The organism is Flavobacterium sp. 103 (assembly GCF_003096795.1).
Lineage (GTDB): Bacteria > Bacteroidota > Bacteroidia > Flavobacteriales > Flavobacteriaceae > Flavobacterium.
Window position 1 is genome coordinate 3,032,843 of the sequence record NZ_QENX01000001.1, and the last position, 57,671, is coordinate 3,090,513.

Genomic DNA, 57,671 nt, shown 5'->3' on the forward strand with positions numbered 1-57,671 from the left:
TATTTTTGTCCTCCACTTGATATTCCGTTGCAATTATCCGGAAATTTTGGTGAATTGAGACCGAATCACTTTCACGCGGGTTTTGATTTGAAAACACTTCAAAAAGAAGGCTTAAATGTCTATGCTGTAGCCGATGGATATGTTTCCAGAATCAAGATTTCCACTTTTGGAAACGGAAAGACAATTTATATCGATCATCCCAACGGTTTTACTTCAGTGTATGGACATTTGCAAAAAGCGACTGATTCTATTGAGAGTTTCATAAAGAAAACGCATTATAAAGAAAAGTCGTTTGAAATTGAAATGTATTTTAAACCCAATGAAATGCCTGTCAAAAAAGGACAATTAATTGCGGTTTCCGGAAATACTGGTGCTTCGGAAGGACCACATTTACATTTTGAATTTCGAGATACTAAAACAGAGAAAATCATTAACCCAATGTTTTTTGGATTTGATGCTTTGATGAAAGATACCAAAAAGCCAATAGTCTCGAATTTGTATGCTTATCCTTTAGATTCAAAAACAACAGTAAATCATTCAAAACGGCCTATTCCAATTAATTTATCCTTGCAAAAGGACGGAACTTATATGGCTGATAAGGTTATTGCCAACGGGAAAATTGGTTTTGGTATTATAGCTTATGATTATGATGATGTGTCTTTCAATAAAAATGGAGTTTTTGATGTGAATTTGTCCTGTAACGGAAAATCTATCTTTGGTTATCAATTTAATACCTATTCTTTTGATGAAATGAGATATGTAAATGCTTTGATTGATTATTCGCTTTATAAAAAATCGGGGCAAAGAATCCAAAAACTGTTTATGAATCCGCCTTATAATTTGAGCATTATAAAAACAGACGAAACAAATGGAATTATTACAGTGCTTCCCAATTTGACTTCGGTTTGTAGTTTGAATGTTTCTGATTTTTATGGAAATAAAACCGCAATTTCGATTCCAGTAGAATATGACTTGCTTGCAACCATAATCGAAAAAGAACCTATTGTTGCTAATTATGTTGTAAAAGCATCTAAGGATTGCTTTTTTGAAAAAGATAAATGTTCTGTTTTCTTTCCGGCCGGCACATTTTATAATGACTTTAATTTGAATTTTGATGTAAGAAATAATGTTTTGACGGTACATGATGATACTGTTCCTGCACACACAAATTTTACAATTACTATGCAAAGCGGTAGTTATCCAGCGAATCTAAAAGATAAAGTATTTATTGGTCGAATAGAAGGAGGAAGAGTGAGTTATAATACGACTCGCGAAAAAAACAATGTTTATGAGACCAGAGTGAAAACTTTAGGACAGTATAAATTGGCTTTAGATACTATTGTTCCCGTAATTAAGATTGCAAAATCTATTGAGGGGAAAAAATTGGACAATCAAAAATTACTTCAAGTAAGTATTTCGGATGGTTTGTCGGGGGTCAAATCGTATAATGGGTACCTTAACGGAAAATGGATTTTGATGGAGTATGATAACAAAACTGGACTATTGACTCATGATTTTAGTGATGGAATTGTTGCTGATGGGGACAATGAATTAAAAGTTGTTGTAGTTGATAATGTAGGGAATTCTTCTATCTTTGAAACTCATTTTCTAAGAAATCAAAAACAGTAAAAGTAAAATCAATTGAATATTTTTAAATCCCTGTGTTGTTTTATTTTTTTATGGATGGGAATGAATTCATTTGCTCAAACGTCTTTAGTAAAAGGTGTCGTTTTGGATGAAAAGAATCTGCCTGTTGAGGGCGTGAATGTATCTTGTCCTAATAATAATACCCAGACAAACGAAAAGGGATTTTATCAAATCGCTATTCCTTCCAATCAAAAAAATACAATAGAATTCACCCATATTTCTTTAAAAAAAGCAAGTCTAAAAGTTTCTTTAAAACCAAATGAAGTTTATGTGTTTAATATGCACATGAACGATCAACAGGAACAAATGGGTGAGGTCATCATCAATAGTAATAATAAGAAAACAGTTCAAGGGATTATTACTTTTGAAGCCAAAGACATTCGTTTTATTCCTGGTGCCAATGCAGGTATCGAAAATGTTTTGAAAACATTGCCTGGAGTCAATTCGAATAATGAACTCAGTACCCAATATTCGGTTCGCGGAGGAAATTATGACGAAAATTTGGTTTATGTTAATGAAGTCGAAGTGTACCGTCCCTTTTTGATTCGATCTGGACAGCAGGAAGGATTGAGTTTTGTTAATACTGATTTAGTACAAAATATTGAATTTTCGGCAGGAGGTTTTCAGGCAAAGTACGGTGATAAAATGTCTTCAGTTTTGGATATTACCTATAGGAATCCGACACAATTTGGAGCAATTCTTGAAATGAGTTTTTTAGGTGGAAGCCTTGCTGTTGATGCAGTTTCTAAAGATAAAAAATGGTCAACAATTACGGGAATAAGATATAGAAATAATAGTCTTCTTGTCAATAGCCAGGAAACCCAAACGAATTATACTCCTACTTTTGCGGATATCCAAACCAATATCAATTATCAGGCTTCATCAAAATGGAATTGGAGTTTTCTAGGTAATATTTCTCAGAATAAATATTTGTATCAGCCGTTGACTCGCCAAACCAATTTTGGTACTGCAGATGCACCAATGGCTCTTGCTGTTTATTACGAAGGCAAGGAGAAAGATAAATACGATACTTATTTTGGGGCTTTAAAAAGCACTTATCAAGTAAGTGATAGTTTTGCATTAAAATTTATCGGGTCTGTATTTCATACGATAGAGCAAGAATATTTTGATATTTATGCTCAATATCGTCTAGGGGAGGTGGATACAAATATAGGATCGGATACTTATGGAGATATTCAGTTTTCAAGAGGAATTGGTTCCCAACTCAATCACGCCCGAAATGATTTGGATGCTTTAATTGCCAATTTGGAAGTTAAAGGCTTTAAAAATTGGAAACAAAATCAAATCGAATGGGGAGTTAAATATACCCGAGAGTCCATTCGCGACCGAGTTTCAGAATGGGAAGTTATTGACTCAGCAGGATTTTCAATACGACCTCCAAAGATATTACCAAAAAACGATGAGCCATATCAGCCTTATTCAGGACTGTTGATTCCGTATCAATATGTATATGCAACTAATTTTACGAATATCGATAGATTTTCGGCTTATGGGCAATGGGGGCGTAAAGATAATTTAGGGACAAACGAAATCTGGTATAATTTGGGTGTACGAATGCAAAGTTGGGAAGTATCGGGTGATAATTTAGCCAGTAATCTTCAGACTATTTTTAGCCCGAGAGCACAATTTGCGATAAAGCCAGATTGGAAAAAAGATATACTTTTCAGGTTTACTGCTGGTGTTTATAGTCAACCTCCATTTTATAGGGAACTGCGTGATTATGATGGAGTTGTCCAGTCCAATACGAAAGCCCAGAAATCCATAAATTTTGTTTTGGGTAATGATTATAGTTTCAAAATGTGGGAGCGCCCTTTTAAGTTGGTCACCGAAGCCTATTATAAAAAAATGACGGATGTAAATCCTTATACGGTTGATAATGTAAGGATACGTTATGCTGCGGATAATAATGCAGTTGCTTATGCACAAGGACTTGACCTTAGGCTCAACGGAGAATTTGTTCCCGGAACCGATTCTTGGATTAGTTTTGGATATTTAAAAACAGAAGAGAATATTGATAACAAAGGATATATCGCTAGACCAACGGATCAACGATTGAAATTTGGGCTTTTGTTCCAAGATTATATGCCAAAAATCCCAAGTTTGAAACTGTATCTTAATATGGTTTATAATACTGGATTGCCCGGTGGTTCGCCCGCTTACGCTGATCCCTATTTGTACCAAAACCGATTGAATGATTATCGCCGGGTTGATGTTGGTTTTTCTAAAGTGTTTATTGATCAAAAAGTAGGGATGTCCAGTAAGAAATTTTTCAAGGACTTTAAAGAGCTTTCTTTAGGCTTTGAAATTTTCAACCTTTTTAATAATCAAAATGCGATTACCAATACCTGGGTTCGTGATGTATATACCAAAACAGAATATGCGATTCCAAACTATATGACCACCCGAGTTTTTAATTTGAAGTTAAATATGAGATTGTAGCCTGTTTCTTGGAAGACCAGAATTAATAAATCTGTTGTATATTTCCTTTCCATTTTTAAAAATGATTACATTTGAGTTTATTTTTTAATATTAAAATTATTATGAGAACATCACATTTTGTCTATATTGGGATTTCGCTTTTGCTTTTAGCAAGCTGTAAAGAAGAAATTGAAAAGCCGAAAGTGACTTACGATGCTTCGAAAGTTGGGAGAGAACTCACTAAAACCGATTCTACCCAAATAAAAATTGCCGATTTACCAATTCAAATGCAAGGAACAGATTATTTGATCCATCCAGTAGGTGACTTGAGTGTTTATGAAAAAGGAACCAAAAACAGATATGGTTCGTCGAGTGTGAATGATTTGAGTTTTACTATATCAAATGCATCCGAGTATGAAATTACGGGATTTTTGCAGAATCTTAAATTTCAAAAAATAGGATCAGATTCTATAAAAGCATTAACTGATAAACCTGTTTTGATCCAAACTGCTACTTACTTAAAAACAGTTGCCGATAAAACTAAAAATCAAATTATGGTGTATTCGATGATGGATTTGGATACCAATAAAGACGGAAAACTCGATGTAAGTGATATTACAACATTATATTTAAGTAAAATTAGTGGAGAAAAATTGACCAAAGTTTCAGCAGATTTCCAAGAATTGATTGATTGGAACTTAATCGAATCTCAAAATCGTTTGTATTTTAGAACGGTTGAAGACACAAATAAGAATGGAAAATTTGACAGTAAAGATGTAGTGCATTATAATTACATCAATTTGGCAGATAAAGATTGGAAAGTAGAGAGCTATAATCCAATATAAAAACCTAAATCAAAATATCGCTTTCTAAATCGGATTTTTCTATTTCAAAATCAAATCCTAGCTGTTTTACCAATTGAATTACTAGATTTTTGTACCAATTCTCAGATTTGGGATGAATGTATATTTTTTCGATTAATTGGGTAATGTCTACATTTATTTTTAGGCCATCATTTAGTTTTACAGTGTTCTCAGTCACATCGGTAATGATACGAACCTCACGTTCATATTGAAAGCTTTTTCGTTTGAATAAAAAAGGAAAAAACAAATCATCAAACGGAATGTATTCTTTTTTATAATCGATATAATTGACTTCTCCAATATATTGTTTGTAATTTTTTTCGGGAACCAAAGCATCCTGAAGTCTTTTTACTGTAGATTGTATTGCTAATCCTTCACTATTTTGGGTAAAAATTTGCCACATGGCAAATGATTCGTATTCATTGATGTGCCAACTACTGATAGCCACTTTCTCCCGATGTGTTTTGTAGTAATTTAAGAAATCAGGATTGTTTATGGAAAGTTTTTTGATTTCCTCAAACGTTGGTTCGCTAAAAGTGCCTTCGTATTGATCTTCAAATTTATCAGATCGAGACATGAATAATTTTCGCGAAAGCAATAAATCCAAAAACTTCGACAAGTCCAGATATTTCCATACAATGGTATCTGAATCTTGTGGAAGTTTTATGTTAGGATTGTTTAGATACATAATTAGAATTATATAAGTTAGTCAGTAGAAATCTAAATTGCTAATCTAAATTATGATTCAAAACTTTGCATCGTTACCAATTTGTTATAAGTACCATCTAAAGCGATAAGTTCTTCGTGTTTTCCTTGCTCTACTATTTTTCCTTTTTTCATAACCACAATAACATCTGCCTTTTGTATGGTCGAAAGGCGATGCGCAATTACAATGGATGTTCTGTTTTGCATCATATTTTCTAGAGCCACTTGTACAAATTTTTCACTTTCCGTGTCTAAAGCGGATGTAGCTTCATCCAAAATCATGATTGGAGGGTTTTTCAACACGGCACGGGCAATAGATAAACGTTGTTTTTGACCTCCGGAAAGTTTGTTTCCGCTATCGCCGATGTTTGTGTAAATTCCTTTTGGTAGGTCTTGTACAAATTCGTAAGCATTGGCTATTTTTAGAGCTTCTATGATTTCTTCATCAGTTGCATCAAGTTTTCCTAAGGATATATTTGCTTTTATGGTGTCATTAAATAGAATGCTGTCTTGTGTCACCAATCCCATTAATCCACGAAGTGATTGCAAATTCAAATCTTTTATGGCAACACCGTCGATAGCTATGCTCCCTTCATTTACATCGTAAAAGCGGGTTAGCAAATTGGCAATAGTACTTTTTCCGCTTCCTGATTGCCCGACAAGCGCAACAGTTTGCCCTTTTTTTACGGTAAGTGAAAAATGCTTTAATACATTTTCATCTTCGTATTTAAAGTTGATGTTTTGAATCTCAATTTCAGAATCGAAAGTTGATTTTTCTACAGCATTAATTTTACTGGTGATAGGATTTTCTTGATCTAAGATTTCCAAAACACGCTCTGCGGCTGCATTTCCTCTTTTGATGGCATAGGATGCTTTCGAAATAGATTTTGCAGGAGTCAGGATGTTGTAAGCCAATCCCATATAAGCGATGAAAGAAGCGCCATTTAATGTTTTGTCAATCAAAACCATATGTCCACCATACCAAAGCAAAATGGCAATAACCATAATTCCCATGAATTCACTGGCTGGGGAAGCTAGGTTTTGACGATTACCAATACTATTTGATAAAAGAAAAAAACGTTGAGTTGATTCTTGAAAAACACGGTTGAAGTAATTTTCAGAATTATATCCTTTTACAACTTTCAATCCTCCCATTGTTTCTTCAATAGTCGATAAAAAGATTCCTTGTTCTTCTTGTGCTCTGGTTGATTTCTTTTTTAATTGTTTTCCAATAAGGGAAATTACATAACCTGAAATGGGAATGAAAATAAATACAAAAAGTGTTAATTGGGTACTGATGGTAACCATTGTTATTAATGTAAAAACAATAGTCAGAGGCTCTTTTACAATAAGTTCCAGAATAGACAAAAAGGAAGTTTGAACTTCATTGACATCTCCCGAAATTCTAGAAATAACATCGCCTTTTCTTTTCTCAGAATAGAAAGCCAATGGCAATTCAATTGTTTTTTTGTACATCGCATTTCGCATGTCTCTCAAAATTCCATTTCGTAAAAAAGTGATAAAAAACATCGCTAGGTAATCACATAAATTTTTTAATAAAAAGATGGATATGATTATAACGACCATTATAGTTAAGGTACGTCCTACGCCAAATGTATCTGTGGTGTGAGTAATGTAATAACTTAAATAATCCTCGCCATATTTTTTGAGTTCCCATATTCCTTTATAAACTGGCATTACCGTATTTCTTTTGGTTTGATCGAATAATACTTGCATCATCGGAATCAAGGATACGAAAGAAAGGGTGCTAAAAAGGGCGTATAGAACATTGAAAAAAATGTTCATATAAGCATATTTTTTATACGGAATTACAAAAGGAAATATTCTTTTAAAGTTGTTCATTAGCTCAACTGCATTGCAGTAATTATGTTTTTAATCTTTTCGTTTAACACTTCTTCTACTTTAGTAAAATTAGCAACGTTGTCTAATTCGGTTTTTACGCTGATGTAAAACTTAATTTTTGGCTCAGTTCCACTTGGTCTGGCGCAAATTTTAGAACCGTCTTCCGTATAATAAATCAACACGTCAGATTTTGGCATATCAATAGTTTCTTCTTCGCCTGAAAATAAGTTTTTGGCAATCGATGATTTGTAGTCTTCTACCATTACCACTCTTTGACCATTGATTTCTTTCAATGGATTTTCACGCAATGAAACCATCATCTGATTAATTTCTGCCAATCCTTCCATACCTTTTTTGGTAAGTGAAACCAAATGCTCTTTGTAGAAACCAAAATCTACATAATATTGTAGTAAGGTGTTGTAAACAGAACTACCTTTAGCTTTGGCCTGTGCCGCAACTTCGCAAATCAATAAAGTAGCAGCAACAGCATCTTTATCACGAACAGCATCACCGACCATGTATCCAAAACTTTCTTCTCCACCTCCAATAAATTGAAGTTGTGGAAAATCTTTAATCATTTTGGCAATCCATTTAAAGCCTGTTAATCCCACTTTGCATTCTACACCATAAGCTGTTGCCAGTTCCATAATCATTGGAGTAGAAACGATGGTAGAACCCACAAATTGTTTTCCGTTTATTTTGCCTGCTTTTTTCCATTGTTCCAATAGGAAAGCGGTCATCAAAATCATGGTTTGGTTTCCGTTCAACAAAATCATTTTGCCTTCGTTATTTCGAACGGCAACTCCCAAACGATCACAATCCGGGTCAGTTCCCACAACAATATCTGCGTTTAGTTTGTCTGCCAAGGCAAGGGCCATTGTCAATGCTTCCGGCTCTTCCGGATTTGGAGATTTAACCGTTGGGAAATTTCCATCTGGTTTGGCTTGTTCAGGAACGATGTTAACATTAGTATAACCAGCTTTTTCCAAAGTTGCAGGTACAGCCGTAATAGAAGTTCCGTGCAATGAAGTAAATACAATGTTCAAGTTGTCTTTGGCTTCTTTTGGAGTGTTGAAACTTGCATTTTCAACAGACGATTTCACAAAAGCTTCGTCAATTTCGGTGTCTATATATTTAATCAAACTTTCATCTGCCGAAAATTTGATTTCATTGTAATTTAAATTTTCAATAACATCAATAATGGCTGCATCTTGTGGAGGAACAATTTGTCCACCATCTTCCCAATACACTTTGTAACCATTATATTCCGGTGGATTATGCGATGCAGTAAGTACAATACCACATTGGCAACCTAAATATTTAAGTGCAAAAGATAATTCCGGCGTAGGTCTCAAATCCGAAAACAAATAAACCTGAATTCCGTTTGCAGAGAAAACATCTGCAACCACTTTGGCCAAAGATTGACTGTTATGACGGCAATCATAAGCAATTACAACCTTCAAAGCTTGTCCAGGAAAAACAGTGTGTAAATAATTAGAAAGTCCTTGAGTGTTTTTTCCAAGGGTATATTTGTTGATGCGGTTGTTTCCAACTCCCATTACACCACGCATACCGCCCGTTCCAAACTCCAAGTTTTTATAAAAACTCTCCTCCAGTTCTTTTGGTGAGGTAGTCATTAATTCTTTAATGGCCACTTGTGTTTCATTGTCGAATGTTGGGGTCAACCATTCGTTTACTGCGTCTAAAATGTTTTGAGGTATATGCATTTTATATTTAGTTTAAGTTGTTAATCTATTTTGTTAAAGCAAGAAATAAATTCTGTCACCCTGAGCGTAGTCGAAGGGAGGAGCTTTTTCCTGCTATCCGCTATATCTTTTTTTGTCTCGTTAGAAAAAAACGAGCAAAAAAAAGGATGCCGCTTCTATCAGGGCTATTCCAGTAAAGCGAGAAACTTTGTTCTTATAACTTATTAGTTCAGTAAATTACTTTTATGAACCAATAAAAAATTAAAAATTTACTTCAGTCGAAACCTTGTAACGTTCCTCATTGTTTTTGGTTCTCAAAATAATTTCTCCCAGAAATCCTGCCAAAAACAATTGTGTCCCCAAAACCATTGTTGTCAATGCAATGAAAAACCAAGGATTGCTAGTAACTAAGTTATATTTCATTCCCATATACATATGATATAGTTTTGAAACTCCTATATATCCAGCCAATAAAAATCCAAGAATAAACATAAAGGAACCAATTGCCCCAAATAAGTGCATTGGTCTTTTGCCAAATCGGGAAAGAAACCAAATTGTTATCAAATCCAGGAAACCATTAATGAAACGTTCCATTCCAAATTTGGTTTCACCATATTTTCTAGCTTGGTGCTGCACTATTTTTTCACCAATTTTTCCAAAACCGGCATTTTTGGCCAAAACAGGAATATATCGGTGCATTTCACCAGAAACTTCAATGTTTTTTACCACTACATTTTTGTAGGCTTTCAGTCCACAGTTAAAATCATTCAATTCAACGCCGGATGTTTTTCTGGCAGCCCAATTAAATAGTTTAGAAGGAAGATTTTTGGCCACAACAGAGTCATAGCGTTTCTTTTTCCAACCCGAAACCAAATCGTATTTTTCTTTGGTAATCATTTCGTATAAACCAGGAATTTCGTCCGGACTGTCCTGTAAATCGGCATCCATTGTGATAATCACATCGCCTTTTGCTTTGGCAAAACCTGCGTGCAATGCTTGGGATTTTCCAAAGTTTTTCATAAATCGAATCCCTTTTACATTTGGATTCTCAGTTGCAAATCCTGATATAATATTCCAAGATTCATCTGTACTTCCGTCATCCAAGAAAATGATTTCATAACTATAATTGTTAGATTTCATTATTGAAATAATCCAAGTGTACAATTCTTGTAGGGATTCCTCTTCGTTAAGAAGCGGTATGAGTATTGATAAATTCATTAATTAGAAGCTTTGTGGTTTTTCTTTTTTTAATACTACGCCTACAATTAGCGAGTAAATCAATCCAAAGAAAGAATACATAGCCAATGTTACAGGTAAAACAATAAAAGGATTCATGAATTTTTTTACCATTGAAAGTCCCATTTCAATTTGTTCACCTGTCATATTTGGGTTTTTCGCCAACATCCCTTCTTTGGTAATTGCTATCATTTCATCTATAAATTCAGGGAAAATAAAATTGAAAATAATGTTAAAAACAGCGTATATAAGTGCAGCGATAAAAGTTATGGAAATTCCTGTTTTGAGACTTTCACTAAGTGTTATAAAGCCGTTGTTGATGTTTTTCTTGTAATTTGTACAACCTATATATATAAATAAGATTGGCAATAACATGTAATTAGAAATGTTTACAATTGTTCCGACACTCGTATTAATTAATGATTTCATTCCAACTAGGTACATAATTACGAATTCCAAAACCATTATGACACCGAATAAAACACCATACAAAACACCAGATTTTGCTGGTGATACATTATTTTCCATAGAGACTGTTTTAATTAATCTACAAATATAGCAATTCCCAATATAATGGAGTGTAAAAAATGATTTTTACGCCCATATAAAAAAAGTAACACAAAGGTTTGTATATTGAAAAATAAGTGTAAATTTGCAAACTCAAAATAATATTGTAAAACAAAAAGTTATAGCGTGTTTATACCTTTTCTGTTAGAAGAAAAGCTTCAAGACAAGTTATAATTAACAAATAAAAAAGATTCAAGATGAAAAAAGGTGTACACCCAGAAAATTACAGATTAGTTGCTTTTAAAGACATGTCAAACGAGGATGTTTTTATCACTAAATCTACTGCTGATACTAGAGAAACTATTATTCACGAAGGTGTTGAATATCCAGTTGTAAAAATGGAGATTTCTAGAACTTCTCACCCTTTTTACACAGGTAAATCTAAACTTATCGATACTGCAGGACGTATTGATAAATTCAAAACTAAATACGCTAAACACGTTAAATAATTTTAACTGTTTTTCAAATACATTAAAAGCCTCGCAATTTGCGAGGCTTTTTTATGGAAATTTGTTTCATATTCTTTTCGTATGGCATTCCTTACTTCTGCAAACATTTAAAAATAGTTGTAACTTTGCGGTGATAACCAAATCACATTTTAACAATTTACAATTTAATTTATGAACTACATACTTTTTGACGGTCCCGCTCGAAATGCTTTGTTGCCCTTTACTTTTACCCGTCCTGTTGCCGATATTCTTGTTGGTATTATGACGATTCGTCAAAAATGGGAGGCATATTTGGGGTCTACAACTACAACCGTAACTGAGGAATATTTGTCAGAGAAATTTCCAATGGTAGAGTTGGAGGAAAATGTAATGATTAATGCTTCTTTCTTACCAAATACTGTTTTGGCGGAAATGGTTAGTAATCTTGAACCTAATCAGGCTATTTTCAAAGGAGATGATGTTATCGCTTTTTATACAAATGACGAACAGGAGTCTGTGGATTTTGATACTTATGAGATTTTGGAATACAATGAGAATTGTATTATTATCGAAAATACTTGGGATATTTTTTCCAAAAATGATACTGCCATCCGTGAAGATTTTGAGTTTTTGACAGCCGATAGGAAATCACAACCAATACCAAAAAGTGTAAATGTAATTGCACCAGAAAATGTTTTTATTGAAGAAGGAGCTAAATTAGAGTTTGTTACCCTGAATGCTTCGACTGGTCCTATATATATAGGTAAAGATTCTGAAATAATGGAAGGGTCAATCATTCGCGGGCCTTTTGCTTTATGCGAAAATGCACAAGTAAAAATGGGAGCCAAAGTTTATGGCGCAACAACAGTTGGACCATATTCAAGAATTGGTGGTGAGGTTAAAAATTCTGTGCTTTTTGCTTATTCCAATAAGGGACACGACGGATTTCTTGGGGATTCAGTCTTAGGTGAATGGTGTAATATTGGAGCAGACAGTAATAATTCCAATCTCAAAAATAATTACGAAGAAGTTAAATTGTGGAGTTATGAAACCGAAGGGTTTGCCAAAACAGGTCTTCAGTTTTGTGGACTGATGATGGGAGATCATAGTAAATGTGGTATCAACACCATGTTCAATACAGGAACTGTGGTAGGAGTAAGTGCCAATATTTTTGGAAGTGGTTTTCCACGCAATTTCGTGCCGAGTTTTTCTTGGGGAGGAGCAGCAGGATTCACTACTTATATTACCAAAAAAGCTTTTGAAACGGCAAGGTTGGTGATGAGCCGCAGAAACGTTGAGTTTGATGAAACTGAAGCTGCTATTTTGGAACATATTTTTGAGGAATCAAAAAAATGGAGAAAAGATTAAAGGAATGAGATAATTTTTCAATTTGGCAAAGAGATAATTAAAATGAATTGCTTCGTAAAGGTTTTGTGCTTTTACGAAGCTTTTTTTTAAAAAAATAGATTTTTGGATGTAGCGAAAATTATCTAATTATCTAATTGACACATTCTTTAATTAACCTATCTTTGCGCCTTCAAAAAAATGTTCAGTTTAATATTCACAACTTTAAACTTTTGAACATTAAACTTTAAACAAAAATAATGATTACAATTAACGATATTTCGGTTCAATTTGGTGGTACAACCCTTTTTAGTGATGTTTCTTTTGCAATAAATGAAAATGATAAAATTGCCCTTATGGGTAAAAATGGTGCTGGTAAATCTACGCTATTAAAGATTATTGCAGGACAAGGCAAACCTTCTACTGGGAATGTTTCTGTACCAAAAGAAGCTGTTGTTGCTTATTTGCCACAGCATTTATTGACTACTGATGGAGCTACGGTAATGGAAGAGGCTTCAAAAGCTTTTGGTGAAATTTTCAGTATGAAAGCCGAAATCGATGAGATCAATGAGCAATTGACTATTCGTACCGATTACGAGAGTGATGCGTATATGAAATTGATCGAAAGAGTTTCGGACTTAAGTGAGAAATTCTACGCGATTGAAGAGGTGAATTATGAAGCCGAAGTAGAGAAAATTTTAATAGGTCTAGGTTTTGTTCGTGAAGATTTTACACGTCAAACTTCGGAGTTTTCTGGAGGATGGAGAATGAGAATCGAATTGGCTAAAATCCTTTTACAAAAACCAGATTTGATTTTGCTGGATGAGCCTACCAATCACATGGATATCGAAAGTATTCAATGGTTAGAAGATTTCTTGATTAATTCGGCTAAGGCGGTTGTGGTTATTTCGCACGATAGGGCTTTTGTGGATAACATTACCAATCGTACTATCGAAGTGACGATGGGGCGTATTTATGATTACAAAGCAAAATATACTCATTATTTGGAGTTAAGAAAAGACCGTCGTTTGCATCAGCAAAAAGCGTATGACGAGCAACAAAAAATGATTGCTGATAACAGAGCTTTTATCGATCGCTTCAAAGGGACATTTTCTAAAACAGATGCAGTTCAGTCAAGAGTAAAAATGTTGGAAAAGTTAGTTATTGTGCAAGTTGATGAAGTGGATACCTCGGCTTTGCGATTGAAATTTCCTCCTGCTGCCCGTTCTGGACAATATCCTGTTATTGTAAAAGACATGTCTAAATCGTATGGAGATCATGTCGTTTTCAAAGATGCTAATATTGTTATAGAGAGAGGGCAAAAAGTAGCTTTTGTAGGGAAAAATGGAGAAGGTAAATCAACAATGATTAAAGCGATAATGAAGGAGTTTGGTCCAGATAGCGGTTCTGTTGAAATTGGCCATAATTCTCAAATTGGATATTTTGCTCAAAATCAAGCGGCCTTATTGGATGAAAATGCGACTATTTTTGAAACTATAGATGATATTGCTGTTGGTGATGTAAGAACACAAATCAAGAATATTCTTGGGGCTTTTATGTTTCATGGAGATGATATTACTAAGAAAGTAAAAGTACTTTCTGGAGGAGAGAAAACTCGTTTGGCAATGATCAAATTGTTGCTTGAGCCTGTGAATTTATTAATTCTGGATGAGCCTTCAAATCACTTGGACATGAAAACTAAAGATATTATCAAGGATGCTTTGCGTGATTTTGACGGTACTTTAATTTTAGTTTCTCACGATCGTGATTTCCTTGACGGATTGGCTACAAAAGTTTTCGAATTTGGTAATAAACGTGTTGTAGAACATTTTGAAGATATAACCGGTTTCTTGGCTCACAAGAAAATGGACAGCATGAAAGAGATCGAAAAATAATTTTTTTCATAAGATAACAAAAGGCAAGAGTTTCATTTCTCTTGCCTTTGTTTTTTATAGGTCACTTTTTAGAACTGATTTTTTCTTAAAATACAAAGCGATGTAAGCCCAAACCGCACAAACACTTCCTATGATAATCATGTTTTTAATGGAATCCCAAGTTTGTGAGAGCGTACCATTCTCAATAATTAATATTCTGAAAGCTTTCAAAAAATGTGTCAAAGGAATTACATTGGCAACGCCTTGTACCCAATTGGGCATTTGGCTTAATGGCCAACTGAATCCACTTAATATAAAGCTCGGAGTTGCAATAACCATTAAAATTTCGGTAGCTTTAAGCTGATTTGGAATTAATATACTCACTAATATTCCGATGAAAGATACAGATAGAACGAATATTCCTGCCACAAATGTGAGTTGGAGTAAATTGTCGAAAAAAGGTATTCGGAAATAAAAGGTAAACATCCAATACAGTAACCAAACCCCAAAGCTCATAATAAGGTAAGGAACGATTTTTATGCTCATCATTTTTAAAACCGAAGGGCATTGTTCAACTAAAATTTTAAAAGTTCCATTCTCAAATTCCGAGGCAAAAGATAAGGCTAGAGCCAATAATATGACTTGTTGTAAAACAGCTGCCAAAACACCTGGCCATAAGTAATATAAGTAATTGCTGCTGCGGTTGTTTTTTTTAACAAAAGTGGTTTTGAAAGGCTCATATTGTGATGCTAATAGTTTTTCCGGTACGCCTTGCTTTCTTAAGGTTTCCATTTGAACGCCTACTTTTAAGGTTCCTAAACAAACCTGTATAGCATTTGATGAAAAATTTGCCGTTAGAATATTTGCAGTATTGACAATAGTTATTATTTCTGGATACCGTTTGGTGAGCACCATTTTTTGAAAATCTTTTGGAATAATTACGATACAATTGGCTTCATTGTCAATCGCAATTTTTGAAAGATTATTCTTGTCGAATAAAAGTGCTTTGATAGTTATAACTTCGTCATCATTAAACATTTCAATAGCTTTCGAACTCATTTCGGATTGATCCATATCTACCACGATTATGGGTAAATCAGTTGCTTTTCCTTTGCTGTACACATATCCTAATAAAACGGCATACAATAAAGGTGCCCCTATAAAGAGCATTCGTAAGATTTTATTTTGCCAAAATAATTGAAATTCTCTTTTTAAGAGGGAAAAGAAATTTTGCATAATTATAATGATAAAGTTACAGTTACAGTTGTTTTGGTAATTAAATCTTTTGCTTCGCTAATATTAACAGGGGTAATTTTTACTTCAAACAAGCTTTCTTGCAATTCATAATCGGGATAAGCGGTTGCAATGTTACCGTATGAACCCAATTGTTTAATGATTGTGATTTTTCCGTTTATTTTTCTGTCTGAATTGGGGATATTGATGGTTATTTCTTGTCCTTTTTTGAATCCGGAAAGTTGGCTCTCCTGTACTGTAAATCGGAAGTAGGTGCTATTACTTATGTAACCATTAAATAAAGTATAACCTGGCAAGGCTAGTTCTCCCAAGTTAAGTGTTATGGTTTCAATACTCATATCTTGAGGTGCTATTACAAAGCGCTCTTTGTTGGCAGATTCTACTTCCTGCAAAGCGCCGTATGCTCTGTCTTGTTGACCCAAAGCCATTGTTTGTTGTTCGATTCTAGCCCCTTTTTTGGCTTCGTCAATTTCGGCTAATACAGCATTATATTGAGCTTGTGCTCCTTGATATTTTGCAAATGTTTCATCAAAAGTTTGTTGGGAAACTAAGGAATCTTTGAGCATATTGCTTAATCTGTTTATTGATTTTTGGGCAAACTCATATTGCTCTTTCAGTCCCATTTTTTTGGCTTCAAGTTGTTTGATTTGGTTGTCTGTAGCACCCTTTAGTGCCATCGAATATTGTGCTTTTGCACTTATTACAGCACCTTCGGCTTGACTTTTTTTGGCGTCTACTTCGGGGATATCAAGGATGGCTAAGGTGTCGCCTTTTTTTACAAAGTCACCTTCTTTTACCAATATTTTAATTATTTTACCAGGAATCTTACTTACTACTGCAAGTTGTTCATTCTCTACTTTTCCTTGTAATAGGGTATTGTTTTTAGGTTTATTACAGCTTAATGCAATCAATATCAGGAACAGTATGGTGATAGCTCTTTTCATAAATAATGTTTATTTAGATAATTTTTTAGACAATTCTCCAGTAGTTATAATAGTTTCAATAGCTGCTAATCGCTCTTCTATTAAGGTGTTTAATTTGGTGGTGGATACTTTAAAGGAATCATTTTCGGCTTCTAATAGTTCCGAAACATTGATAAGGCCTTCTTTGTATTGTTTGGAAGCTAAGTTTAAATTGTTTTTAGCTACTTTTTCTTGCTGATTTGAAATTTCAATTTTTTTCAATAATACCTGATAGTTTACAATGTTGTTTTCTAGCAGTAATTGCAGTTTTTGTTTGGTATCATCAATTTGATTTTGAACTTTTTCGATATTTAGCTTGGCTTCGTGTATTTTGTGTTCTCTTTCAAAGCCTGCAAAAATTTCCCATTTCATAGCGGCTCCAACCATTAACAATGGGTTTAGTGAAAATTCATTTACTCCAAGACTTAGTGGTTGATTTATAATAGGAACTGTTGAAGTAGTTCCTTTCAAATCAAATATACTGGAATAAGTAATGCCTCCAAATGCGCCAACGGTAGGTAGGTAAGTTCCTTTTTCTTTTTTTAATAAATACTCACTTGCCAATTTAAATGATTCTAAAGCTTTGATTTCTTGTTTATTGTCAGTGGCTAAATTGGTATCAAAAAGAACATAGGGTACAATTTCGTATTGTACAGTATTAATTTCTGTGTTGGAATAACCGGTTAGGTACTCGAGTTTTTTATAGAGTAATGCTCGTTTTCCATTTAATTCTATTCTTTTAGATTCTAATTCTAACAGTGCTAGTTTTATTTTATCCCTGTCATAAGGAATGGCTAGCCCCAGTTCAATGGCCTTTGAAACTCTTTTGGTTTCGGTATTCAACCTTTTGTCACTATCATTAATTAGTTTTTCGGTTTCGTTAATTAATCGCAATTGATCAAAAGTGTTAATTACATCTTTGATGATGGCGTCTTTCTCGGAGTCTTTTAGGTAAGCTGTTCCTATGGCTTTTTGTTTGACTGCATTGGCTCCATTGGGTATTTGCATTCCGCTAAATAATACGCTTTTTGCCATAACACTGCCTATAAAAAAATTACCCGAGTTATCATAAGTTGCTTTGTCGTTGAACAGCGGGATATTTACAATTGGAATAGTTGATGTGGGAAGGTCTAGCGTTAAGTTGCTGTCAAAATAAGAGTATAGTGCGTAGGCTTCTACAGTTGGGATATATTTATTGCGAATCCCTTTTTCCTGAAGGTTTAATTTCTCAATTTCTATTGTTGAATTTTTAAGCGAAATGTTTTTATCTATAGCTTTGTTAATAGCTTCTTCAAGACTTGTAGAAACTATTATCTGAGAATATAAATTTGTTAGGAATAAACAAAAAATGGATAGGTAAATAATTTTCTTATTCATTAAAATTGATTTTTATAATTTTATAAACTTTAGAAAATGTACAATGCTTAATAGTATAAATTTAAGTAAAAAAGAGAATTGTTGTACTATTATTCTGTTTTTTATTTAATATTCTTTTTTGTTAATTCACGTGTACTTCTTGACCAAAACCAAATCGTTTGTCTTTAATCATTTTGGAGAAATGTATATAGGCAAACGCAGCATTGACACCAAAACTAATAAAACCTACAATTAATAACATAGTTTCATTATATTCTGGCATTATATAGGTTTTTGAATTGCCTCAACATAGTAATTGAATGTGAAAAGATGCATCATCCAAGCGCTTAAGGTAATGGCGCGAGCCTGAAGCCAAGTACCTTTTTTGATAAATAAAGCAGGAACGGTACAAGAAAATAATACGGCAACATTGTAAAAAGTATGTTGTGGTACGCAGAAATAAATGTAAGCAAAATTCCAAATGTCATAAGCAATTATCCAAAATACAAGCATGTCAGGCCAAATCATGTCTTTTATATTGTCTTTTGTAACATTCATACCCAACCATCCAGATATGGTTATAATAGAAAGTATACCAGCCGCACCATTGAGATAATGCCATATTCCGCCATTTTGTCCGCCAAGTTCAAAATCTCTTGCAGAAGCTTCTAGTATGTTTATGGCAAGGATTAATGCGGGAAAAATAAGTAAGTTATTATTTTCGCCCCATTTTGTATATCGAATAACTATAAAAATAAGAGCTCCAGCAATTGCTGAATACAATTTGGCTGTGTGGAACCAAGTGTTTATGGTAGCATCTGGATGATCTGCTGCTGTCGGCCATATTGTAAATGTTAATACACCAGCAAGACCTACAAAAACAATAATTGAAAGCCATTTGGATCGTCTAAAAACTTCGTTCAAAATTAATAAGCTAAGAAAAATTGATACCACATGAATAATTTTTTCCATAATATTATTTTTTTAATTTACTAGTAATCATAAAGTTAGATTAATGTTTTGCTATTAATATTGAACAAATGTTAAATTTTAATGTTTTTGTTTAATTGTAATAGTTTGTGTGCAAATTTTAATTTTAGAATAAGAATTGCGTTTTAAAATCATTTAAAAAAAATATAATATTTTAAAATATTGTCTGTTTTTTTTAATTAAATAATGTTTTAAAATGCTATAAAATTTAAATGAATCAAGAAAATTATGTTTTGAATTTTTTTATTCATTTACATAAAAAACACTTGTTAAAAAACGAAATGCTCATTTGCATTCAATTAATGTTGTTTATATTTGATTAGCGTCTTGATTAAACAATTAGTCAAATAATTATTGTTATCAAAATTTTATAGCTAAGGTTGTTGTTTTTTACTATTGTGGTTGATTATTAAAATAATGAAGCTGGTATGGAAAAAGATCTTACTGATAATCTACCCTTTTGGAGTGTTATAGCACCAATTTTAACTTGTATTATTTATGCAGGATTGCAATTAAACTTTGGAGGTTGGTACTTAATGCTTTTAACTGTAAGTCTAATAGTGTGTATTTTAGCTGCAGTTCATCATTCGGAAGTTATTGCGCTAAGTGTTGGTGAACCGCTGGGAACTTTAGTTTTGGCTATAGCTATAACAACAATCGAGGTTGCATTAATAGTTTCTTTAATGTTGGCTGGTGGAAAAGACACAGCAGTTTTGGCTAGAGATACCATATTTGCCTCCGAAATGATTATCATAAATGGGATTGTCGGTGGATGTTTATTGATAGGAGGAATTAAATTTAAGGAACAAAAATACCGATTGGATGGAGTAAGTGCTACATTGACAGTATTCACAGCAATATCTGTTCTAACACTTATACTGCCTAATTATACCACTAGTATTTCTGGTCCTTTGTATAATTCAAATCAGTTGTTTTTTGTAGCAATCATATCACTAGTACTTTATTGCTCATTCTTACTGATGCAAACTGTAAAACATCGTGATTATTTTTTACCTGAAAATACAGAGGTTAAACAAGAACTACATAAAGCTCCCCCTTCTAAAAAAGTAAGTATAATAAGCTCGATATTGCTCTTAATTGGTTTGGTGGCAGTTGTACTATCTGCTAAAGCTCTTTCGCCAAGTGTAGAAGTAGGAATAGATGCGGTAGGTGCTCCAAAATCTGTGGTTGGGATTATCATAGCAATGGTAGTTTTATTGCCCGAAGGGTTATCTGCTTTACATGCTGCCCGAAAAAACCGATTGCAGTCCAGTTTGAATTTAGCATTAGGTTCTGCTCTTGCCAGTATAGGATTGACAATTCCTGCTGTTGCTTTTGTTTCCTTATATTATGGTTTGCCTCTTACTTTAGGGATTGATTCGAAATCTACAGTTTTATTTATTCTTTCACTTTTTATATTGTCACTTTCATTGCGAACAGGTAAAACAACTTCTATTCAAGGAGTTGTTTTGTTGGTTATATTTTCGATCTATTTATTTACAACAATAGTACCTTAGATTGGTTTTGTATTTAATTGCAATTCGTTTTTATCACTATAAAATTAAAGACTTTTAATGAGTAAATGAAGGGAAATAAGTTTGTAGAATAACGATTAAATAATAAAATCATGAAAAACAATAAGACATTTTTTTTATCAATACTTTTATTATTGCTCATCGAAAATGCAATAGTTGCGCAATCAAATATATCAAACCCAGAATTAAATAAACTAGTTGATACTGATACTAAAAGATTAGTAGAGATGTTTAAAGACATACATGCAAATCCGGAATTAGGTTTCATGGAGGTACGAACTGCCGCTATTGTTGCCAAAGAATTAAAAGCTTTAGGATTTGAGGTTAAAACTGGAATTGGTAAAACAGGTGTAGTAGGTGTTTTGAAAAACGGCAATGGTCCTGTTGTGATGTATCGCGCCGATATGGATTGTAATTCAGTTCAAGAAACGACTGGAGTTGCATACGCAAACAATAAATTAGTAAAAAACAGAGCAGGTGAGGATGTGCCTGCGATGCATGCCTGCGGACATGACGCCCATACAATTTGGATGTTAGGTATTGCTAAAGCCATGGTAGCTTTAAAAAAATCCTGGAGTGGAACTTTGGTAATGGTGGGGCAGCCAGCTGAAGAGTTGGGTGAAGGAGCAGAAGCTATGATTAATGATAAAATGTATGAAAAAGGAGTCCCTGTACCCGATTATTTATTTGGCATGCACACGGCTCCATTCCCAGTTGGTTATATTTCAAATGGTAGCGGAAAAAGAATGGCAGGTATGGATGTGCTGGATGTCACATTTTATGGAATTGGAGGTCATGGATCTTCTCCTCACGTTGCAAAAGACCCAATTTTGATGGGAGCAGCTGCCGTAATTGAATATCAAACCATAATAAGTCGGGCCATTGACCCACAAAACGCTGCTGTGATCACTGTAGGTTCTTTTCAATCGGGAATTGATAATAATGTAATCCCTGGTTCGGCACTACTCAAACTTAATTTGCGCTGGTTTAATGAACAAGATCGTATCCTAATGCTAAACGGAATTAAACGTATAAATGAAAGTATTGCCTTTGCCTATGATTTACCCAAAGAATTGTATCCAACATTAACCATGAAAGGAATGGCATATCCACTGGTCAATAATGAAGTTATGGTAGACAAAGTAAATAAAGCGTTAGAAGCGGTCATTGTGCCAGAAAAAAATATCAAAAATATTCCTGCCGTTATGGGGTCTGAAGATTTTCATCATTTAGTAATTCATAATCCGAAACCAGTTTATGACTATATGCTGGTTGGTGTTGCTAATAAAGATGCTACAGAAAAGGCGGCTAAAGAGGGTAAGATGTTTCCGTTTTTTAATCACAATAGTAACTTTGAAGTAGATTTAAGCTCAATTCCACTAGGTGTTACTCTCGGAACAACCGCTTTATTAGAAATTTTTAAAAAGTAAAAACGAATTTTATGGGGGTTAAGTTATAAAGTATTGAAGATGATTAAACCTTTGTTGCTTTAATTGGTCAAATAACAAAAGTTAACGATTTTAATTTTTTACGTAAAGACTTTATTATGAAAAAAGGAAAGTATTATTTATCTATAATCTTGATTATTTTTATTGGTTATGCGGGATATTCGCAATCCAATGAAGAGCCGGAAGCTTTGGGTTTGCCTGGTGACGATCTAAATTTATATGCCGTTTTGGATGTTTTTCAGAATTCAACCACTATTGAGAAATTTGAGGAATCATTAAATGATGAAAACTCTAAAATCAACAATTTGGATTTGGATAATGATGGAAAAGTTGATTTTATTAAAGTGAAAACCGAAAAAGAGGGCAACAATTTTATGTTTATTCTTCAAGTTGAACCCAATAAAAATGACATACAAGATGTAGCTGTAGTTTTTGTAAACAAAGACAAAAATAAGAATATTTCAGTTCAAATAGTTGGAGATGAAAATTTATATGGTAAAAATTATGTGGTAGAACCTCTTGATTCAAAAAACACTACCACTACGATAAATCCGGGTTATACAGGAACAGAAAAGGTTGTGACAACAACAGTTAATGTGGTTACAAGTCCTGTAGTGGTTTATTTGTATTCACCAGTTTACGTGCCATATTATCCGCCTTATTATTATGGATATTACCCCCATTATTTTAGACCATGGGCGCCATTGTATTTTAGTGTCTATTATCATAATCATTACCATTACCACAATCATTATTATAGACCACCTTATTATCATTATCCATCTCATTATAATAATTATTATTCCAGAAGAAGTACATCTGTTATAGTGGTGAACAATACGAGAAACGGCAATTATAAAAGGACGTATAATGGGAATAATTATAGAAAACCAAATATTCCAACAACAAGACCGTCAACTACAACTAATAATCGTCCGTCAACTCGTCCAACAACGCCTGCAACTCGCCCTACTTCACCATCGACGACACGTCCGACGACTCGACCAACAACGCCATCAACTAAGCCTACGTCACCATCAACAACACGTCCTGCGACTCGTCCGATATCACCATCAACTCGACCTACGTCACCTTCGACAACACGTCCTGTGTCTCCGTCTGCAAGACCGGAAAATACTCGAACTTCTACACATAATTCAACTACAAGGCAATCTTCTCAAAGGAATAAATAGAATTGCAAAGTTTAGGATTTACAAAAAGAGCCAGTTTATTAATAAACTGGCTCTTTTTTATTATATCCGTATCCCTGGTGGAAGCAATTCTTTGTAGATTGGGTTTTTTTTAAAGAAAGCAACAATTTTAGGAAGAATAGGCACTACTTTTAATTTTTTTTCAATAGCAGTTTCCATGATGTTCTTTAGGAAATTAGAAATTAGTTCTTCGTCATTGTAATTTTCAGGAACGTTAATCTTGGTTAAAAATATTTTTTTCTCCTGAAAAGAATACTCAACAGAAACAATTCCAGTTTCTACTTTTGTTTCAAATTGTCGGGCAAAAGCATTGTCTTTAATCTCTAATTTTGTTGTAGTTTCCATTTTTGGGTTTTATTGATGCAAATAATGAGTTGTTGTTTGTTTTTTAAGTAGTACATAAAACATTAAAACTACATTTTAAGTAAGCTTTATCTTCTATATTATAAATTTAAATTAGTGTTGAAGTAATTTTTGTGCACTGAATTTGTTATATAAAGTGCAAAGGTAATGATTTGATAATCAGTCGCAAAAGTTTTTGTGATTAACTTACGAAACTGAATTTTTAAAAAGCGTGCATTAGTTGATGCGGATTATTTTTTGGTTCTTGTTTTAAATGTGAAATATATCTTCAAGTAACCTGTAAATGGGAATAAAATATTTAATTTTAAAAAATGGTATGGTAAAAACTAATATTGATTAATGGTTAATTAGTTATGAATAAAGTTCCGGTTTATTTTATGCCTGGTTTGGCGGCGAGTGTTTCTATTTTTGAAAGGATAAAACTCCCTGAATCAGAATTTGAAATGTTTTTTTTAGAATGGGAAATTCCATTAGAGAAAGAATCTTTGCAAGATTATGCCAAACGAATGACGGAAAAGATTAAACATCAAAATCCAGTTTTGATAGGTGTTTCTTTTGGCGGTATTTTGGTTCAGGAAATGGCACGATTTATTTCGGTACGTAAAGTTATAATTATTTCCAGTGTAAAAAGTAATTTGGAGTTTCCCAAAAGAATGCTAATTGCAAAAAGCACGAAAGCTTATAAATTAATTCCAGTTGGTTTAGTTCAAAATATTGAAAGTCTAGCCAAATTTTCTTTTGGCAAAAAAGTAAGTGAAAGGCTTAAATTATATGAAAAATTTCTTTCGGTACGAGATAAGCGATATCTGGATTGGGCTATTGAGCAAGTTATTTTGTGGGATAGGTCTGTTGTTGATCAAAATGTGATACATATTCATGGAGATGCAGACGATGTTTTTCCAATTAAAAATATTACTAATTGTATAGTCGTTAAAGGCGGTACTCACGTCATGATTTTAATGAAATGTAAATGGTTGAATGCAAATTTGCCTAAAATTATTCTGGACCAATATAGTGGTGAAGAATTATAGTTAAACAATATAATAATAAAACGAAGTGAAAAGAAATAATTAATTAGTGGTGAAGCTTTTTTTACTGGTTAAAGCTTTCATGAGATTTTCATTAATGTCTTTGCTGAAGTAATTATAGCTGGTGATAATGGCTTCTTTAATAGGAGTTTTTATTTTTGTTTTACTTTCAAAATGTTTAATGTTGACAACATATTTATTTTCATCAACAAAAATTGAGGTTGGAAAACCTAAAGTGTGCTTAATGGTTGCCACAATATGAGTGTCTTTTGAATAGTATTCATTGGCATAACAGACTTTAATATTGTCACTAAATTTATAGGCGATATTTTTTAGATCACTTTTTTTATCCCAAAACACTACAATAAATTGCATGTCATCACGATGTTCTTTAGCTAATATATTTAAAGCGGGAATCTCTCCTTTTGGAATTACGCACCAAGAAGCGTAAGTGATGATGAAAATAGGCTTGGAGATTCGGTTAATTTTTACGTTTTTTTCTTTGTAAACTTTTAAACTAAAATCATCAAATTTTGTTCCGATGAGTTTGTTTTTTACTAAGGAGTCAAAAAGGTTTTTGCCTTCCTCAATGTTTCTTTTTTCGTAAGCGTTATTGCTTGCTCTTTTATAAGGATTTATGTTTTCTTTTATAGCATCAGTTAGGTATGTAATTGTGTCTTGGCAATATGATGCCGTAAAGAATAAAGATACAATTAGTGTAAGTAAAAATCTGCGCATAAATCAGTAGGTATGAAACGGTTGGCTAAAATATCTTGTTTGTATTTAATAACACAAAAATAACGTTGAACAACATATTAATCCGATGTAATACTTACGATGTAAAAAAAGTCATCCTAAAACAAGGATGACTTTTATAATATAATGAGAATAAGTGTTTTAAACTTGAAGTTTATATTTTTTTCATTTGCTCTTTCATCATAGCAATCTGCTCTTTAAGCATGTTTTGCTTGTCTAATTTTTTTGCTTCATTCAATAAAGAGGTAGCTTCTAATTTTCTTCTGCGAGTCATTGCGACACCAGCTAAGTTTAATTTGGCAACTGCCAAATCCATGTCCATTGATAATCCTAGTTCGATTGCCTTTTTGAAATATTTTTCAGCTTGGTTGATATTTGTTTGCGAAAGCATAATACCATGTAGGTAATTGAAATATCCTTGTTGCTTTCTAACCAAAGCTGTTTCAGGATTTTTGATGTAAGCTAACCATTTTTTGGCTCCTTCAAAGTCTTGTTTTCTTAGTTTTAAGAAGGCAAGTAGAATAAGTTCGTTTTTGAAATATAAAAAAACTGGGATTCCGGACAATATAATAAGGAAAATTCCGTTTCCTATATTGCTTTCTGTAAATTGCCAAATGCTAGTGATTATAATAAGTCCAGCGAGAATAAGTTTGATATTTTTATGAAACATAATATGTAAAGATTTGTGGTTACAAAGATAGTAAAAGGATTTAAAAATATTTTTTAAAAACTACTTGCCAGAAAAAAAAGTCTTTGTATATTTGCACTCGGTTTTAGAATAATGGTTATTCAAAAATAAATAGATACTTAATTAAGATTTTTAAACATACAAAGCAATGAGCAAAAGAACGTTTCAACCATCGAAAAGAAAAAGAAGAAATAAACACGGATTTATGGATAGAATGGCTTCTGCTAATGGAAGAAAAGTTCTAGCGCGTAGAAGAGCTAAAGGAAGACATAAGTTGACTGTTTCTAGCGAACCAAGACACAAAAAATAATGTTTGTATAAACATCTATAAGGCGTTACTTTTTTTAGTATCGCCTTTTTTTATACCCAAGCGGTACTGCTGTATTAAGTTTGAAATTTGAGTTTTTCTAACAAATTTTAAATTTTAAGTGATAAAAAAACAACAACTACAACACATAATAAAATGCCAAAAGATACATCTATAAAATCAGTTTTAATAATAGGTTCAGGTCCGATAGTTATTGGTCAAGCATGTGAATTTGATTATGCAGGTTCACAGTCAGCCCGTTCCATTCGTGAAGAAGGGATTGAAGTAATCTTAATCAATTCCAATCCAGCAACAATTATGACCGACCCATCTATGGCGGATCATGTTTATTTGAAGCCATTGACGACTAAGTCTATTATTGAGATTCTTAAAGCACACCCGCAGATTGATGCGGTACTTCCAACTATGGGAGGACAAACAGCTTTGAACTTATGTTTGGAAGCAGACGAAAAAGGAATTTGGCAAGATTTCGGAGTTCGAATGATTGGTGTAGATGTAAATGCCATCAATATTACTGAAGATAGAGAGCAGTTCAAACAATTGCTTCAAAAAATAAATGTTCCTACTGCACCAGCAAAAACAGCTACTTCTTTTCTGGAAGGAAAAGAAATTGCACAGGAATTTGGTTTTCCATTAGTAATTCGTCCTTCTTTTACTCTTGGAGGAACTGGAGCAGCATTTGTACATACTAAAGAAGAATTTGACGAAAAACTGACTTACGGATTGGAGATGTCACCTATTCACGAAGTTTTGATTGACAAAGCTTTGATAGGATGGAAAGAATACGAATTAGAGTTATTGAGAGATAAAAACGACAATGTTGTGATTATCTGTTCTATCGAAAATATGGATCCAATGGGAATTCATACTGGAGATTCAATTACTGTGGCGCCAGCTATGACGTTGTCGGATACGACATTCCAAAAATTACGTGATTATGCTATCTTGATGATGCGCAGTATTGGAAACTTTGCAGGAGGTTGTAACGTGCAGTTTGCCGTTTCGCCAGATGAAAAAGAAGATATCGTTGCGATTGAAATCAATCCTCGTGTATCTCGTTCATCTGCTTTGGCTTCAAAAGCGACAGGTTACCCAATTGCAAAAATTGCTTCTAAACTGGCTTTAGGATACAACTTAGATGAATTGCAAAATCAAATTACCAAATCTACTTCGGCTCTTTTTGAACCAACTTTAGATTATGTAATTGTAAAAATACCACGTTGGAACTTTGATAAATTTGAAGGGGCTGACAGAACTTTGGGACTTCAAATGAAATCGGTAGGAGAGGTGATGGGAATTGGACGTTCGTTCCAAGAAGCTCTTCACAAAGCCACTCAATCATTAGAAATAAAAAGAAACGGTCTTGGTGCCGACGGAAAAGGATATACAAACTACGAGCAAATTATCGAGAAATTGACTTTTGCAAGTTGGGATCGTGTTTTCGTAATTTATGATGCTATTGCAATGGGAATTCCATTGAGCCGTATTCATGAAATCACAAAAATCGATATGTGGTTCTTGAAACAATACGAAGAACTATATACTTTAGAAAAAGAAATTTCAAACTATAAGGTTTCTAATTTACCAAAAGAACTTTTACTTGAAGCAAAGCAAAAAGGATTTGCCGACAGACAAATCGCTCACATGATGAATTGTCTGGAAAGCGAAGTTCATGCTTTGCGTATGACAATGGACATCAACCGTGTATTCAAATTGGTTGATACTTGCGCAGCCGAGTTTCAAGCTAAAACACCTTATTATTACTCTACTTTTGAGGCTGAAATTGAAAAAGCCAATGGTGAACGTTATGTTGACAACGAAAGTGTTGTAACCGACAAAAAGAAAATTGTTGTTTTGGGTTCAGGACCAAACCGAATTGGGCAAGGAATCGAGTTTGATTACTCTTGTGTACACGGAGTTCTTGCCGCCAAAGAATGCGGATATGAAACTATCATGATTAACTGTAATCCAGAAACGGTTTCGACTGATTTTGACACAGCCGATAAATTGTATTTTGAGCCTGTATTCTGGGAACATATTTATGATATTATCCAACACGAAAAACCGGAAGGAGTAATTGTGCAATTAGGAGGACAAACTGCCTTGAAATTGGCTGAAAAATTATCTAAATACGGAGTAAAAATCATCGGAACTAGTTTTGATGCTCTTGATTTAGCCGAAGATAGAGGGCGTTTCTCTGAATTGTTGACCGAATTAAAAATTCCTTTCCCGCAATTTGGAATTGCAGAAACTGCAGACGAGGCTTCGGCATTAGCAGATACTTTAGACTTTCCTTTATTGATTCGTCCTTCTTATGTATTAGGAGGTCAAGGAATGAAAATTGTAATCAACAAGCAAGAATTAGAGGAGCATGTAATCAATTTATTGAAAACAATTCCAGGAAACAAATTGCTTTTAGACCATTATTTGGCTGGAGCAATCGAAGCCGAAGCGGATGCGATTTGTGATGCTGATGGTAATGTTTATATTATAGGTATAATGGAGCATATCGAGCCTTGTGGAGTACACTCTGGTGACAGTAATGCTACTTTGCCACCTTTCAACTTGGGTGAATTTGTAATGCAACAGATAAAAGATCACACTCATAAAATTGCCAAAGCTTTAAAAACAGTAGGTTTAATCAATATACAGTTTGCGATAAAAGACGATACCGTTTATATTATTGAAGCGAATCCTAGAGCGTCTCGTACAGTTCCATTTATTGCAAAAGCTTATGGTGAACCTTATGTTAACTACGCTACAAAAGTAATGTTGGGACACAATAAAGTAACTGATTTTGATTTTAATCCAAAATTAAAAGGGTATGCTATCAAACAACCGGTTTTCTCTTTCAGTAAATTCCAAAATGTGAACAAAGCATTAGGGCCAGAGATGAAATCAACAGGAGAAAGTATCTTGTTTATTGATGATTTGAAAGATGATCAATTCTACGAATTGTACTCTAGAAGAAAAATGTATTTGAGTAAATAAGCTCGAGTTTATATATTGAAAAAGCCCCAATTTTTTGGGGCTTTTTTGTTGATTTTTTTTAAGTTTTACTCGTTTGAGAAAGCCATATTGTCTCTAGTGTTTTTCTGAACAGAAATAGCACCAAACAAGGCTAATAAAAAAGCAAAAGCATAAAAGCCTTTTTCGCTTGGTAAAATTGTCGCATTCCAAAGTCCAACTGTTAATAATACGATTGATAGAATAGTTCCGAACCAACAAATACTGTAATAAATATCGGTTACCGGAAGTTTTTCAAGTCTGTCTCTAACACTTTTTTGCAATGAAACCACAGCAAAAAGGCCAAACATTAAGACTGTAAAATAATACCCTTTTTCATTTAAAAGCATTTCAGCTCTGGCAAGCCCAGCTATATATCCAACTGTTCCAGCTCCAAGAGCTACCCAAGATGCCGCTATAAAGGCATTAGATGTTTTTTGTACCATGTTTAATTTGTTTTTATTTATATTTTGAAAAAATCCCTGAATCTAAAGCTGTCCAAAAACAACATTTTTGACCACTGGCCTTTAGGCCACTATTTGCCCAGGTATTGCAAGTATGAAATAAGCTATAGCTTCCATTAGCTTCATAGAAGGCATCTGTTTTTCCGTAATTTGCATCTGTTTTTATGTTTAAAAAATTACCTGAGGCATCCTTTTGAAAACTTTCGGCGATGTATTTTATTAAACGATCGTATTGCTCCTTACTTATCATCATTCTTTTGCAATCATCACCTTCAGTCATTTTTTTGTAATAGGTTGCATGAATTGCAGTAGTACTTAAACCGGTGGCGGCTTTAAATGCAACCGAAGTTTTTAAGTCTGACCATTCGGGAGTTTCTAAATAAAAACCTTTGTCGCCCCAGCCCATTGCCAAATATTTGTATGTAGAATCTGCTATTTTTGTATTTTCAAATTTTATTTGTTTGCTCCAGTCAATTTGTTCGTTTCTTAAAGGTACTACAATGTCAGTATGGACGCCATTTGTCAAAATGTAAATTTCTACTTCAGGTTTTGTATCCGGCTCTTGATTTACCGTAATTTTAGAAAGGGAAAATACAGCTATTATGTATAGAAATATAAATCCAAAGAATGCCAAAAATATTTTGAGAGTAATTTTTAATGCTTTTTTCAATGATGTCAGTTTATAATTTTTAAATATGATCTTATAGTTAAGATACAAAAATAAATAAATTAACATCTTATCAAAATAAAAGACAATAAATTATTAAGTATAATCTTTCGTGTAGTGTTGTGGAAAAAGTCTCAAAATAGGATTTAACTTTTTAAGACTCTTCAAATGGAACTTTTTAATGGAATCAGGATTTCAAATAAATTGTTTTCTTTAATTTTCACGCATAAAATCAAATGCTCCCTTGCGAAGTTGTATTCCATATTCGAGATAGGCTTTCATGCAGGCAAGAAAATTTGCCCAGCCTTCTGTGTTTCCTAGAGCCCATTTCAGGTTGGCTTCGTTGTATGTTTTTCCGTCTTCTGTTACTTTTATAACGGTGCTTTTGTCGGGTTGTTCTTCCAATATGATTTTCACGACGGTTTTCGGATCCCAAACATATGAAACTGAACGATTGATTTCAATTTGGATGTCTTTTATGGTAACTTCAACTGGGAATTCGGGAAATTTCCAAATCAATTCTTTTCCAGTTTCCATTCGTCCGCTACTTTCAGATATGAAATAATTCGTCATCTTTTCGGGATTTACAATTCCTTCAAAAACTTCTTCAATCGGTTTTTGTATTTGTATTGTTGCTTTAGCTATCAGGTTCATGATATTGAAATTTTGTAATTATTTTTTTTTGAGTTTCTCCTTAAAAAAATCAATGGTTCGGGTCCATGATAAAGTAGCAGCGGCTTCATCATATCGAGGAGTGGTATTGTTGTGAAAACCGTGGTTTACTCCTGGATAGAAATAAGCATTATTTTCGACTTTATTCTTTTTGAGAATGGCTTCATAAGCAGGCCATCCCTCATTGACGCGGGTGTCTAAACCGGCATAGTGAAGCATAATTGGAGTCGTTATTTTTTCGGCTTCTTCCGCTGTGGGTTGTCCACCGTAATACGGAATTGCTGCGGATAAAGTCGGGATTTTTACCGCCATCATGTTGGCAATCCAGCCTCCAAAACAAAATCCAACAACACCTACATAACCATTACAGTCTTTATGGGATTTTAGATATCCGTAGGCTGCAATAAAGTCTTCGAGCATTTCTTCTCGGGTGCGTTTCTTTTGCAGTTCTCTTCCTGCATCATCATTTCCGGGATAACCGCCCAGTGGTGATAGTGCATCGGGAGCCAAAGTGATGAAACCTTCCACAGCCGCTCTTCTTCCTACATCTTCAATATAGGGATTCAATCCTCGATTCTCGTGTACGACAATGATTCCGGGTAATTTTTTTTTGGTTTCCGTTGGCTGTGATAAAAGCCCTTTGATTGCTCCTCCGCCTTTTGGAGATTGATAGGTTATGTATTCCGATTTTATTCTTGGATCATCGGGTTTGATTATGATAGAATCCACATAATTGGGAGTCATAAAACTAAGGAGAGACGGTACAGTTAAGCTTCCTATTGCAAACAGGGACAGTTTTTCTATGAATTGCCTTCTCTCAATTTTGTTGTGGGCATAGTCGTCATATAGATCAAAAATTTCCTGACTGATATCTTCCTTGGTTAGTTTTTTCATGGTTCTTTATTTGACCCAACTAATTTAGAAAAAAAAGCGATTGTTTTTTCAATATTGATTATTGCGTATAAGTGAATTTTTAATTCTAGGCAATATTTTCAAGTCCGCCTGGAAAAGGTCTATAAGCGTAATAATGCAAGACTTCTTCAATAGCCATTTTTAAGGCTTCATTTATAGGAAGTAAAGTAATTCCAAGTCTCTGATCAATTTGGGTTAACCGCATGTAATAGTCCGAAAAAATAGGAACATACAATCCTTTGCTAATAGCTACTTCGGTATTGTTGTAATTTTTCTTTTGGTTCTCTTTTATGATTTTGCAGGTGTTTAATCGTAGCTCGCCATATTTATCTCTACTGGCGGCATAGCCAAAAAGTCTACAAATTAATCCACGGTATTTATAGTCCGTGCATCTGCCGTTTTTGTTGTCTGTAGTTGAAAGCGATTGGTATAAATGACAAAAAGTACTGGTTTTGGTATTTAGTTCTTCTAAAACAGTTTCGGCTTTTCCATTTAAAAATAAGTAAAAGGCCCATGGTAAAAATTCTAAAGGCGAAGCGTCTATATTTGGTTTTGAACAGCACTGACCACAACCTGTCAGGCAATGTAAATTTGTTTCTGATTTGAAATTAGTTATTTCATTCTCTAGGCGGCCAAATAATTCTTCAACCAATTGAACTTTATGTTCTATAGACATTATTTTTTGTCTAATGTACGCTATTAAATACCGTTAAGAAGGTAATATGGTTTTACTTACTGTTTTATACGATTATTTTGTTTTTGAAAGAAAAACAGTTGAAATGTATTACGGGTTTTGAGTTCTCTATCTATGTCAATTTGTAAAACTAAAAAGAACCAAAATAGATTATTTCTTTAAGATGTTAGGAACTATTTGGGCGTGACCCTTCGTGAAAAACTACGGGTCGGGCTTTCCGTTCCCGCTTTTTTTCTTTTCAATTGCCAGAGGTTTGAACCCCTGGCAATTGAAAAGAAAAAAGAGCTCCACTATAATCCCTCACGCGAGCAACTGCGATCAACAAGATTAGATATAAATCAAAAGTTATAAATTATAGAATTAAGCTTTAATTCTTAATCACTTTGAATGTTTTCTGTGCATCTCCATAAATAGCAGTAACGGTGTAAATACCACTGGCTAAATGGTTACCAATTGTTATTTTTTGATTGGTATGAAAATCATTGCTGGAAAAACAAACTGTGCCTTTCATGTCAATTATTTTAAGAAAAAGTGGTTCAGTAGTTTTACTTTTAATTTGGAATGTGGCTTCGTTTGTGAAAGGATTTGGATAAAAAACATCCGATTTGTTTTCTAAGATTTCATCATGAATTCCAAGATTGTTTTCGTCAACTACATCAATATAATTAAAATTAAATTTCGATTTATAGAGAATCTTGATGTAGTTTTCTCCTTGTGGCAAGTTAATTCCAGAAACTATTTTGTCAGTGTAGGTTTGTAATCCGCCGGTAGATTCAAAAGTTTCGTCCGTTTTTACAATGACGCCATTCACACTAATGTCAAATTTCCCCTGAATCAAGGAAGCTACCCGAAAAGTCATTTTATAAGAACTGCTTTGGCTAACATTTATCATGTATTCTCCCCAGTCTCCAGCATCCGTAAAACATACATTTTGGGTTGTGCCTCCATCGGTGGTGTTTTGCAGACCAGTCCCTCTACGGCGGTAATGTTTGTTGGCTGTAATTCTGCCAGGCACATTCATTTTTTTGGAAGTATATGGGACATTCAGATAGGCCGTTCCTATTGGTCTAATTTCGCCGCTATTGGCAGCAAGCAATTGGCCTTCCAGCATATCAGTCCAATCCGCGGGAACCCTGCAGGTAAACCAAGAATAGCGATAAATGTCAGGGTCATTTTCAAAAGAGGTCACAATCTCTTTCATGAAATTGGTTTTCTCTGTAGCCGATTGTATAACTCTGTTGGCAAATTCGGTTACCCAAATTGGGATGTTGTATTTCTTCAATCCATCAGTAACTCCAATTACCGAACTAGATGTAGCATCGTAAGTATGAAAAGCAATATAGTCTACTTTGCAAGTTGGGCAAAGGCGGAAGAATTCATCGTGCCAAGCAATAGGACTTTGGTAGCCTCCATAGTTGGAAGGGCCATTGTAGGCTGGGGAAGCACTCACGATTTCCAACCCTTTTGCGGCGGCAATCTTTTCAATATTTGGCCAAGCATCAACTGCTTCTTGGGGTGTTAATCGTGAGCCATCATTGAAGTTAGGTTCATTAAAAGCCAATAAATATTTGGCTCCGGGTTTTATGGTTGCAATAAAAGCATCGGGATTGTTTACTTTTCCCCAAGCCATTGGTACAAATTCTACTCCCAAACTCTCGTAGTTAGCATTTACATCAGATTCGGGTTCGGAAGACCAATTATACCACCAAGAAATTCCTGGTTTTAAGGTGTTCAAATCTGAAACGGAATGGTTCCCATAAGCGACTCCTCTTTTGGGACTTACTTGTGCAAAAAGGCAGCTGTAAAACAAGGAGCTAATCCATATAATGATAAAGGTTATTATTTTAAACATAAAAGGGTTCTTTATTTGGTTCAAACTATGAATTCCAAATATAGTTTAACACTGCTTCACTTCAGGTTTGAAAAATCCCATCAAAAACACATCAAATTTATTCTTGTTTAAATTGTGAGGTTTTAAAAAAAAAGATTCAATTTTTGTCTTAAAATAAGAATAATGATGGTTTCTGTTAGTGTTAAACTTTTTAATGTAAAAAATTGATAATCAGTTAATTTATTTTTAAATTTTAAGTAAACCTATTAGTTTTTTAGTTAAATTTACGTACCCTTTCTAGAGATAGCTTAATCTAAATATTTTGATACTTTAAATATTTAAGCTATGAAAAAAATCCTATTGATTGTTTGTTGTTTTTTCCTAATTGTAAGTTGTAAAAAAGAAGAATCCAAAGGAATGGATAAGACAGTTGCGACTGATGACACAGTTGCAAAACCTGCTGAATTTGCCGATCCTAAATATGCTGAAATAGGCAAGAAAACGTTAGTAGCTATGGAAAAAGGAGACATGGATAGCTGGATGGAAATATATGCCGATAGTGCGGTTTACGTATGGAATAGTGGAGATAGTTTGGTAGGGAAACCAGCAATAGCATCTTATTGGAAACAAAGAAGAGCCAATGTAATTGAAACCATTAAATTTAGTGATGCCATATTTTTGCCTATTATGGTAAATAAACCTCAAAGCGTGGAGGCCAAAGGAGTTTGGTTGCTAGCTTGGTACAAAACAACGGCAAAATATAGAAAAGGAAAAGAAATGACTCAGTGGATACATACGGATTATCATTTTGATTCGCATGATAAGGTGGATCGAGTTATTCAATATATAGATAAAGCTGCTGTAAATGCAGCTCTTCCAAAGTAAAATTTAATTGTTAATTGGTTGGTGAAAATAAAAAACGATGCTTTCGTGTCGTTTTTTATTTTTTTTTGTGTCTAAATGAATTTAATGTAATGTGAATTTTGTTCGGGAATTTAACAAATGAAAGGCTTTAAACGCATTTCTATGCCTTAAAACTAAAAACATTTCTTTACTTTTGTGCCAACCAATATTTGAACTATGTACAAGATTTTTATACGTCCTATTCTTTTTTGTTTTGACCCTGAAAAAGTGCATCACTTTACTTTTTCATTAATTAGAATAGTCTCAAAAATTCCAGGAGTTCCTTCACTTTTTAGATTTTTATATCAAGTAAATGACAAAAGATTAGAAACCGAAGTTTTTGGTTTAAAGTTTAAAAACCCTGTAGGGTTAGCTGCTGGTTTTGATAAAAATGCTGTTTTATATAAAGAACTGTCTAATTTTGGTTTTGGGTTTATCGAAATTGGGACACTTACTCCAAAAGGACAACCCGGAAATGATAAAAAAAGAATATTTCGTTTGGTCGAAGATTCGGCAATTATTAATAGAATGGGTTTTAATAATGGAGGTGTTCTGGAAGCGGTTGAACGGTTAAAAGAGAATAGCGGTGTTCTTATCGGAGGAAATATCGGAAAAAATAAAGTGACTTTAAACGAAGATGCTACTTCAGATTATGAGATTTGTTTTGACGCCTTATACGATTATGTGGATTATTTTGTAGTCAATGTGAGTTCTCCTAACACGCCAAATCTTAGAGCATTACAGGAAAAAGAACCGCTTACTCAATTACTTCAAACTTTACAGAATAAAAATTTGGCGAAGCCAAAGCAAACCCGAGGCGGAGCCGAATCGAGCGGAGCTAAACCAGTATTGCTGAAAATTGCTCCGGATCTTACCGATGAGCAATTACTCGACATTATTGATATTGTAAAAGAAACTAAGATTGCAGGTGTAATCGCAACTAATACTACAATTTCACGAAGTGGATTAAAATCTTGCAATCAAACGGAAACTGGTGGGTTATCCGGAAAACCATTGACTTCACGTTCTACTGAAGTAATTCGTTTTCTGTCTCAAAAAAGCAATAAGGCATTCCCGATTATAGGAGTTGGAGGAATACATACTGCAGAGGATGCTTTAGAAAAATTAGAAGCTGGCGCCAGTTTAATACAATTATATACGGGTTTTATCTATGAAGGCCCGGCATTGGTGAAGAAAATAAACAAAGCAATTTTGTCAAAAAAATAGTAGGATAACGATTTTTCTTTCTTTGTAACTCAAAACCTTTTTATATATTTGAACGTTATGAAGGCAATAAAAATTATTGAGTGTCCACGAGACGCGATGCAAGGCATAAAAGCTTTTATTCCTACCGAAAGAAAGGTAGCTTATTTACAATCTTTATTGCGTGTAGGTTTTGATACCATTGATTTTGGGAGTTTTGTTTCGGCGAAAGCCATACCTCAAATGCAGGATACTGCCGAAGTTTTAGCGCAACTTGATTTATCCAAAACAACAAGTAAATTATTGGCTATTGTTGCCAATTTGCAAGGAGCAACACTAGCTTCTGAGCATGCCGCTATTCAATATTTAGGGTTTCCTTTTTCGATTTCCGAGAATTTTCAAATGCGAAATACGCATAAAACAATCGCAGAATCTTTGGTGACCTTAGATGAGATTTTAAATCTTGCCGATAAGACTAATAAAGAAACTGTAGCCTATCTCTCTATGGGTTTTGGAAATCCTTATGGAGATCCTTGGAGTGTCGAAATTGTGGCGCAATGGACTGAAAAATTGGCTTCAATGGGAGTGAAAATTTTATCACTTTCCGATACTGTAGGTAGTTCTACGCCCGAAGTAATTGATTATTTGTTTTCTAATTTGATTCCTCAATATCCTCAAATTGAATTTGGCGCCCATCTCCATACCACACCCGATAAATGGCTTGAGAAAATTGATGCTGCCTATAAGGGAGGCTGTCTTCGTTTTGATGGTGCAATTCAAGGTTTTGGTGGATGTCCCATGGCTACAGATAATTTGACGGGCAATATGCCTACTGAGAAATTACTCTCTTATTTTACGGTTCAAAAAGAAAACACCAATTGCAGTCCAATGAGTTTTGAAAGTGCTTATAATGAAGCTTCTAAGTTATTTGGTGAATTTCATTGAAAATAGTCTTGCAATAAAAAGGTGTAAATTTAAATAATTTAAAATTTTTGTTGTTTCTTTAATTTTGTTTAGTTGACTATTAAAAGTTTGGCAATAATTGTAAAGAGTAATGATATGAAAAATAGATTTTACAATAGAGTTATTTTACTAATTGCATTAGTATTATGTGCTTTTTCGTGTAGTAGTGATTTAGATTTCAATCAAGCTAATAATTTTAATACTCAGCCAGTTTTTACTACAAATCTTGCTTATTTAGAAGCAAAAGCTCCAGATTTTATTATAAATGGGTCGGAGCAGCCATTGTTTTCTTATGTATCTAATGTTGATTTTTTGAACACTTCCTTTGTGCAAGAGGACTTGGTAAAAACCGAATTGTATTTCAGAATTAAAAATACAATAGCAAGAGCCTATTTTTATAATGTTACTTTTCTAGATCAAAATAATTCTCCCATTTATACTATAACAATGAATGTTCCTGCCTACAGCGGTAAAGAAGTGTTAGTGGAAAAAACAGAAACATTTACCGCTGCAAATGTGGATATTTTAAAGAGAACAACCAAAATGGTTTTTTCAATTGCTATGCTGCCAGGACCACCATTAACTGCTAGCAGCCCAGGAAGAGTAGAGTTGAGTTCAAGTATAACTGCTTATTTTGATGTAAAATGAGAAAAATAACAATCCTTTTATGTCTGACAGTTTCTTTTTATTGTTTTTCCCAAAATAAAGAAGTTTTATATAATTTCACTCCTCAACCTCAAAGTTTATTACTTAATCCGGGAGCTGATGTAAAATATAAATGGTTCGTTGGAGTCCCATTATTATCTGGAATATCTGCAAATGTGGGTTCAACAGGATTTGATGCCTATAGTTTATTCGCAAATGATGGAGTGGATTTTACTACCAAAGTCAAAAATGTTTTAGCCTCAACCAGCAGAAACGATTATGTGACTGCCAATCAACAACTGGAAATATTTACTGCCGGTTTCAGGGTAGGGGGCGAAGAAAGCAAGTCGTATGTTTCTTTTGGAATGTATCAAGAATTCGATTCCTTTATTTATATTCCAAAAGATTTGGCCATTTTGTCTTTGTATGGTAATAAAGATTATATAGGTAAGTCTTTTGATCTAGGAGATTTGAGTGCAAAAGCGGAAGTGCTCTCTGTCTTTCATGTAGGGTTTAATAAACAGCTTAATGAGAAACTCATACTTGGAATTCGAGGGAAAATTTATTCCAGTATTTTTAATGCAACTTCAACCCATAATTCAGGCTATTTTTATACAGCACAAGGTTCTAATTTAATTTATAATCAAGTCATAAAATCCAATTTACAGCTTAATACTTCAGGTGGGGCCAAGTATTTGGATGAAAATTATGAAGGTGATTTAGCAACTGATTTAAGGGATGATATTCCTAAAAAAGCTTTTCTGGGCGGAAATTTAGGTTTGGGTTTAGATTTAGGACTTACTTATTATCCTGAAAAAAACATCCAGATAACAGCAAGTTTAGTGGATATTGGTTTTATAAGTCACACAAAAGATGTTGTCGATTACACATTCAAAGGTGATTATGCTTTTAAGGGAGTTCTTACCAATTTTAATCAAGACGGAACAGTTGATAATGCTTACCAGGATTTCAAAGACGCCATTCCTTTTGATACTATATATAATAAGTTCAAGACTCAAAGGCCTTTGAAATTTTATTCTTCATTTCAATATTCATTTGAAGAAGAAAGGCAAACAGAATGCAATTGTGAAACTGATGAAGATTCTTGGTATCGAAGTGCGGTTGGAGCGCAGTTTTTTGCAATGTCAACCCCTAGAGCTCCTATGATGGCGTTGACGGCTTATTATAGAAGAAGGCTTCTTCAAGGATTGCAAATGAAAGCTACTTACACTATCGACTCGTATTCCTATTCAAACTTCGGTTTGGGGTTGACGACCAAGATTGGGGTAGTTAATTTTTATGCAATGGCTGATAATCTTCTGGCTTACAGGGATGTTTCGAAGGCGAATGCACTCACATTTCAAATAGGATTTAATATAATCTCAGGAGGAAGCAGTAAATAACAAGGAGTCAGTCAATAGATTTCTTTTTTTTCTTCTTCTGAAAAACTTAAAAAGTTCAATCCAAACTACAGAAACGAATCCAATTAAAACACTAAAGCCAATTTGTAAAAGCGTAATGCTTTCAAATTTGAAAAATGTTCTGAATGCTGGTATGATTAATAGTGAACCAGTTATCAACAGTGTTGTTCCAATAATAAGGATAACCAAATTGTTTTTGTATTTTAAAGTGGTCAAGACGGAATAATAAAAAGACCGATTGGCAAGTGTCAGAAAAATATTAGCTGATATCAATGTGAGGAAAACCATAGTTCGGGTGAGATCTTCTGATAATCCATTTTTTGTGCTGTATTGGTAAATGAATAGAAGTCCAAGCGTAATTACAAGTCCTTGAATAATGCTAATTGTAATTTCTTTTAGATTGAAAAAAGTATTGGTAAAAGGACGCGGCTTTTGATTCATCAGGTTGGGTTCCATAGGTTCATTTTCGTAGATTATGGAGCAAGTTGGTCCCATGATGATTTCTAGGAAAATAATATGAACGGGTGAAAAAATATTGGGATATATCCATCCTAAAACCAGCGGAATAAATACAATCAGGATTATAGGAATATGAATGGATATAATGTATTGAATGGCTTTTTTTAAATTGATGTATATTTTCCTTCCCATGGCTATGGCCTCTGTCATTTTGGAAAAATCGTCATCGATCAAAATTAAATTCGCTGCTTGTTTGGCAATCTCGGTTCCTTTTTTTCCCATGGCAATACCAATATGAGCCGATTTTAAAGCCGGACCGTCATTGACTCCATCACCTGTCATGGCTACAATTTGGTTGTTGTCTTTTAAAGCTTTTATGATTTTTAATTTGGCTTCGGGAAACATTCTAGTAAAAATATTAGTTTCCATGACCTTCTCTTTCAAAGTAGCATCATCCATCGTCATAAGCTCGTCTCCATTTAATATTTTCCCAGGGTTTCTAAAACCAATTTGATTGGCGATGGTTGCCGTTGTCAAGGCATTGTCTCCCGTGACTATTTTTACTTGAATTCCTGCTTTGTAAAAAGTTTCAAAGACTTCTTTTATATTGGCTTTCGGAGGGTCATAAAAAGCAATAAGTCCTTTGAAATCAAATAAAAATTCTTGTTGTGTTTTTGGATAGTTAGTTCCCGAAAAATGAGTTACGCCAACTCCTAAAACTCGATACCCTTTTTCGGACATAGATTGGACTGCATTTAGAATTTGATTGGTTTGTTTTTCGGATAATTTTGAGCAGGAAATTAGAGCTTCGGGAGCACCTTTGGCCGCAATGATTTGGTCTCCGGTTGTGTTTTCAAAAAGATGGGTCATCATTGGAGGTTTTCCGCTTAAAGGATATTCGTGTACCATTTTGTAATTAGGACGTTCATCTTCGATTCCCATTTTTGTGTAAGCGTCATGCAAAGCAATTTCCATCGCATCAAAAGGAATCGGTTCACTGGCCCACATGGATAGGCTTAACAATTCCTCTTCGTTTGTAGTTAATTGAATTTTATTTTTTTTATTGTCATTGAAATTGCCATTGTCATTGCCATTGTCATTGTCATTACCATTGAAATTGTCCTCTTCCAACAAATACCATTGTGCCAGGCTCATTTTGTTTTCGGTGATAGTTCCAGTCTTGTCTGTGCATATCACGGTTGCGCTTCCAAGGGTTTCCACTGTTTTTGTTTGTTTGACAATGATTCCTCTTTTCATCAATCGCCAAGCGCCCAAAGCCATGAATGTGGCAAATGCTACCGGAATTTCTTCGGGTATAATGCTCATCGCCAAGGTTAATGCTTTTAATAAACTGTCTAAAATAATTTTTGAATTGTAATAATTGATTCCCCAAACCAATAGGAATACGACTAATCCGACAAGAGACATTTTGGTGACAAAATTTCCAATCTGAATTTGCAAAGGTGTTTTCTCTTCGGTAATATCATCCAGACTTTTTCCGATTTTACCCAATTCTGTTTGGCTTCCTATTGCGATTACTTTGCAGATTGCCAATCCAGAGGCGACAATTGTTCCCTGGAAGACTTGATTATTTTCACTTTTTTCGCTTTTAAAAACCGCTAATGATTCTCCCGTAATTATCGATTCGTTTACCGAAAAATCGTTCGATTGAATGATGATTCCATCTGCAGGAATAAAGGTGCCTTCTTCGCATTGGATACAATCACCCAAAACAATTTCTTCGGAGGGTATTTCTATCAGTTCACTATCTCGAATGACTTTGCTTTTGGGTTGCGTTAATTTATGCAGGGCTTCAATAGCATTCCGGCTCTTGGATTCTTGATAAAGCGAAATGGTAGAAACCAGTAAAATTGCTACTGTCATAAAAATTCCGTTACCAAAATCGGCAGTGATAAAATAAATACTGGTTGCAGTTAACAGTAATAAAAACATTGGTTCTTTAACCATTTCTATTATGGAAGAAAGTAAGTTGTTTTTTTTTTGGTGTTCGGTGGAATTTAAGCCGTTTTTGATTCTGGATTGTTCAACTTCAACTTTGTTTAATCCTGAAATAGAGCCGTTTGTTGCTGACATAATTGCGATGTGTGATTATAAATAAAATAAGACTTTAACTTATTTTTACCATGCAATTTAAAAATAAAACGGGGGACTTAAGTGTTTTTTAGCTTAAGATTGTCTATATTTGCACGCAATTCAACTACAAATTGCAACATGAAAGCACATATCTCTAAGATTGTCGGCGAGGGTTTAACCTACGATGATGTATTATTAGTTCCCAATTACTCGAATGTTCTTCCGCGCGAAGTGAGTATCCAATCAAAATTTTCAAGAAATATTACACTAAATGTTCCTATTGTATCCGCAGCTATGGATACCGTAACCGAAAGTTCTATGGCAATCGCTATGGCGCAAGAAGGAGGAATTGGTGTTTTGCATAAAAACATGACAATCGAACAACAAGCAGCCAAAGTACGTAAAGTAAAACGTGCAGAGTCTGGGATGATTATTGATCCTGTTACTTTATTAATGACAGCTACAGTTGCCGATGCTAAAAGTGCCATGAGAGAATATGGTATTGGTGGTATTCCAATTGTGGATGAAAATAAAATCCTAAAAGGAATTGTTACCAATAGAGATTTACGTTTTGAAAAAAACGGTTCAAGACCTATTGTTGAGGTTATGACAAGTCAAAATTTGGTAACTGTTGCCGAAGGAACTTCATTAGAACAAGCTGAGGTAGTTTTACAAGGTCATAAAATTGAAAAATTACCTGTAGTAAATGATAAAAATGAGTTAGTGGGTTTAATCACTTTTAGAGATATTACCAAATTAACTCAAAAACCAAATGCCAATAAAGATAAATTTGGACGTTTGAGAGTAGCAGCCGCTTTGGGTGTTACTGCCGATGCTGTTGAAAGAGCAACTGCTTTGGTAAATGCAGGAGTAGATGCCGTAATTATCGATACTGCTCACGGACATACAAAAGGTGTGGTGGATGTGTTGAAAGCGGTTAAAGCTAAATTTCCAAATCTTGATGTAATCGTTGGTAATATTGCCACTCCAGAAGCTGCTTTGTATTTGGTTGAAAATGGTGCCGATGGTGTAAAAGTTGGAATAGGACCTGGTTCTATTTGTACAACTAGAATCGTTGCAGGTGTTGGTTTTCCTCAATTTTCTGCAGTGCTTGAAGTTGCCGCTGCCATAAAAGGAACAGGAGTTCCTGTAATTGCTGATGGTGGAATTCGTTACACAGGAGACATTCCTAAAGCGATTGCCGCTGGTGCAGATTGCGTAATGCTAGGTTCATTATTGGCCGGTACTATGGAATCTCCAGGTGAGACTATTATTTTCGAAGGAAGAAAATTCAAATCATATAGAGGAATGGGTTCTGTTGAGGCGATGCAAGAAGGTTCAAAAGATCGTTATTTCCAAGACGTGGAAGACGATGTTAAGAAACTTGTTCCGGAAGGAATAGTTGGACGTGTGCCTTACAAAGGGGAGTTGAACGAAAGTATGCAACAATTCATTGGTGGTCTTCGAGCTGGTATGGGTTATTGCGGTTCAAAAGACATTGCGACTTTACAGGAAACAGGTCGTTTTGTTCGTATTACTGCTAGTGGTATCAACGAAAGTCACCCACACAATGTGACCATTACAAAAGAAGCTCCGAATTATTCGAGATAATATAGTCTTAAAGACGAATGTCCTAAAGTCAAAAGGTGTAAGATTTATTTCTTGCACCTTTTTTATTTGGGCGTGACCCTCCGTAAAAACTTCGGGTCGGGCTTTCCGTTCCCGCTTTTTTTATTTATCAATTGCCTCGGGTTTAAACCCGAGGCAATTGATAAATAAAAAAGAGCTCCACTGCAATCCCTCACGCAGAGCAACTTTGAACAAATAAATCAATTATTTTTTTAAAATCCCTTTCTCAACACTTTCGTTAATCAAATTTTCTGCATAGTTCCAAATGGTTGTCGAACCGTTTTTAATTACCTTTTTCTTATCGTAAACTGTTTGATATGGCACATTATATTCTGCCCACGTTCCTCCATTGTTGGAGGTGTTTTGTAGCAATGGTTCAAATCGGTCCATTGATTTTGCAAATTTTGCTTCATCAGTTATACCTTCTTCAAATTCTGTCCAAATTGCAATAAATTCTTCTGCCTGTTCTGTCGGTAAAAGTCCAAAAATTCGTTCTGCTGCAATAAGCTCTTCGTCTGTATTTACATGACTTTTTATAGTGTCGTAAAGAAAAACATCACCAGTATCAATTTCTACGATGTCGTGAATTAAAACCATTTTCAAAACTTTGAGAACGTCAATTGGTTTGTCCGAATGTTCCGCCAATACAATTGTCATCATTGCTAAATGCCAACAATGTTCAGCATCATTTTCGTTTCTGTCGCTGTTGAATAATTTAGTTTTACGTTGAATGTATTTCAACTTGTCAATCTCTTTTATGAAACTTACTTGTTTTAATAAATTGTCGGTTTGCATTGCTGTGTAAATTTTAAAAGATTTTTATTGTTACTGAGATGTTCGTTAAAATTGTTGCCATCACATAGCATCATTTACAGGTTGACTATCTACGAATTGTTCGAAACTGATGATTATGCTATCTTTCAATTTCCAAACGTGAGCCACTCTGGCGGTGAATGATTTACCTGTAATTTTATAAGTTCCCGTGTAAGTTCCGTAAGCAATGACTTTATTATCGCTGGCAACATAATCTTCAGGAGTAAATTTATAATCAATCCATTCGCTTCCCAATCGGCTAAAGACATTTTTGGTTATGTTGTCCAAACCAATGTAAGTTCCTGCATACGGAAAACCTTTTGCTTCTGTCCACGAAACATCTTCGGCAACATATTTAGCCAGATTTTGACCATTTTCTTCCGAAGTCTTTCCTTCGTAAGTACTTTTTATGATTTCAAGATTTGTCATTGTCTTTTTATTTAAAGAACAGCCTGATAATACAAAAAGTGCTATCAGGCTGTAAAGAATTGATTTTACCATTTCATTTCTCCGGTATTTACTTTTGCACCAATCATTAAGGCAGTTTCAAAAGTAAGTGTTGGATATTTTGTTTTCAAAGCTGTAATTAAAGCTTCTGATGTTTTATTGGTTTTCAAAGCTTCTTCATAGAATTGAATATAACTTTTGGTATGATTTACAGAAGCGATATCAAATGGAGAATTGGAATTGGCGTGAGCCGGAATTACAATTTCAGGTTTCAAAGCGGAGATTTTATCTAAAACGGATATCCATATTTTACGAGCTTCAGCAGTTTGTGCATCTGCCATCCAAAGATGAAAAGTAGTTCCAAAAACGTTAATTCCGCCCACCACTGCTTTGATTGAAGGAATCCATACAAAAGTCTTATTCGGGAATTCTTCCAAACCAATGATCTCTAGTTTATGACCTTCCAATTCAATACTATTTCCTTTTAAAACCTGTGGCAAAATAACGTTTGATGTAATGTTTTTACCTAATCTTTCACCCCATACTTCCAGTTTCTTTTGAGCTGTTGCTTTAATGTGTTCTACAGTTGCAGGAGAAGCATAAACAGTAACTTCCGGAAAATACTTTTTGAATACTTCCAGGCCGAAGTAAAAATCAGGGTCGCCGTGAGAAACAAAAATTGTGGTTAATTTTTTACCGCTTGCTTTAATTTCCTGCGCTACTTTTTCGGCATCCGCCAAGGTGAATTGGGTGTCAATCAAAACCGTATCCGTTTTTCCAGATACGATTACCGATGCTACACCAAAACTATTTTCTGATGCGTTGTAAACTTGAAGTTTTAAATCTTTAGTTTCGATTGTTTTGAAACTTTGTGCTTGTGTTTCCATATTAAATAAGATTAAAATTGTTATAAATACTGTTGAGATATTGTTCTTCATTTGTTGTGCTATTTTAAATTAACACTGCAAAGATGAGACGATATGCGATCTAAAAACATTAAACTAGTTTAATAAATAAAAGGGAAATCTTATTTTTTGACTGCAATTTTCTTTCGAATATTACTCAAAAAAACATTGGTAATTCCCAAATAAGCTGATACTTGAATATTAGAAAGTCGTTGGATAAGCTGGGGGTATTTTTCTGTAAATTCGATATAACGGGACTCTGCTGTTTTACTCAAATTATCAATCATTCTTCGTTGAAGGGCAACGTGCGTTTTTTGCGTCATTACCCGAAATAGCTTTTCAATTTTAGGCAAATTAGCATAGGCAAACTCCTTATCTTTTTTATCGATCAAAAGCACCTCACTATCTTCAATAGCCTCAATAAAAAGTTGTGAAGGTGTTCCAGTTGTAAAGCTGTCAATATCGGTAATCCACCAATTTTCAATAGCAAAATAGAGTATTTGTTCAAAACCATTTTTATCAATATGATAAACCCGAAAAAGTCCTTTGGTAACAAAACCTTCAAATTTGCAAACTTCTCCTTCACGCAACAAAAAACTTTTTTTCTTAATTGTTTTATGTTGAAACAAATTACAGAATTCCTCCATTTCAGTAGCTGAAAGTGAAATGTGTGCTGCGATATTTTGTTTAAGAAGTTTCGTCATTTTTGATGCTTTTAAAACATTTTTATATCAAAGGTAAGTTAGTTTTTACTAATTTGATGACCCCGATCCTCAAAGTCTGCCGACTTTGTGCTTTTTTTGAATGTTACTTAAAAGTCTTAAATCTAATAGAAGTTTCCCGACTTTTCCCGTAAGCATCTTGTAAATTCAAAACGTTTACTTGCACATCGAAGCACTTCCACATTAAACAAAAACGAAAAACTACAAAATAACAGTTTTGTTACTTTGTAGTTTTTTGGAATTATTGAAATGCAAACAGTTCTAAAAATATTCACGGAAAAAGTCGGGAGACTTTTGACAGTTTTTTGTTTTAAGAGCTTTTTAAAAAGCGCAAAGTCGGGAGACTTTGCGTAGCGGGCTGAAGTCAGGGACAGTTATTTTTTTAGTTTTAATATTTCAGGAATAATGTATTCATCCAATAGTTTTGCCGTTTGATTATGAGATTTCATTCCACCATTATAAAAAGTACTTGTTAACACTACAACTAAGTCTAATTCAGGAAAAACTGCTATTTTATTTCCACCTGTTCCTGACATAAAATATGATTTTTCCTTTTTTTCTTTCCCAAATTCGGATAGCCACCATAAATAGCCATATTCATAGTCGAGCATTCCTACTTCAGCATGAGGTTTTGTTGATTCTTCAACAAATTTTTCAGAAATTATTTGCTCATTATTCCATTTGCCTTTATTTAAATATAATTGACCAATTTTTAGTAAATCTCGGCTTTTTAGTCCAAGTCCGCTTCCAGTCATTGGTATTCCAGTTGGTGTGATTTGCCAATGATAATCTGTAATTCCTAATTTGGAAAAAAGGGACTTGTCTGCATATTTTTCTAAAGAACCGGAAACATTGTTTATTATGTCTCCTAAAACTACTACACCAGCTGTGCAATAACTGAAACTACGACCATATTTTGAGTCTTTTGGTTTTGGTTTCCATTCCGGAAAACCTTTGATTGGTAAATCCCAGTAAAATTTCACCCAATCCTCGATTAGATACATTCGGTCTTCTTGACCACGTGAATTTTGTTCCCAATCATCACATTCCAAAACGGAGGACATTGTAAGCAAATCCTCAATAGTAATTTTGTCTTTTCGGATATCTGGATTTTGTAAATTTTTAACTTTAGAAAACTCTGAAGCATTTTGACTTACTGATTTTATAGAGCCATTTTGGATTAAAGTTCCAATTAAAGTTCCTGTTATAGTCTTTGTGGCAGAACGGGTATTATGTTTCGTGTCTTTATTGTTATTGTTGTAATAATTTTCGAATATTATTTTTCCATTATGTGCAATAACTACGCTTGAAATTTCTTTAAATTCATTAATAGAAATAAGACTGTCCATTTTTTTAATTGTCCGATTTCCTAAAAGTTGATTTTCGGTCTTCCATCCGTCTTTGGTTTGCTCAGGTTCAAAAGGTTTGGTTTGTGAATTAATATTAAAGCTGACTGCTAGAAATAAAAGTAAAAGTGTTGATTTATACATTTGATTTTGATTGATGATTAGACTGTAAGGCGTAACTTTCTACTTTTTGTTACAATCTTGAGTTCTAAACATTTCTGTATAGTTGTATCTAACGTTTTGAGCTAGATGATGTTGCATGGTTGTAGAAACCAAAACGTTTGGTTAAATGTAGCATTTGCAAATACAAAACGATTTTTAGGTTATGCCAAATGTCTAAATCAATTGCGGTAAATGTTATCTGCGGGTTCTTATCTATTGATTTTTAATCTTATTGGGTATTACAATTGCTTAATTGTCTTATCATTTTTTACTTGATTTTCTGAATTGTCCAATCTTCATTTTTAGACTTCCTACTTGCAGAATATCCTAATGGTAAATCTGCGATTTCAAGTATCGTTTTATCTATTTTTATAATTTGTCCAAGTCCAACAATTTTGGCTACATCTTCAAAATTCTCGTAATTATCATCACTATTAAATTGCCAAGTTCCATCTTCTTTGTAATGAAAAACATTTGTTATTTCTTTATTATCCACGATAACAAATTTGGTGGTGAAAACTGCTGTGTTTTTGCCTTCCTTAAATTTTTTATGGACCTTTTCTTTTTGACAAGAAACAAAAATACTTGTAAGTATAAATATTGCTATAATTGTAGTTTTCAACTTTTTATAGTGTTTCAATTTCTCTTTTTTGTTAATCTGATTTGAATGGTTTAATCATGAGCCAAATCCGCCAATAGTTTTTTGTTCCCAACAATCCACAAAATATCATCTTTTTCCAGAATGACATTAGACTCTGGATTTAGAGTTCGGTTTCCTCTTTTTTCGATACCTACAATCAGTCCTTGTGTTTTTTCACGCAGTTTGGATTCTTTGATACTTTTCCCAATGAAGGTGTGGTTTTTCAATTCGATTTGGCGTAAAACAATATCGGGTTCTACGATTTCAGGAGAAACGTCCATTTCGTGTTGGTCCAGGTATTTTTTAAATTGCTGTACTTGGGCATCGGTTCCGATAACACAAATTTCATCACCTGGGAAAATACGTTCGTTCCTACTCGGAATATGTATAGTTATATCACCCCGCTTTATTGAAACAATATTTATTCCTAAATTTTCCCTCATTTGAAGGTTTTTCAATGATTCGCCGGCTATATTGGATTCTGCTGCAATGTCAAATATTGCCATGTGGCCGTCCCAAGGCGTTAAATCACTGCGACTTCTTTTGGCTCTCGCAATTTCGCGGTCGTTCAAATTGGCGAGAAAATGATTTTCAATTTTATGGTATTGGATGTGGAGTTTTCTTTGAAAAATCAAATAAATTACCACTGCTATTATGAATGCAATCAAGGCGATTTTTGGAGAGAAGAAAATATTTAGCAATAAACCAATAAAGAAAATGGACAGCAGAATGCGTATAAAAAACAGCATCGTTAGCGGTCCACGGGATTTGCGGTCCAGCATTAATTGTTCAACTTCATTAGTGGCGACTCTTCGAAAAGCAAGCGCCCACAAAAATGGTGCTACTATCCCCAATGTGATTAAGGCTCCCATTGTATTTCCCAAATGATAATCTTCGACTAAAGGCAATATAAAACGAGACGAAAGCAAGATGACTGCAAGAATAATTACGACAAGCACAATCACCTGAATCAAAAAAGCATTAATCACCGTTTGCCACAAACTAACCGTTTTTATAGCTTGCGTACTCGCCGAATAACGTTCAATTCGTTTGGTCCATTTTCGGGGTAAGTTATGTGCCAAATATTCAGAAAAAGGAAGCGAATATTTAATCATAAAAGGAGTCGTAAATACCGTTACCGCCGAAACGGCAACCACTATTGGATACAAAAAAGAATTTGTTGCTTTCAAGGTTACTCCCAAAGTCGCAATGATAAAGGAGAATTCACCAATTTGGGATAAACTCATTCCGGTTCGGATCGAATCTTTAAGTGGTTGTCCTGAAAATATGGCGCCAATTGTAGAACTGATGGATTGGCCAAAAATAACGACAATAGAAAGAATGATTACAGGAATGGCGTGTTGGTACAAGGCATCGGGATTGATTAACATGCCAACCGATACAAAAAATACGGCGCCAAATAAGTCTTTTACGGGCTTTACCAAATGTTCGATATGTTCGGCCTGAGTAGTTTCGGCAATGATAGAGCCCATTATAAAAGCGCCAAGTGCAGGCGAAAAACCGGCATTTGCAGCAAGAACAACCATCATCAGACACAAGGCAAGCGAAATGATGAGTAACATTTCATCGGTGAGTAAATGTTTGGTTTTTTTGAGTACTGTTGGAATGATAAAAATTCCTCCCAGAAACCAAAGCACCAGAAAGAAGAGCAGTTTTAATACCGACATTAAAAGGTCGCCTCCAGAAAACTGATTGCTCACGGCAATAGTGGACAATAAAACCATCATTAATATCGCCAGTATGTCCTGAACGATTAAGGAACCAATAACTATTCCTGCAAATTTTTGCGTTTTAACGCCCAATTCATCAAATGATTTTAAAATAATCGTGGTCGATGAGATGGAGAGAATTACCCCCAAAAAGATACTATCCATTTTGGGCCATCCCAACCATTGCCCAACGGCATATCCCAAAAGACACATGCTTACAATTTGAATTCCTGCAGTGATAGAAGCCGTTCCGCCAACTTTCATTAATTTTTTGAAACTAAATTCTAATCCGAGGCTAAACAATAAAAAGATAACTCCAATTTCAGCCCAAACTTCCACACTTTTAATCTCTTTGACAGAAGGGAAAAAATCAAAATGGTTACCCGCCAAAAAACCGGCAATCAAATATCCAAGTACTAAGGGCTGTTTTAGTTTTCTAAATATCAAAACAGCAACAGTCGCAGTTATTAAGATGAGTCCTAAATCACTGATCAAAGGGTTTAAATGGCTTGTGGTTTCTGTTACTTCTGTAAATTGACTCATAAAACGGCATTGTTGTTTATTATTGAAACAGTTTTTGGGTAAAAACCATTTATGGCTAATTTACGAAAAAAGAAAATTCTTTGTGGTTTGGTTTTTTCGTTATTTATTTTTTGCCACAAAAAAAAGCCACCCTAAATAAGATAGCTTTTAATTTAAAATAGTTTGATGCTTATTAAATCCCCAAGAAATTACTTGGTGTGATTTGCATTAGTTCCGCTTTGATTACATCAGAGACATCAAGCGTTGCGATAAAACCATGAATAGCTTTTTTGTCGATAGCTTCGTTGGTTCTAGTCAATCCTTTTAAAGCTTCGTATGGATTTGGATAGGCTTCGCGTCTTAAAATAGTTTGAATTGCTTCGGCTACAACAGCCCAGTTTTTCTCTAAATCTTCGTGAAACTTAGATTCGTTCAGTAATAATTTATTCAAACCTTTCAAGGTAGCTTCAAAAGCGATTAGAGTATGTCCAATTGGTACTCCAATGTTTCTTAAAACAGTACTGTCTGTCAAATCGCGTTGTAATCTTGAAACCGGTAATTTTGCCGATAAATGTTCAAAAATTGCATTGGCTATTCCTAAGTTTCCTTCGGAGTTTTCAAAATCAATTGGGTTCACCTTGTGTGGCATAGCCGATGATCCAATCTCTCCCGCTTTAATTTTTTGTTTGAAATATTCCATTGAAACATACGTCCAAATGTCACGGTCCAAATCAATAATGATAGTGTTGATTCTTTTTAAAGCATCAAAAAAGGCTGCAAAATGATCGTAATGTTCGATTTGTGTTGTTGGAAAAGAATGGTGTAATCCCAAGTTTTCCTGAACAAATTTGGTACCGAACTGTTTCCAGTCAATTTGCGGATACGCAACATGATGTGCATTGTAGTTTCCGGTAGCTCCACCAAATTTGGCTGCAAACGGAATGTTGAACAACAGGCGCATTTGCTCTTCCAGACGCTCCACAAAAACAGCTATTTCTTTACCCAAACGAGTAGGTGAAGCAGGTTGTCCGTGTGTACGGGCAAGCATTGGAATGTCTTTCCACTCTTGGCTCAATTCTTTTAATTTGGATGTCAAGGTAATTAACGATGGCATATAAACTTTTTCAAAAGCATCTTTTGTCGAAAGCGGAATCGCTGTATTGTTAATGTCTTGAGAAGTTAATCCGAAGTGAATAAATTCTTTGTATTCTGATAAACCCAGTTTTTCAAAAGCGTCTTTGATAAAATACTCAACAGCTTTTACGTCGTGGTTGGTTACTTTTTCAGTTTCTTTTATCCAAAGTGCATCTTCGGTAGAGAAATTTTTATAAATGGCACGTAAACTATCGAAAAGATTAGGGTTTACGTTTTTTAGTTGTGGTAAAGGAACTTCGCATAAAGCAATGAAATATTCGATTTCAATTAATACGCGATATTTGATTAAAGCTTCTTCAGAGAAAAAAGGAGCTAGTGATAATGTCTTATTTCTATAACGACCGTCGATTGGTGATATAGCATTCAATTCGTTTAGAGTAGTCATTTTTTGTTGTTTTTTCGAAAGGCACAAATATAAAGAGAATTTAGGGATTAGGAGTTACGAAATTTAAGGTTTGACAAAGAATTTAGTTATAAAAAATAGAACTGTTCAGTGAAATTTAAAGATTTCAAAATTAAGTAGTTGTTTTATTTTAAATTTAATTTAAAATAAAGCTATATTTGTTTAATAAATATGTAATATATATGAACAATATAAAAAATACTTTCAGTATTAAGGATCTTGAAAATCTTTCAGGTATAAAAGCGCATACAATCCGAATTTGGGAAAAACGATATGATGTTTTACAGCCTATGCGAACGGATACTAATATACGATTGTACTCACTGGAGAGCCTTCAAAAATTATTGAATATCACTTTGCTGCATGATTATGGATATAAAATTTCCAAAATTTCAACCTTTAGCGATGAAAAAATAACGCAAATGATTCGTGATGTTATTTCGAATAAAAATGCTAAAAATCATGCTGTCAATGCTTTCAAGATGGCTATGATGAATTTTGACCAAGAACTTTTTTCTAATACGTACAATTGGTTGCTAGAAGAAAAATCTTTTAAGGAAATCTTTCATCAAGTATTTATTCCATTGATGGAGGAAATTGGTTTATTGTGGCAAACCGATACGATTACACCAGCGCACGAGCATTTTATCAGTTGTTTGATATTGAAGAAAATATTGGTAAATATTGAAAAAGTGGAAGCCAGTAAGTCGATAAATAAAAGCAAAGTTTTTGTATTGTCGCTTCCTCTTAATGAAATTCATGAATTGGGATTGATGTATTTGCATTATGAAATTGTTTCTAAGGGTTATAAAGTTGTTTATTTGGGTGAGAGTATGCCAATAAGTAATTTGAAAGATTTGAAGAAACATTACAGTTCAATTATTTTTCTTTCTTATTTTACGATACAACCCGAACGAGATTATGTCAATGATTATGTAGGTAATATGGGTACTGAACTCTTAGGTGACGGCACTCAAATCTGGTTGATTGGAAAAATGACTCAGTACATAGATCAGGATTTAATTCCTATTGATGTTAAAGTTTTTAGTTCTATTTTGGATTTAATAGAAAAGATTTGATTTTTTGTTTAATCTTTTTGTATATTTGCTAAACAAATGAAAAAATCAATCTCAATAATAGGTTCTGGGTTTTCGGCAATGTCTGCCGCATGCTATTTAGCAAAAAGTGGTCATAAAGTGTCGGTTTATGAAAAAAATGCTTCGATAGGAGGCCGGGCCCGTCAATTGAAAGCTGAAGGGTTTACGTTTGACATGGGGCCCAGTTGGTATTGGATGCCTGATGTTTTTGAACGTTTTTTTGCTGATTTTGGCAAGAAAACAACTGATTATTATGAACTAATAAAACTCTCTCCAGCGTACCGAGTTTATTATGATATTGATGATTTTATTGCAATTGCAGATAATTTACCTCAGATAATAGCTGATTTTGAAGCTATCGAAAAAGGAAGTGGCCAAGTCTTAAAAGAATTTATGTTTGAGGCCAAAAGCAATTATGATATTGCAATAAAAGAATTGGTGTATCGCCCGGGTGTTTCTCCATTGGAATTGGTAACGGTCGAAACCGCTAAGAAAGTCGGTCAGTTTTTCAGTAACATCAGTAAAGACATTAGAAAGAAATTCAAAAACGAACGACTCATTCATATATTGGAATTTCCCGTTTTGTTCCTTGGCGCCAAACCATCTGATACTCCTTCTTTTTATAGTTTCATGAATTATGCCGATTTTGGTCTGGGAACTTGGCATCCTAAAACGGGTATGTTCGATGTCGTTCGAGCAATGGAAAGTCTGGCTAGAGAACTGGGTGTAACTTTTGTAACCAATGCCAATATTGAAAAAATTAATGTTGAAAGTAAAGTAGCCCGTTCGATTACAGTCAATGGGAAAATGATTCCATCCAATATTATTTTAAGCGGTGCTGATTATCACCATACTGAAACTTTATTGGATAAAGAACACCGGGCCTATTCTGAAAAGTATTGGGATAGTCGGGTTTTTGCTCCATCGTCGTTATTGTTTTATGTGGGGTTCAATAAAAAAATAAAAAATATTTCGCATCACGCTTTGTTTTTTGATGTCGATTTTGAGCAACATGCCGCAGCTATTTATGACGAGCCACAATGGCCAAAAGAACCGTTGTTTTATGCCAATTTTCCATCATTAACAGATAAAACAGCTGCTCCAGAAGGCATGGAATCCGGTTTTTTTCTGGTGCCACTTGCTCCTGGAATTGTTGATACAGAGGACTTAAGAAATGAATATTTCGATAAAATAATGGAGCGTTTCGAACTTTTAACACAACAAAAAATTAAAAATAGTATTATATTTAAGCAATCATTTTGTAAAAATGACTTTGTTTCAGAGTACAATTCATACAAAGGGAATGCTTATGGGATGGCCAATACACTTTTGCAAACCGCTTTTTTGAGACCAAAACTCAAAAGTTCCAAAGTGAAGAACTTATATTTTACGGGGCAATTAACCGTTCCCGGACCTGGAGTTCCTCCCGCATTGATTTCGGGGAAATTAGTGTCGGAGTTAATAGATAAACAACTTTTAAATCATTAGATATGAAGTGAGCATAACGTAAATTGGTTATTAACTCCAATAATGGTATGCGACCCGAGCTTTAGCCAATAGGTGAAGCAATTACATAGGACCTATAAAAAACAATAAATTTAAGCATATGAAACAATTATTTGATGATGTATCTTTCAAGTGTAGTAAATTGGTTACTAAAAATTACAGTACTTCGTTTTCTATGGCGGTTTATATGTTGGCGCCCAGCATTCGTGATGCCATTTATAGCATCTATGGATTTGTGCGTTTTGCAGATGAAATTGTAGATTCTTTTCACGGTTACGACAAAGAAAATCTAATTAATGATTTTGAAGCGGAGTATTACAAAGCGATGAAATTGGGCATCAGTTTGAATCCGATTTTGAATTCCTTTCAGCAGACGGTTAAGCAATACAATATTACGGAAGAAATGATTCAATCGTTCCTCAAAAGCATGAAACTCGATTTAATCAAATCTGATTATCACAGCAAAGAGGAATACAACGAATACATTTATGGTTCTGCCGATGTAGTGGGGCTAATGTGTCTGAAAGTTTTTGTCAAAGGTGATGAAACCAAATACAATCAGCTTAAAGACCAAGCCATGCGATTGGGTTCGGCTTTCCAAAAAGTAAATTTCCTTCGTGATTTAAAAGATGATAATTTAGTATTGAACCGTAATTATTTTCCGGGAGTCGATTTAAAATCCTTTAGTGAAAAGTCAAAAAAAGCAATTATCGAGGAAATCGAGGAAGATTTTAGAATTGCCTACCTAGGAATCGTAAAATTACCTTTGGAAGCCAAATTTGGTGTTTACACAGCTTATGTTTATTACAAAAAACTGCTCAAAAAACTGGAGCACACGCCTTGTAATGAAATTGGAAATACAAGAATTCGAGTTTCCAATTATTCCAAAGCAGGATTGTTGGCACAATCGTTCGTATCTTACAAGCTGAAATTGGTGTAAAAAAAATGCGTAAATTTTTAATTTAATAAAAAGAATATGATTTCCTTTTTTATTTTTTTGAGTGTTTTTTTATTTATGGAATGTATTACATGGCTCACTCATAAGTATATTATGCATGGGCTTATGTGGTATTTTCATGCCGATCATCATCAGCCAAAATATGAGCATACATTCGAGCGAAATGATATATTCTTTCTGATTTTTGCCATACCCAGTATTGTGCTTTTTTATTTTGGAGTACAGGGCGGAATGAATTATTTATTTTTCATTGCTCTAGGAATAACAACTTACGGTTTTTGCTATTTTATGATTCACGACGTATTGATTCACCAACGTTTTAAGTGGTTCAAGAAAACTAAAAACAAATATTTAGTTGGTTTGCGTAAGGCCCACAAAATGCATCACAAACATTTAGGGAAACAGGATGGTGAATGTTTTGGAATGTTGTTTGTGCCTTTCAAATATTATAAAATTTAATATGTCATTATATCTTTTTTTGAATATTGCTTCGTTCTTAATTCCGTTTCTGTATAGTTTTGAAAAGAGAATGAAATACAGTAAGCGTTGGAAAGTCATTTTTCCTTCTTTGATTATAACGGCGCTATTTTTTATTATTTGGGATATTATTTTTACCCAAATGGGAGTTTGGAGATTTAATCCACGATACCATTCCGGAATAGAATTTTTTGGTTTGCCAATAGAGGAGTGGCTTTTTTTTATTTGCATCCCTTACGCCAGTATATTTATTCATTTCTCTTTTCAGTATTTCTTGCCCAATGTGGCTTTGAGCGATACTGTCGTAAAAAAGATTTATTGGTTTTTGATGGTTCTCATTGTTCCAGTGACAGTGTTAAATTATGATAGATGGTACACTTTTGTAAATCTTAGTTTGTTTGTAATTGTTTTAACAATAGCCGTTTTTAAGTTTTCTACAATTTTAAAAACCTATTTCATTACTTTTTTAATAATCTTGATTCCTTTTTTACTTGTAAATGGAATTCTTACGGGGAGTTTTATAGAAGAACCGGTTGTTTTTTACAATGATAACCAGAATTTAGGTATTCGATTGGGGACAATTCCTGTTGAAGATATTGGTTATGCTTTTACAATGTTGTTGATGAGTTTAGTT

At 34.0% G+C, this 57,671-nt stretch carries 51 protein-coding genes (2 of these 51 running past the window's edge); 23 read left to right on the plus strand and 28 right to left on the minus strand.

Features of this window, described 5'->3' with window-relative positions; translation table 11 throughout:
• The 3 genes from C8C85_RS12715 to C8C85_RS12725 form a co-directional block, all read left to right on the plus strand.
• Positions 1 to 1,629: the 3' portion of a M23 family metallopeptidase gene (locus C8C85_RS12715; protein ID WP_116797389.1), read on the plus strand. Its footprint begins 69 nt before the window's first position; the window shows 1,629 of its 1,698 coding nt (coding positions 70–1,698); its start codon lies beyond the left edge, outside the window; its stop codon occupies positions 1,627 to 1,629.
• A gap of 54 nt (positions 1,630 to 1,683) precedes the next feature.
• Positions 1,684 to 4,107, plus strand: a complete 2,424-nt coding sequence (locus C8C85_RS12720; protein WP_116797390.1) for a carboxypeptidase-like regulatory domain-containing protein — start codon at positions 1,684 to 1,686, stop codon at positions 4,105 to 4,107.
• Between the two features lie 101 nt (positions 4,108 to 4,208).
• The gene (locus tag C8C85_RS12725) at positions 4,209 to 4,931 is read left to right on the plus strand and encodes a hypothetical protein (RefSeq protein WP_116797391.1); all 723 of its coding nucleotides are present in this window, start codon (positions 4,209 to 4,211) and stop codon (positions 4,929 to 4,931) included.
• Positions 4,932 to 4,935: 4 nt separating this feature from the next.
• Here C8C85_RS12725 and C8C85_RS12730 read toward each other — a convergent pair whose 3' ends face one another.
• The 5 genes from C8C85_RS12730 to C8C85_RS12750 all read right to left on the minus strand — a co-directional run bounded on the left by C8C85_RS12730 (position 4,936) and on the right by C8C85_RS12750 (position 10,987).
• Entirely contained in the window at positions 4,936 to 5,637 is a 702-nt protein-coding gene (locus tag C8C85_RS12730; RefSeq protein ID WP_116797392.1) for a DUF2971 domain-containing protein, read from the minus strand.
• Positions 5,638 to 5,687: 50 nt separating this feature from the next.
• The gene (locus C8C85_RS12735; RefSeq protein WP_116797393.1) at positions 5,688 to 7,517 is read right to left on the minus strand and encodes an ABC transporter ATP-binding protein; all 1,830 of its coding nucleotides are present in this window, start codon (positions 7,515 to 7,517) and stop codon (positions 5,688 to 5,690) included.
• Positions 7,517 to 9,244, minus strand: coding sequence for a phospho-sugar mutase (locus tag C8C85_RS12740; RefSeq protein ID WP_116797394.1), 1,728 nt, complete (start codon positions 9,242 to 9,244; stop codon positions 7,517 to 7,519). The genes C8C85_RS12735 and C8C85_RS12740 overlap by 1 nt, the downstream gene beginning before the upstream one ends.
• A 240-nt stretch (positions 9,245 to 9,484) precedes the next feature.
• Complete coding sequence (locus tag C8C85_RS12745; protein ID WP_116797395.1) at positions 9,485 to 10,441, minus strand: glycosyltransferase family 2 protein; 957 nt, start codon at positions 10,439 to 10,441, stop codon at positions 9,485 to 9,487.
• A gap of 3 nt (positions 10,442 to 10,444) precedes the next feature.
• Positions 10,445 to 10,987, minus strand: a complete 543-nt coding sequence (locus tag C8C85_RS12750) for a DUF4199 domain-containing protein (RefSeq protein ID WP_116797396.1) — start codon at positions 10,985 to 10,987, stop codon at positions 10,445 to 10,447.
• A gap of 236 nt (positions 10,988 to 11,223) precedes the next feature.
• Here C8C85_RS12750 and C8C85_RS12755 point away from each other — a divergent pair, with 236 nt between their 5' ends.
• The 3 genes from C8C85_RS12755 (at position 11,224) to C8C85_RS12765 (ending at position 14,693) form a co-directional block, all read left to right on the plus strand.
• On the plus strand, positions 11,224 to 11,475 hold the full coding sequence (locus C8C85_RS12755; RefSeq protein WP_116797397.1) for a type B 50S ribosomal protein L31: 252 nt from the start codon (positions 11,224 to 11,226) through the stop codon (positions 11,473 to 11,475).
• A gap of 171 nt (positions 11,476 to 11,646) precedes the next feature.
• The gene (locus C8C85_RS12760) at positions 11,647 to 12,822 is read left to right on the plus strand and encodes a GlmU family protein (RefSeq protein WP_116797398.1); all 1,176 of its coding nucleotides are present in this window, start codon (positions 11,647 to 11,649) and stop codon (positions 12,820 to 12,822) included.
• Positions 12,823 to 13,058: 236 nt separating this feature from the next.
• Positions 13,059 to 14,693, plus strand: a complete 1,635-nt coding sequence (locus C8C85_RS12765) for an ABC-F family ATP-binding cassette domain-containing protein (protein WP_116797399.1) — start codon at positions 13,059 to 13,061, stop codon at positions 14,691 to 14,693.
• 54 nt (positions 14,694 to 14,747) lie between these two features.
• Here the strand turns inward: C8C85_RS12765 and C8C85_RS12770 are convergent, their stop codons facing one another.
• The 5 genes from C8C85_RS12770 to C8C85_RS12785 all read right to left on the minus strand — a co-directional run bounded on the left by C8C85_RS12770 (position 14,748) and on the right by C8C85_RS12785 (position 19,216).
• On the minus strand, positions 14,748 to 15,842 hold the full coding sequence (locus tag C8C85_RS12770; protein ID WP_317046345.1) for an ABC transporter permease: 1,095 nt from the start codon (positions 15,840 to 15,842) through the stop codon (positions 14,748 to 14,750).
• 68 nt (positions 15,843 to 15,910) lie between these two features.
• A complete protein-coding gene (locus C8C85_RS12775) occupies positions 15,911 to 16,870 on the minus strand; it encodes an HlyD family secretion protein (RefSeq protein WP_116797401.1) in 960 nt (319 codons plus the stop codon).
• A 9-nt stretch (positions 16,871 to 16,879) separates the two neighbouring features.
• Positions 16,880 to 18,265, minus strand: coding sequence for a TolC family protein (locus tag C8C85_RS12780; protein ID WP_116797402.1), 1,386 nt, complete (start codon positions 18,263 to 18,265; stop codon positions 16,880 to 16,882).
• A 121-nt stretch (positions 18,266 to 18,386) separates the two neighbouring features.
• A complete protein-coding gene (locus C8C85_RS18470; protein WP_165818123.1) occupies positions 18,387 to 18,527 on the minus strand; it encodes a hypothetical protein in 141 nt (46 codons plus the stop codon).
• Positions 18,527 to 19,216, minus strand: coding sequence for a DUF5692 family protein (locus C8C85_RS12785; protein WP_116797403.1), 690 nt, complete (start codon positions 19,214 to 19,216; stop codon positions 18,527 to 18,529). Before C8C85_RS12785 ends, C8C85_RS18470 begins: the two co-directional genes overlap by 1 nt.
• Before the next feature lie 446 nt (positions 19,217 to 19,662).
• Between C8C85_RS12785 and C8C85_RS12790 the strand changes: the two genes are divergently transcribed.
• The 3 genes from C8C85_RS12790 (at position 19,663) to C8C85_RS12800 (ending at position 23,410) form a co-directional block, all read left to right on the plus strand.
• On the plus strand, positions 19,663 to 20,751 hold the full coding sequence (locus tag C8C85_RS12790) for a calcium:proton antiporter (protein WP_116797404.1): 1,089 nt from the start codon (positions 19,663 to 19,665) through the stop codon (positions 20,749 to 20,751).
• 110 nt (positions 20,752 to 20,861) lie between these two features.
• Positions 20,862 to 22,199 (plus strand): amidohydrolase, encoded by a 1,338-nt coding sequence (locus C8C85_RS12795; RefSeq protein ID WP_207786931.1) that lies wholly within the window; start codon positions 20,862 to 20,864, stop codon positions 22,197 to 22,199.
• A 116-nt stretch (positions 22,200 to 22,315) separates the two neighbouring features.
• Positions 22,316 to 23,410, plus strand: coding sequence for a hypothetical protein (locus C8C85_RS12800; protein WP_116797405.1), 1,095 nt, complete (start codon positions 22,316 to 22,318; stop codon positions 23,408 to 23,410).
• A gap of 60 nt (positions 23,411 to 23,470) precedes the next feature.
• On the opposite strand, the gene C8C85_RS12805 is transcribed toward C8C85_RS12800, so the two are convergent.
• Positions 23,471 to 23,773 carry a GNAT family N-acetyltransferase gene (locus C8C85_RS12805; RefSeq protein WP_116797406.1) on the minus strand — a complete coding sequence of 101 codons (303 nt, stop codon included), beginning with the start codon at positions 23,771 to 23,773 and terminating at the stop codon, positions 23,471 to 23,473.
• Positions 23,774 to 24,144: 371 nt separating this feature from the next.
• Between C8C85_RS12805 and C8C85_RS12810 the strand changes: the two genes are divergently transcribed.
• Complete coding sequence (locus tag C8C85_RS12810; RefSeq protein WP_116797407.1) at positions 24,145 to 24,822, plus strand: alpha/beta hydrolase; 678 nt, start codon at positions 24,145 to 24,147, stop codon at positions 24,820 to 24,822.
• A gap of 39 nt (positions 24,823 to 24,861) precedes the next feature.
• On the opposite strand, the gene C8C85_RS12815 is transcribed toward C8C85_RS12810, so the two are convergent.
• Complete coding sequence (locus tag C8C85_RS12815; RefSeq protein ID WP_116797408.1) at positions 24,862 to 25,557, minus strand: TlpA family protein disulfide reductase; 696 nt, start codon at positions 25,555 to 25,557, stop codon at positions 24,862 to 24,864.
• A gap of 172 nt (positions 25,558 to 25,729) precedes the next feature.
• Complete coding sequence (locus C8C85_RS12820) at positions 25,730 to 26,245, minus strand: DUF2892 domain-containing protein (protein ID WP_116797409.1); 516 nt, start codon at positions 26,243 to 26,245, stop codon at positions 25,730 to 25,732.
• Positions 26,246 to 26,411: 166 nt separating this feature from the next.
• Between C8C85_RS12820 and rpmH the strand changes: the two genes are divergently transcribed.
• Both rpmH and carB read left to right on the plus strand, forming a co-directional pair.
• Complete coding sequence (rpmH, locus tag C8C85_RS12825) at positions 26,412 to 26,573, plus strand: 50S ribosomal protein L34 (protein ID WP_008464848.1); 162 nt, start codon at positions 26,412 to 26,414, stop codon at positions 26,571 to 26,573.
• Positions 26,574 to 26,726: 153 nt separating this feature from the next.
• Positions 26,727 to 29,582 carry a carbamoyl-phosphate synthase large subunit gene (carB, locus tag C8C85_RS12830; RefSeq protein WP_116797410.1) on the plus strand — a complete coding sequence of 952 codons (2,856 nt, stop codon included), beginning with the start codon at positions 26,727 to 26,729 and terminating at the stop codon, positions 29,580 to 29,582.
• 65 nt (positions 29,583 to 29,647) lie between these two features.
• On the opposite strand, the gene yiaA is transcribed toward carB, so the two are convergent.
• The 6 genes from yiaA to C8C85_RS12860 form a co-directional block, all read right to left on the minus strand.
• Entirely contained in the window at positions 29,648 to 30,043 is a 396-nt protein-coding gene (yiaA, locus tag C8C85_RS12835; RefSeq protein ID WP_116797411.1) for an inner membrane protein YiaA, read from the minus strand.
• Positions 30,044 to 30,056: 13 nt separating this feature from the next.
• A complete protein-coding gene (locus C8C85_RS12840; protein WP_243412106.1) occupies positions 30,057 to 30,731 on the minus strand; it encodes a TIGR02117 family protein in 675 nt (224 codons plus the stop codon).
• A 210-nt stretch (positions 30,732 to 30,941) separates the two neighbouring features.
• Positions 30,942 to 31,382 (minus strand): SRPBCC domain-containing protein, encoded by a 441-nt coding sequence (locus C8C85_RS12845; RefSeq protein ID WP_116797413.1) that lies wholly within the window; start codon positions 31,380 to 31,382, stop codon positions 30,942 to 30,944.
• A gap of 18 nt (positions 31,383 to 31,400) precedes the next feature.
• Complete coding sequence (locus C8C85_RS12850; protein WP_116797414.1) at positions 31,401 to 32,294, minus strand: dienelactone hydrolase family protein; 894 nt, start codon at positions 32,292 to 32,294, stop codon at positions 31,401 to 31,403.
• Positions 32,295 to 32,379: 85 nt separating this feature from the next.
• Positions 32,380 to 32,988 (minus strand): YkgJ family cysteine cluster protein, encoded by a 609-nt coding sequence (locus C8C85_RS12855; protein ID WP_116797415.1) that lies wholly within the window; start codon positions 32,986 to 32,988, stop codon positions 32,380 to 32,382.
• A 385-nt stretch (positions 32,989 to 33,373) separates the two neighbouring features.
• The gene (locus C8C85_RS12860) at positions 33,374 to 34,858 is read right to left on the minus strand and encodes a glycosyl hydrolase (RefSeq protein ID WP_116797416.1); all 1,485 of its coding nucleotides are present in this window, start codon (positions 34,856 to 34,858) and stop codon (positions 33,374 to 33,376) included.
• A 324-nt stretch (positions 34,859 to 35,182) separates the two neighbouring features.
• On the opposite strand from C8C85_RS12860, the gene C8C85_RS12865 reads away from it, so the two are divergent.
• The 5 genes from C8C85_RS12865 (at position 35,183) to C8C85_RS12885 (ending at position 39,954) form a co-directional block, all read left to right on the plus strand.
• A complete protein-coding gene (locus C8C85_RS12865) occupies positions 35,183 to 35,722 on the plus strand; it encodes a nuclear transport factor 2 family protein (RefSeq protein WP_116797417.1) in 540 nt (179 codons plus the stop codon).
• A 195-nt stretch (positions 35,723 to 35,917) separates the two neighbouring features.
• Positions 35,918 to 36,967: a quinone-dependent dihydroorotate dehydrogenase gene (locus C8C85_RS12870; RefSeq protein WP_116797418.1), complete on the plus strand. Its 1,050-nt coding sequence runs from the start codon at positions 35,918 to 35,920 to the stop codon at positions 36,965 to 36,967.
• A gap of 57 nt (positions 36,968 to 37,024) precedes the next feature.
• Positions 37,025 to 37,888 (plus strand): hydroxymethylglutaryl-CoA lyase, encoded by an 864-nt coding sequence (locus C8C85_RS12875; protein WP_116797419.1) that lies wholly within the window; start codon positions 37,025 to 37,027, stop codon positions 37,886 to 37,888.
• Positions 37,889 to 38,002: 114 nt separating this feature from the next.
• On the plus strand, positions 38,003 to 38,554 hold the full coding sequence (locus C8C85_RS12880) for a hypothetical protein (protein WP_133243387.1): 552 nt from the start codon (positions 38,003 to 38,005) through the stop codon (positions 38,552 to 38,554).
• Positions 38,551 to 39,954, plus strand: coding sequence for a DUF5723 family protein (locus C8C85_RS12885; protein ID WP_116797421.1), 1,404 nt, complete (start codon positions 38,551 to 38,553; stop codon positions 39,952 to 39,954). Before C8C85_RS12880 ends, C8C85_RS12885 begins: the two co-directional genes overlap by 4 nt.
• Here C8C85_RS12885 and C8C85_RS12890 read toward each other — a convergent pair.
• Positions 39,934 to 42,525 carry a cation-translocating P-type ATPase gene (locus C8C85_RS12890; protein ID WP_116797422.1) on the minus strand — a complete coding sequence of 864 codons (2,592 nt, stop codon included), beginning with the start codon at positions 42,523 to 42,525 and terminating at the stop codon, positions 39,934 to 39,936. The two genes, C8C85_RS12885 and C8C85_RS12890, sit on opposite strands and share 21 nt — an antisense overlap.
• A gap of 138 nt (positions 42,526 to 42,663) precedes the next feature.
• Between C8C85_RS12890 and guaB the strand changes: the two genes are divergently transcribed.
• The gene (guaB, locus tag C8C85_RS12895; RefSeq protein WP_077375690.1) at positions 42,664 to 44,136 is read left to right on the plus strand and encodes an IMP dehydrogenase; all 1,473 of its coding nucleotides are present in this window, start codon (positions 42,664 to 42,666) and stop codon (positions 44,134 to 44,136) included.
• Positions 44,137 to 44,358: 222 nt separating this feature from the next.
• Here the strand turns inward: guaB and C8C85_RS12900 are convergent, their stop codons facing one another.
• The 8 genes from C8C85_RS12900 to purB all read right to left on the minus strand — a co-directional run bounded on the left by C8C85_RS12900 (position 44,359) and on the right by purB (position 52,981).
• Positions 44,359 to 44,949, minus strand: coding sequence for an HD domain-containing protein (locus C8C85_RS12900; RefSeq protein WP_116797423.1), 591 nt, complete (start codon positions 44,947 to 44,949; stop codon positions 44,359 to 44,361).
• Between the two features lie 60 nt (positions 44,950 to 45,009).
• Positions 45,010 to 45,396, minus strand: coding sequence for a nuclear transport factor 2 family protein (locus C8C85_RS12905; protein ID WP_116797424.1), 387 nt, complete (start codon positions 45,394 to 45,396; stop codon positions 45,010 to 45,012).
• A 65-nt stretch (positions 45,397 to 45,461) separates the two neighbouring features.
• Complete coding sequence (locus tag C8C85_RS12910; RefSeq protein ID WP_243412107.1) at positions 45,462 to 46,301, minus strand: MBL fold metallo-hydrolase; 840 nt, start codon at positions 46,299 to 46,301, stop codon at positions 45,462 to 45,464.
• Between the two features lie 140 nt (positions 46,302 to 46,441).
• Positions 46,442 to 47,023: a Crp/Fnr family transcriptional regulator gene (locus C8C85_RS12915; RefSeq protein WP_116797426.1), complete on the minus strand. Its 582-nt coding sequence runs from the start codon at positions 47,021 to 47,023 to the stop codon at positions 46,442 to 46,444.
• Positions 47,024 to 47,415: 392 nt separating this feature from the next.
• On the minus strand, positions 47,416 to 48,531 hold the full coding sequence (locus tag C8C85_RS12920) for a serine hydrolase domain-containing protein (RefSeq protein WP_116797427.1): 1,116 nt from the start codon (positions 48,529 to 48,531) through the stop codon (positions 47,416 to 47,418).
• A 286-nt stretch (positions 48,532 to 48,817) separates the two neighbouring features.
• Positions 48,818 to 49,189, minus strand: coding sequence for a hypothetical protein (locus C8C85_RS12925; protein ID WP_207786932.1), 372 nt, complete (start codon positions 49,187 to 49,189; stop codon positions 48,818 to 48,820).
• Between the two features lie 32 nt (positions 49,190 to 49,221).
• Positions 49,222 to 51,462 carry a cation:proton antiporter gene (locus C8C85_RS12930; RefSeq protein WP_116797429.1) on the minus strand — a complete coding sequence of 747 codons (2,241 nt, stop codon included), beginning with the start codon at positions 51,460 to 51,462 and terminating at the stop codon, positions 49,222 to 49,224.
• A gap of 172 nt (positions 51,463 to 51,634) precedes the next feature.
• Entirely contained in the window at positions 51,635 to 52,981 is a 1,347-nt protein-coding gene (gene purB / locus C8C85_RS12935; protein ID WP_116797430.1) for an adenylosuccinate lyase, read from the minus strand.
• 200 nt (positions 52,982 to 53,181) lie between these two features.
• Between purB and C8C85_RS12940 the strand changes: the two genes are divergently transcribed.
• The 5 genes from C8C85_RS12940 to C8C85_RS12960 form a co-directional block, all read left to right on the plus strand.
• Positions 53,182 to 54,078 (plus strand): MerR family transcriptional regulator, encoded by an 897-nt coding sequence (locus C8C85_RS12940; protein WP_116797431.1) that lies wholly within the window; start codon positions 53,182 to 53,184, stop codon positions 54,076 to 54,078.
• A gap of 36 nt (positions 54,079 to 54,114) precedes the next feature.
• Positions 54,115 to 55,584, plus strand: coding sequence for a phytoene desaturase family protein (locus C8C85_RS12945; RefSeq protein WP_116797432.1), 1,470 nt, complete (start codon positions 54,115 to 54,117; stop codon positions 55,582 to 55,584).
• Positions 55,585 to 55,702: 118 nt separating this feature from the next.
• On the plus strand, positions 55,703 to 56,542 hold the full coding sequence (locus tag C8C85_RS12950; protein WP_116797433.1) for a phytoene/squalene synthase family protein: 840 nt from the start codon (positions 55,703 to 55,705) through the stop codon (positions 56,540 to 56,542).
• Positions 56,543 to 56,578: 36 nt separating this feature from the next.
• Positions 56,579 to 57,019, plus strand: a complete 441-nt coding sequence (locus C8C85_RS12955; RefSeq protein ID WP_116797434.1) for a sterol desaturase family protein — start codon at positions 56,579 to 56,581, stop codon at positions 57,017 to 57,019.
• Position 57,020: 1 nt separating this feature from the next.
• Positions 57,021 to 57,671 carry the 5' portion of a lycopene cyclase domain-containing protein gene (locus tag C8C85_RS12960; RefSeq protein WP_207786933.1) on the plus strand. Its footprint extends 30 nt past the window's final position, so the window shows 651 of its 681 coding nt (coding positions 1–651); its start codon is at positions 57,021 to 57,023; its stop codon lies beyond the right edge, outside the window.

Coding starts and splice junctions, on each gene's coding strand:
- C8C85_RS12945 (WP_116797432.1), top strand. CDS start 54,115: ATGAAAAAATCAATCTCAATAATAGGTTCTGGGTTTTCGGCAATGTCT.
- C8C85_RS12905 (WP_116797424.1), bottom strand. CDS start 45,396: ATGACAAATCTTGAAATCATAAAAAGTACTTACGAAGGAAAGACTTCG.
- C8C85_RS12720 (WP_116797390.1), top strand. CDS start 1,684: ATGGGAATGAATTCATTTGCTCAAACGTCTTTAGTAAAAGGTGTCGTT.
- C8C85_RS12865 (WP_116797417.1), top strand. CDS start 35,183: ATGAAAAAAATCCTATTGATTGTTTGTTGTTTTTTCCTAATTGTAAGT.
- C8C85_RS12940 (WP_116797431.1), top strand. CDS start 53,182: ATGAACAATATAAAAAATACTTTCAGTATTAAGGATCTTGAAAATCTT.
- C8C85_RS12780 (WP_116797402.1), bottom strand. CDS start 18,265: ATGAATAAGAAAATTATTTACCTATCCATTTTTTGTTTATTCCTAACA.
- rpmH (WP_008464848.1), top strand. CDS start 26,412: ATGAGCAAAAGAACGTTTCAACCATCGAAAAGAAAAAGAAGAAATAAA.
- C8C85_RS12875 (WP_116797419.1), top strand. CDS start 37,025: ATGAAGGCAATAAAAATTATTGAGTGTCCACGAGACGCGATGCAAGGC.
- C8C85_RS12820 (WP_116797409.1), bottom strand. CDS start 26,245: ATGTTTCATAAAAATATCAAACTTATTCTCGCTGGACTTATTATAATC.
- C8C85_RS12800 (WP_116797405.1), top strand. CDS start 22,316: ATGAAAAAAGGAAAGTATTATTTATCTATAATCTTGATTATTTTTATT.
- yiaA (WP_116797411.1), bottom strand. CDS start 30,043: ATGGTACAAAAAACATCTAATGCCTTTATAGCGGCATCTTGGGTAGCT.
- C8C85_RS12785 (WP_116797403.1), bottom strand. CDS start 19,216: ATGGAAAAAATTATTCATGTGGTATCAATTTTTCTTAGCTTATTAATT.
- C8C85_RS12910 (WP_243412107.1), bottom strand. CDS start 46,301: ATGGAAACACAAGCACAAAGTTTCAAAACAATCGAAACTAAAGATTTA.
- C8C85_RS12915 (WP_116797426.1), bottom strand. CDS start 47,023: ATGACGAAACTTCTTAAACAAAATATCGCAGCACACATTTCACTTTCA.
- C8C85_RS12775 (WP_116797401.1), bottom strand. CDS start 16,870: ATGAAAAGAGCTATCACCATACTGTTCCTGATATTGATTGCATTAAGC.
- C8C85_RS12805 (WP_116797406.1), bottom strand. CDS start 23,773: ATGGAAACTACAACAAAATTAGAGATTAAAGACAATGCTTTTGCCCGA.
- C8C85_RS12750 (WP_116797396.1), bottom strand. CDS start 10,987: ATGGAAAATAATGTATCACCAGCAAAATCTGGTGTTTTGTATGGTGTT.
- carB (WP_116797410.1), top strand. CDS start 26,727: ATGCCAAAAGATACATCTATAAAATCAGTTTTAATAATAGGTTCAGGT.
- C8C85_RS12920 (WP_116797427.1), bottom strand. CDS start 48,531: ATGTATAAATCAACACTTTTACTTTTATTTCTAGCAGTCAGCTTTAAT.
- purB (WP_116797430.1), bottom strand. CDS start 52,981: ATGACTACTCTAAACGAATTGAATGCTATATCACCAATCGACGGTCGT.
- C8C85_RS12755 (WP_116797397.1), top strand. CDS start 11,224: ATGAAAAAAGGTGTACACCCAGAAAATTACAGATTAGTTGCTTTTAAA.
- C8C85_RS12845 (WP_116797413.1), bottom strand. CDS start 31,382: ATGAACCTGATAGCTAAAGCAACAATACAAATACAAAAACCGATTGAA.
- C8C85_RS12795 (WP_207786931.1), top strand. CDS start 20,862: ATGAAAAACAATAAGACATTTTTTTTATCAATACTTTTATTATTGCTC.
- C8C85_RS12900 (WP_116797423.1), bottom strand. CDS start 44,949: ATGCAAACCGACAATTTATTAAAACAAGTAAGTTTCATAAAAGAGATT.
- C8C85_RS12950 (WP_116797433.1), top strand. CDS start 55,703: ATGAAACAATTATTTGATGATGTATCTTTCAAGTGTAGTAAATTGGTT.
- C8C85_RS12810 (WP_116797407.1), top strand. CDS start 24,145: ATGAATAAAGTTCCGGTTTATTTTATGCCTGGTTTGGCGGCGAGTGTT.
- C8C85_RS12765 (WP_116797399.1), top strand. CDS start 13,059: ATGATTACAATTAACGATATTTCGGTTCAATTTGGTGGTACAACCCTT.
- C8C85_RS12855 (WP_116797415.1), bottom strand. CDS start 32,988: ATGTCTATAGAACATAAAGTTCAATTGGTTGAAGAATTATTTGGCCGC.
- C8C85_RS12930 (WP_116797429.1), bottom strand. CDS start 51,462: ATGAGTCAATTTACAGAAGTAACAGAAACCACAAGCCATTTAAACCCT.
- C8C85_RS12815 (WP_116797408.1), bottom strand. CDS start 25,557: ATGCGCAGATTTTTACTTACACTAATTGTATCTTTATTCTTTACGGCA.
- C8C85_RS12790 (WP_116797404.1), top strand. CDS start 19,663: ATGGAAAAAGATCTTACTGATAATCTACCCTTTTGGAGTGTTATAGCA.
- C8C85_RS12850 (WP_116797414.1), bottom strand. CDS start 32,294: ATGAAAAAACTAACCAAGGAAGATATCAGTCAGGAAATTTTTGATCTA.
- C8C85_RS12760 (WP_116797398.1), top strand. CDS start 11,647: ATGAACTACATACTTTTTGACGGTCCCGCTCGAAATGCTTTGTTGCCC.
- C8C85_RS12770 (WP_317046345.1), bottom strand. CDS start 15,842: ATGCTCTTTATAGGGGCACCTTTATTGTATGCCGTTTTATTAGGATAT.
- C8C85_RS12725 (WP_116797391.1), top strand. CDS start 4,209: ATGAGAACATCACATTTTGTCTATATTGGGATTTCGCTTTTGCTTTTA.
- C8C85_RS12885 (WP_116797421.1), top strand. CDS start 38,551: ATGAGAAAAATAACAATCCTTTTATGTCTGACAGTTTCTTTTTATTGT.
- guaB (WP_077375690.1), top strand. CDS start 42,664: ATGAAAGCACATATCTCTAAGATTGTCGGCGAGGGTTTAACCTACGAT.
- C8C85_RS12735 (WP_116797393.1), bottom strand. CDS start 7,517: ATGAACAACTTTAAAAGAATATTTCCTTTTGTAATTCCGTATAAAAAA.
- C8C85_RS12730 (WP_116797392.1), bottom strand. CDS start 5,637: ATGTATCTAAACAATCCTAACATAAAACTTCCACAAGATTCAGATACC.
- C8C85_RS12870 (WP_116797418.1), top strand. CDS start 35,918: ATGTACAAGATTTTTATACGTCCTATTCTTTTTTGTTTTGACCCTGAA.
- C8C85_RS12740 (WP_116797394.1), bottom strand. CDS start 9,244: ATGCATATACCTCAAAACATTTTAGACGCAGTAAACGAATGGTTGACC.
- C8C85_RS12860 (WP_116797416.1), bottom strand. CDS start 34,858: ATGTTTAAAATAATAACCTTTATCATTATATGGATTAGCTCCTTGTTT.
- C8C85_RS12880 (WP_133243387.1), top strand. CDS start 38,003: ATGAAAAATAGATTTTACAATAGAGTTATTTTACTAATTGCATTAGTA.
- C8C85_RS12955 (WP_116797434.1), top strand. CDS start 56,579: ATGATTTCCTTTTTTATTTTTTTGAGTGTTTTTTTATTTATGGAATGT.
- C8C85_RS12745 (WP_116797395.1), bottom strand. CDS start 10,441: ATGAATTTATCAATACTCATACCGCTTCTTAACGAAGAGGAATCCCTA.
- C8C85_RS18470 (WP_165818123.1), bottom strand. CDS start 18,527: ATGCCAGAATATAATGAAACTATGTTATTAATTGTAGGTTTTATTAGT.
- C8C85_RS12890 (WP_116797422.1), bottom strand. CDS start 42,525: ATGTCAGCAACAAACGGCTCTATTTCAGGATTAAACAAAGTTGAAGTT.